This is a genomic window from Saccharospirillum alexandrii, from assembly GCF_043641555.1.
In the GTDB taxonomy this organism is placed as follows: domain Bacteria; phylum Pseudomonadota; class Gammaproteobacteria; order Pseudomonadales; family Natronospirillaceae; genus Saccharospirillum; species Saccharospirillum alexandrii_A.
On the sequence record NZ_JBHZRJ010000004.1, the window covers coordinates 11,690 to 67,928 of the forward strand.

At 56.3% G+C, this 56,239-nt stretch carries 60 protein-coding genes, 1 tRNA gene and 1 pseudogene; 25 read left to right on the top strand and 37 right to left on the bottom strand.

Annotated elements, in window-relative coordinates; translation table 11 throughout:
- Positions 1-116 precede the first annotated feature (116 nt).
- Positions 117-203, top strand: a tRNA-Leu gene (locus ACHUE7_RS14440).
- 139 nt (positions 204-342) lie between these two features.
- On the opposite strand, the gene ACHUE7_RS14445 is transcribed toward ACHUE7_RS14440, so the two are convergent.
- Positions 343-897: a phosphatase PAP2 family protein gene (locus ACHUE7_RS14445; RefSeq protein ID WP_394170609.1), complete on the bottom strand. Its 555-nt coding sequence runs from the start codon at positions 895-897 to the stop codon at positions 343-345.
- The gene (gene smrA, locus ACHUE7_RS14450; RefSeq protein ID WP_348474192.1) at positions 894-1,481 is read right to left on the bottom strand and encodes a DNA endonuclease SmrA; all 588 of its coding nucleotides are present in this window, start codon (positions 1,479-1,481) and stop codon (positions 894-896) included. The genes ACHUE7_RS14445 and smrA overlap by 4 nt, the downstream gene beginning before the upstream one ends.
- Before the next feature lie 141 nt (positions 1,482-1,622).
- Here smrA and ACHUE7_RS14455 point away from each other — a divergent pair, with 141 nt between their 5' ends.
- From ACHUE7_RS14455 to ACHUE7_RS14480, 6 genes are all read left to right on the top strand, one after another.
- Positions 1,623-2,321: a response regulator transcription factor gene (locus ACHUE7_RS14455; RefSeq protein ID WP_348474193.1), complete on the top strand. Its 699-nt coding sequence runs from the start codon at positions 1,623-1,625 to the stop codon at positions 2,319-2,321.
- Between the two features lie 39 nt (positions 2,322-2,360).
- Entirely contained in the window at positions 2,361-3,770 is a 1,410-nt protein-coding gene (locus tag ACHUE7_RS14460) for an ATP-binding protein (RefSeq protein ID WP_127560152.1), read from the top strand.
- A 202-nt stretch (positions 3,771-3,972) separates the two neighbouring features.
- A complete protein-coding gene (locus tag ACHUE7_RS14465) occupies positions 3,973-4,485 on the top strand; it encodes a GNAT family N-acetyltransferase (protein WP_127560154.1) in 513 nt (170 codons plus the stop codon).
- Positions 4,485-4,970: a Cys-tRNA(Pro) deacylase gene (ybaK, locus tag ACHUE7_RS14470; RefSeq protein WP_394170610.1), complete on the top strand. Its 486-nt coding sequence runs from the start codon at positions 4,485-4,487 to the stop codon at positions 4,968-4,970. Before ACHUE7_RS14465 ends, ybaK begins: the two co-directional genes overlap by 1 nt.
- Before the next feature lie 191 nt (positions 4,971-5,161).
- Positions 5,162-5,605, top strand: coding sequence for a DUF2147 domain-containing protein (locus ACHUE7_RS14475; RefSeq protein WP_394170611.1), 444 nt, complete (start codon positions 5,162-5,164; stop codon positions 5,603-5,605).
- Between the two features lie 94 nt (positions 5,606-5,699).
- Complete coding sequence (locus ACHUE7_RS14480) at positions 5,700-6,311, top strand: hypothetical protein (protein WP_394170612.1); 612 nt, start codon at positions 5,700-5,702, stop codon at positions 6,309-6,311.
- 451 nt (positions 6,312-6,762) lie between these two features.
- Here the strand turns inward: ACHUE7_RS14480 and rpiA are convergent, their stop codons facing one another.
- On the bottom strand, positions 6,763-7,467 hold the full coding sequence (gene rpiA, locus ACHUE7_RS14485) for a ribose-5-phosphate isomerase RpiA (protein WP_394170613.1): 705 nt from the start codon (positions 7,465-7,467) through the stop codon (positions 6,763-6,765).
- Positions 7,468-7,717: 250 nt separating this feature from the next.
- On the opposite strand from rpiA, the pseudogene ilvA reads away from it, so the two are divergent.
- Positions 7,718-9,235: pseudogene (gene ilvA / locus ACHUE7_RS14490) on the top strand (threonine ammonia-lyase, biosynthetic); the annotation flags it as partial.
- A gap of 29 nt (positions 9,236-9,264) precedes the next feature.
- Positions 9,265-9,771 (top strand): hypothetical protein, encoded by a 507-nt coding sequence (locus ACHUE7_RS14495; protein ID WP_394170614.1) that lies wholly within the window; start codon positions 9,265-9,267, stop codon positions 9,769-9,771.
- Here ACHUE7_RS14495 and pdxR read toward each other — a convergent pair.
- Positions 9,759-11,195, bottom strand: a complete 1,437-nt coding sequence (pdxR, locus tag ACHUE7_RS14500; RefSeq protein WP_394170615.1) for a MocR-like pyridoxine biosynthesis transcription factor PdxR — start codon at positions 11,193-11,195, stop codon at positions 9,759-9,761. The two genes, ACHUE7_RS14495 and pdxR, sit on opposite strands and share 13 nt — an antisense overlap.
- Positions 11,196-11,351: 156 nt before the next feature.
- Here pdxR and ACHUE7_RS14505 point away from each other — a divergent pair, with 156 nt between their 5' ends.
- Complete coding sequence (locus tag ACHUE7_RS14505) at positions 11,352-12,008, top strand: pyridoxamine 5'-phosphate oxidase family protein (RefSeq protein ID WP_394170616.1); 657 nt, start codon at positions 11,352-11,354, stop codon at positions 12,006-12,008.
- A 289-nt stretch (positions 12,009-12,297) separates the two neighbouring features.
- A complete protein-coding gene (locus ACHUE7_RS14510; RefSeq protein WP_394170617.1) occupies positions 12,298-13,503 on the top strand; it encodes an ROK family transcriptional regulator in 1,206 nt (401 codons plus the stop codon).
- A gap of 32 nt (positions 13,504-13,535) precedes the next feature.
- Here the strand turns inward: ACHUE7_RS14510 and tal are convergent, their stop codons facing one another.
- From tal to ACHUE7_RS14545, 7 genes are all read right to left on the bottom strand, one after another.
- Positions 13,536-14,492 carry a transaldolase gene (tal, locus tag ACHUE7_RS14515; RefSeq protein ID WP_394170618.1) on the bottom strand — a complete coding sequence of 319 codons (957 nt, stop codon included), beginning with the start codon at positions 14,490-14,492 and terminating at the stop codon, positions 13,536-13,538.
- A gap of 107 nt (positions 14,493-14,599) precedes the next feature.
- Complete coding sequence (locus tag ACHUE7_RS14520; protein WP_394170619.1) at positions 14,600-15,247, bottom strand: nucleoside/nucleotide kinase family protein; 648 nt, start codon at positions 15,245-15,247, stop codon at positions 14,600-14,602.
- Positions 15,248-15,249: 2 nt separating this feature from the next.
- Positions 15,250-16,062, bottom strand: coding sequence for an ATP-binding cassette domain-containing protein (locus ACHUE7_RS14525; protein ID WP_394170620.1), 813 nt, complete (start codon positions 16,060-16,062; stop codon positions 15,250-15,252).
- On the bottom strand, positions 16,059-17,132 hold the full coding sequence (locus ACHUE7_RS14530) for an ABC transporter permease (RefSeq protein ID WP_394170621.1): 1,074 nt from the start codon (positions 17,130-17,132) through the stop codon (positions 16,059-16,061). The genes ACHUE7_RS14525 and ACHUE7_RS14530 overlap by 4 nt, the downstream gene beginning before the upstream one ends.
- 131 nt (positions 17,133-17,263) lie before the next feature.
- A complete protein-coding gene (locus tag ACHUE7_RS14535; protein WP_394170622.1) occupies positions 17,264-18,298 on the bottom strand; it encodes a sugar ABC transporter substrate-binding protein in 1,035 nt (344 codons plus the stop codon).
- Positions 18,299-18,532: 234 nt separating this feature from the next.
- Complete coding sequence (locus ACHUE7_RS14540; RefSeq protein ID WP_394170623.1) at positions 18,533-18,853, bottom strand: antibiotic biosynthesis monooxygenase family protein; 321 nt, start codon at positions 18,851-18,853, stop codon at positions 18,533-18,535.
- 51 nt (positions 18,854-18,904) lie between these two features.
- Positions 18,905-19,798: a LysR family transcriptional regulator gene (locus ACHUE7_RS14545; protein WP_394170624.1), complete on the bottom strand. Its 894-nt coding sequence runs from the start codon at positions 19,796-19,798 to the stop codon at positions 18,905-18,907.
- Positions 19,799-19,902: 104 nt separating this feature from the next.
- Here ACHUE7_RS14545 and ACHUE7_RS14550 point away from each other — a divergent pair, with 104 nt between their 5' ends.
- The 3 genes from ACHUE7_RS14550 to ACHUE7_RS14560 all read left to right on the top strand — a co-directional run bounded on the left by ACHUE7_RS14550 (position 19,903) and on the right by ACHUE7_RS14560 (position 22,508).
- Entirely contained in the window at positions 19,903-20,556 is a 654-nt protein-coding gene (locus ACHUE7_RS14550; protein WP_394170625.1) for an NADPH-dependent F420 reductase, read from the top strand.
- A gap of 290 nt (positions 20,557-20,846) precedes the next feature.
- On the top strand, positions 20,847-21,737 hold the full coding sequence (locus ACHUE7_RS14555) for an NAD-dependent epimerase/dehydratase family protein (RefSeq protein ID WP_394170626.1): 891 nt from the start codon (positions 20,847-20,849) through the stop codon (positions 21,735-21,737).
- 111 nt (positions 21,738-21,848) lie between these two features.
- Complete coding sequence (locus ACHUE7_RS14560; protein ID WP_394170627.1) at positions 21,849-22,508, top strand: type 1 glutamine amidotransferase domain-containing protein; 660 nt, start codon at positions 21,849-21,851, stop codon at positions 22,506-22,508.
- A 98-nt stretch (positions 22,509-22,606) separates the two neighbouring features.
- Here ACHUE7_RS14560 and ACHUE7_RS14565 read toward each other — a convergent pair whose 3' ends face one another.
- The 10 genes from ACHUE7_RS14565 to ACHUE7_RS14610 form a co-directional block, all read right to left on the bottom strand.
- Positions 22,607-23,464: a DUF6920 family protein gene (locus tag ACHUE7_RS14565; RefSeq protein WP_394170628.1), complete on the bottom strand. Its 858-nt coding sequence runs from the start codon at positions 23,462-23,464 to the stop codon at positions 22,607-22,609.
- Positions 23,465-23,615: 151 nt separating this feature from the next.
- On the bottom strand, positions 23,616-23,897 hold the full coding sequence (locus tag ACHUE7_RS14570; protein WP_394170629.1) for a DUF427 domain-containing protein: 282 nt from the start codon (positions 23,895-23,897) through the stop codon (positions 23,616-23,618).
- Positions 23,898-23,988: 91 nt separating this feature from the next.
- Positions 23,989-24,456, bottom strand: coding sequence for a secondary thiamine-phosphate synthase enzyme YjbQ (locus ACHUE7_RS14575; RefSeq protein WP_394170630.1), 468 nt, complete (start codon positions 24,454-24,456; stop codon positions 23,989-23,991).
- Between the two features lie 62 nt (positions 24,457-24,518).
- Complete coding sequence (locus ACHUE7_RS14580; RefSeq protein ID WP_394170631.1) at positions 24,519-25,352, bottom strand: PhzF family phenazine biosynthesis protein; 834 nt, start codon at positions 25,350-25,352, stop codon at positions 24,519-24,521.
- Between the two features lie 119 nt (positions 25,353-25,471).
- Complete coding sequence (locus ACHUE7_RS14585; RefSeq protein ID WP_394170632.1) at positions 25,472-25,885, bottom strand: GFA family protein; 414 nt, start codon at positions 25,883-25,885, stop codon at positions 25,472-25,474.
- A 110-nt stretch (positions 25,886-25,995) separates the two neighbouring features.
- Entirely contained in the window at positions 25,996-26,556 is a 561-nt protein-coding gene (locus tag ACHUE7_RS14590) for a GFA family protein (RefSeq protein ID WP_394170633.1), read from the bottom strand.
- A gap of 83 nt (positions 26,557-26,639) precedes the next feature.
- Positions 26,640-27,272, bottom strand: a complete 633-nt coding sequence (locus ACHUE7_RS14595; protein WP_394170634.1) for a YdeI/OmpD-associated family protein — start codon at positions 27,270-27,272, stop codon at positions 26,640-26,642.
- Between the two features lie 43 nt (positions 27,273-27,315).
- The gene (locus ACHUE7_RS14600; protein WP_394170635.1) at positions 27,316-27,534 is read right to left on the bottom strand and encodes a DUF6500 family protein; all 219 of its coding nucleotides are present in this window, start codon (positions 27,532-27,534) and stop codon (positions 27,316-27,318) included.
- 67 nt (positions 27,535-27,601) lie between these two features.
- The gene (locus ACHUE7_RS14605; protein ID WP_394170636.1) at positions 27,602-28,066 is read right to left on the bottom strand and encodes a GNAT family N-acetyltransferase; all 465 of its coding nucleotides are present in this window, start codon (positions 28,064-28,066) and stop codon (positions 27,602-27,604) included.
- 2 nt (positions 28,067-28,068) lie between these two features.
- Positions 28,069-28,536, bottom strand: a complete 468-nt coding sequence (locus ACHUE7_RS14610) for an ion channel (RefSeq protein WP_348474219.1) — start codon at positions 28,534-28,536, stop codon at positions 28,069-28,071.
- Positions 28,537-28,734: 198 nt separating this feature from the next.
- Here ACHUE7_RS14610 and ACHUE7_RS14615 point away from each other — a divergent pair, with 198 nt between their 5' ends.
- Positions 28,735-29,628, top strand: a complete 894-nt coding sequence (locus ACHUE7_RS14615; RefSeq protein ID WP_394170637.1) for a DMT family transporter — start codon at positions 28,735-28,737, stop codon at positions 29,626-29,628.
- A 39-nt stretch (positions 29,629-29,667) separates the two neighbouring features.
- On the opposite strand, the gene ACHUE7_RS14620 is transcribed toward ACHUE7_RS14615, so the two are convergent.
- On the bottom strand, positions 29,668-30,633 hold the full coding sequence (locus ACHUE7_RS14620; RefSeq protein ID WP_394170638.1) for an ArsR/SmtB family transcription factor: 966 nt from the start codon (positions 30,631-30,633) through the stop codon (positions 29,668-29,670).
- Positions 30,634-30,802: 169 nt separating this feature from the next.
- Here ACHUE7_RS14620 and ACHUE7_RS14625 point away from each other — a divergent pair, with 169 nt between their 5' ends.
- The 4 genes from ACHUE7_RS14625 to ACHUE7_RS14640 all read left to right on the top strand — a co-directional run bounded on the left by ACHUE7_RS14625 (position 30,803) and on the right by ACHUE7_RS14640 (position 35,210).
- Positions 30,803-31,882 carry a carbohydrate ABC transporter permease gene (locus tag ACHUE7_RS14625; RefSeq protein WP_348474221.1) on the top strand — a complete coding sequence of 360 codons (1,080 nt, stop codon included), beginning with the start codon at positions 30,803-30,805 and terminating at the stop codon, positions 31,880-31,882.
- A 1-nt stretch (position 31,883) separates the two neighbouring features.
- Positions 31,884-32,720: a carbohydrate ABC transporter permease gene (locus tag ACHUE7_RS14630; RefSeq protein ID WP_394170639.1), complete on the top strand. Its 837-nt coding sequence runs from the start codon at positions 31,884-31,886 to the stop codon at positions 32,718-32,720.
- Between the two features lie 130 nt (positions 32,721-32,850).
- On the top strand, positions 32,851-34,140 hold the full coding sequence (locus ACHUE7_RS14635; protein ID WP_394170640.1) for an extracellular solute-binding protein: 1,290 nt from the start codon (positions 32,851-32,853) through the stop codon (positions 34,138-34,140).
- 62 nt (positions 34,141-34,202) lie between these two features.
- Positions 34,203-35,210: a glycoside hydrolase 5 family protein gene (locus ACHUE7_RS14640; protein WP_394170641.1), complete on the top strand. Its 1,008-nt coding sequence runs from the start codon at positions 34,203-34,205 to the stop codon at positions 35,208-35,210.
- Between the two features lie 197 nt (positions 35,211-35,407).
- On the opposite strand, the gene ACHUE7_RS14645 is transcribed toward ACHUE7_RS14640, so the two are convergent.
- The 11 genes from ACHUE7_RS14645 to ACHUE7_RS14695 all read right to left on the bottom strand — a co-directional run bounded on the left by ACHUE7_RS14645 (position 35,408) and on the right by ACHUE7_RS14695 (position 43,146).
- A complete protein-coding gene (locus ACHUE7_RS14645) occupies positions 35,408-35,809 on the bottom strand; it encodes a GFA family protein (protein WP_394170642.1) in 402 nt (133 codons plus the stop codon).
- Positions 35,810-35,938: 129 nt separating this feature from the next.
- Positions 35,939-36,439: a DinB family protein gene (locus ACHUE7_RS14650; protein WP_394170643.1), complete on the bottom strand. Its 501-nt coding sequence runs from the start codon at positions 36,437-36,439 to the stop codon at positions 35,939-35,941.
- Between the two features lie 15 nt (positions 36,440-36,454).
- Positions 36,455-37,009, bottom strand: a complete 555-nt coding sequence (locus ACHUE7_RS14655) for a nucleotidyltransferase family protein (protein ID WP_394170644.1) — start codon at positions 37,007-37,009, stop codon at positions 36,455-36,457.
- A 101-nt stretch (positions 37,010-37,110) separates the two neighbouring features.
- Positions 37,111-37,650, bottom strand: a complete 540-nt coding sequence (locus tag ACHUE7_RS14660) for a GNAT family N-acetyltransferase (protein ID WP_394170645.1) — start codon at positions 37,648-37,650, stop codon at positions 37,111-37,113.
- Positions 37,651-37,936: 286 nt separating this feature from the next.
- On the bottom strand, positions 37,937-38,263 hold the full coding sequence (locus tag ACHUE7_RS14665; RefSeq protein WP_394170646.1) for a low molecular weight protein tyrosine phosphatase family protein: 327 nt from the start codon (positions 38,261-38,263) through the stop codon (positions 37,937-37,939).
- Positions 38,264-38,548: 285 nt separating this feature from the next.
- Complete coding sequence (locus tag ACHUE7_RS14670; protein WP_394170648.1) at positions 38,549-38,818, bottom strand: hypothetical protein; 270 nt, start codon at positions 38,816-38,818, stop codon at positions 38,549-38,551.
- A gap of 84 nt (positions 38,819-38,902) precedes the next feature.
- Positions 38,903-39,445, bottom strand: a complete 543-nt coding sequence (locus ACHUE7_RS14675) for a HEPN domain-containing protein (protein WP_101497891.1) — start codon at positions 39,443-39,445, stop codon at positions 38,903-38,905.
- Positions 39,446-40,131: 686 nt separating this feature from the next.
- Positions 40,132-40,974 carry a CPBP family intramembrane glutamic endopeptidase gene (locus ACHUE7_RS14680; RefSeq protein WP_394170649.1) on the bottom strand — a complete coding sequence of 281 codons (843 nt, stop codon included), beginning with the start codon at positions 40,972-40,974 and terminating at the stop codon, positions 40,132-40,134.
- Positions 40,975-41,312: 338 nt separating this feature from the next.
- Complete coding sequence (locus tag ACHUE7_RS14685; protein WP_394170650.1) at positions 41,313-41,942, bottom strand: class I SAM-dependent DNA methyltransferase; 630 nt, start codon at positions 41,940-41,942, stop codon at positions 41,313-41,315.
- An 85-nt stretch (positions 41,943-42,027) separates the two neighbouring features.
- On the bottom strand, positions 42,028-42,396 hold the full coding sequence (locus tag ACHUE7_RS14690; RefSeq protein WP_394170651.1) for a DUF3703 domain-containing protein: 369 nt from the start codon (positions 42,394-42,396) through the stop codon (positions 42,028-42,030).
- Between the two features lie 39 nt (positions 42,397-42,435).
- Positions 42,436-43,146: a glutathione S-transferase N-terminal domain-containing protein gene (locus ACHUE7_RS14695; protein ID WP_394170652.1), complete on the bottom strand. Its 711-nt coding sequence runs from the start codon at positions 43,144-43,146 to the stop codon at positions 42,436-42,438.
- 169 nt (positions 43,147-43,315) lie between these two features.
- On the opposite strand from ACHUE7_RS14695, the gene typA reads away from it, so the two are divergent.
- Complete coding sequence (gene typA, locus ACHUE7_RS14700) at positions 43,316-45,133, top strand: translational GTPase TypA (RefSeq protein ID WP_348474233.1); 1,818 nt, start codon at positions 43,316-43,318, stop codon at positions 45,131-45,133.
- A gap of 120 nt (positions 45,134-45,253) precedes the next feature.
- Complete coding sequence (locus ACHUE7_RS14705; protein ID WP_394170653.1) at positions 45,254-47,716, top strand: hybrid sensor histidine kinase/response regulator; 2,463 nt, start codon at positions 45,254-45,256, stop codon at positions 47,714-47,716.
- A 37-nt stretch (positions 47,717-47,753) separates the two neighbouring features.
- Here ACHUE7_RS14705 and ptsP read toward each other — a convergent pair whose 3' ends face one another.
- Both ptsP and ACHUE7_RS14715 read right to left on the bottom strand, forming a co-directional pair.
- On the bottom strand, positions 47,754-50,024 hold the full coding sequence (ptsP, locus tag ACHUE7_RS14710) for a phosphoenolpyruvate--protein phosphotransferase (protein ID WP_394170654.1): 2,271 nt from the start codon (positions 50,022-50,024) through the stop codon (positions 47,754-47,756).
- A gap of 1 nt (position 50,025) precedes the next feature.
- Positions 50,026-50,517, bottom strand: coding sequence for an RNA pyrophosphohydrolase (locus tag ACHUE7_RS14715; RefSeq protein ID WP_127560240.1), 492 nt, complete (start codon positions 50,515-50,517; stop codon positions 50,026-50,028).
- A gap of 353 nt (positions 50,518-50,870) precedes the next feature.
- Here ACHUE7_RS14715 and ACHUE7_RS14720 point away from each other — a divergent pair, with 353 nt between their 5' ends.
- Both ACHUE7_RS14720 and ACHUE7_RS14725 read left to right on the top strand, forming a co-directional pair.
- Positions 50,871-51,527: a histidinol-phosphatase gene (locus ACHUE7_RS14720; protein ID WP_394170655.1), complete on the top strand. Its 657-nt coding sequence runs from the start codon at positions 50,871-50,873 to the stop codon at positions 51,525-51,527.
- Between the two features lie 3 nt (positions 51,528-51,530).
- On the top strand, positions 51,531-52,688 hold the full coding sequence (locus tag ACHUE7_RS14725) for an imelysin family protein (protein WP_394170656.1): 1,158 nt from the start codon (positions 51,531-51,533) through the stop codon (positions 52,686-52,688).
- On the opposite strand, the gene cysQ is transcribed toward ACHUE7_RS14725, so the two are convergent.
- Entirely contained in the window at positions 52,653-53,468 is an 816-nt protein-coding gene (cysQ, locus tag ACHUE7_RS14730) for a 3'(2'),5'-bisphosphate nucleotidase CysQ (protein WP_394170657.1), read from the bottom strand. The genes ACHUE7_RS14725 and cysQ overlap by 36 nt on opposite strands.
- Before the next feature lie 319 nt (positions 53,469-53,787).
- Here cysQ and hslR point away from each other — a divergent pair, with 319 nt between their 5' ends.
- The gene (hslR, locus tag ACHUE7_RS14735) at positions 53,788-54,180 is read left to right on the top strand and encodes a ribosome-associated heat shock protein Hsp15 (RefSeq protein ID WP_394170658.1); all 393 of its coding nucleotides are present in this window, start codon (positions 53,788-53,790) and stop codon (positions 54,178-54,180) included.
- Positions 54,181-54,219: 39 nt separating this feature from the next.
- Positions 54,220-55,092 carry an Hsp33 family molecular chaperone HslO gene (gene hslO / locus ACHUE7_RS14740; RefSeq protein WP_394170659.1) on the top strand — a complete coding sequence of 291 codons (873 nt, stop codon included), beginning with the start codon at positions 54,220-54,222 and terminating at the stop codon, positions 55,090-55,092.
- A 38-nt stretch (positions 55,093-55,130) separates the two neighbouring features.
- Here the strand turns inward: hslO and ACHUE7_RS14745 are convergent, their stop codons facing one another.
- Entirely contained in the window at positions 55,131-55,412 is a 282-nt protein-coding gene (locus ACHUE7_RS14745; protein ID WP_394170660.1) for an HlyU family transcriptional regulator, read from the bottom strand.
- Positions 55,413-56,239 lie beyond the last annotated feature (827 nt).

A 56,239-nucleotide genomic window follows, 5' to 3' on the forward strand; every position in this document is an offset into this window, starting at 1 on the left:
TGAAATTGGTAGACACGCTAGCTTCAGGTGCTAGTGGGGGCAACCCCGTGGAGGTTCAAATCCTCTCCCAGGCACCAAAATTTCACCGGATGATGCTATAACACCGTAACCGCTCAGCCTGGGTGGTGAAATTGGTAGACACGCTAGCTTCAGGTGCTAGTGGGGGCAACCCCGTGGAGGTTCAAATCCTCTCCCAGGCACCATTTCGACGATGACAACGCACTCGCTCCGAAATGGCTTCTCCCGCAAGACAAGACTCCCAGAATTGAATACAACGAACGGTAGCCAACAGGCCAGCTCTATTGCCATGAGCCCGCGTTAAATGCAGGGCCCACCCGGCACTCAAAAGTTCACTTCAAACGCCAATGCCATGCCGCCTTCGGTCGGTACCACGGCAAACTGCGACGCAGAGCCCGGTTCAACCAGCCACTGATTCACCCCCCAGGCCAGCGCTGCGCCCGCGAGCACATCCGTCGTGTGATGCCGGTCTGAATACACCTTGCTCCAGCCAACGTAGCTGGCTGCCAAATAGGCGGGCAAGCCGGCATCCCACCCATAACGGCGCTGAATAAAAGCGGCGCTGGTAAAGGCCGAAGCGGCGCTGAAACTGGGGAAACTGAGATCATCGGTTCCGTCTGGCCGCTCCCGCTCAACCAGGCCTTTCAGCACATAACTGGTGCTCATCGTAACGCCATAAGCCATCACCAGCTGCGACCGCCCGCCCGGGTCATCCAGCGTATAGGTAGCGGTGGCTGCCGTCAGTGGCAGGGCGTAGAGCAATACCTCACCCGCCTGCGTCCAGCGATCATCGGCGTACCCGGCTGTGCTGAACCCCAGCGACACACCAGCAACCCAGGTTAATAACGTTCGCCACGTTGCGTTCTGTCCGCCCATCATTCCGTGCGACCTTTCATAAAACGTTCCCGGTTTTCTTCTTTCTTGCGATCACTCTTGCGCAGCAGGATATACAGCGCACCCACACCGCCATGATGCTTTTGCGCCGAGTGAAACGCCAGTACCTCCGGCATTTGTTTCAGCCAGGTGTTCACACAGCTTTTCAGGAAGGCCTTCGGCTCTCCGCGCTCTCCCTTGCCGTGCAGAATCATCGCTGAGCGCACATCGTAGCGCAGGCAGTCGGCAATGAAGCCATACACCTCGGCACGTGCTTCGGCCATGGATTTACGGTGCAAATCCAGACGGGCATCGATCGGGTACTGGCCACGCTTGAGCTTCCGGTAGACACCATGAGCAACGCCATCGGTGCGGTACTCCAGGATATCGAGCGGGTGCACCAGGTCGATGATTTCTTCCGTCAGGTGGTTCGGGTCACCCTGTTCAACCTTCACCGCCATCTGCCGCCGATGCAGCAAACTGGGTTCGGGTACCTCGGGTTTGGCCGTCTCGACCCTCTGTGTGGTGCGAATACGGCGTACGCCTTTCATTTCTTGACGGAAAATTTTGAATTCGTCGTCGTCTTCCATAAGACACCTGTGCAATTTAACCGTATTCTAACAGCATGTACCGGTGCTCGGCACGGCGGGAGAGAGCACTATAACGGGCTCGTTGTAAAAGAGCGGTAAAATGGATCGTCAGCGCTGCAACGATAGAGGACACTGAATGCTATGAATGAATCTCATATTTTACTAATTGACGATGATCGCGATCTGGCCGAGCTGCTCGGCGAATACCTCGATGCCGAAGGCTACAAACTCAGTGCCGCTCACAGCGGTGAGGATGGCATCGTTCAATTGCGCGAGCACAACTACGACCTAGTCCTGCTCGATGTCATGATGCCCGGCATCGATGGCTTTGAAACCCTGCGCCAAATTCGCAACCACTCCTCCGTTCCCGTGCTAATGCTCACCGCCAAAGGTGAGGAAATGGACCGGGTACTGGGCCTGGAGCTGGGCGCCGATGATTACCTGGCCAAGCCCTACAGCCACCGTGAATTGCTGGCCCGCATCAAAGCGCTGCTGCGCCGGATCGAACTCGATAAGGTGCAACAGGAAAGCGACAGCGGCACTCTGGAATGCAACGGCGTGACCCTGAACTTCGACACTTACGAAGTCGAGTGCGAGGGCGAGCATGTACCCATGACCACCAGTGAATTCAAGGTATTGCGCGTGCTGATGTCCCGCGTGGGCAAGGCCGTTCCCAAAGAAGACCTGTACCGCGAAGTGCTCGGCCGTGAAATCATGGCGTACGACCGCTCGATCGACATGCACGTCTCCAATGTGCGCCGCAAGCTTCAGGCGGTTACCGAGACACCCAAAATTCAGACCATTCGCGGTATTGGCTATCTGTTTGTCGATCCGAAATAACCGAACCGCTTCCCGCCCTTCCGGACACCGTCTGTAGCCATGAAATTTTCAGTTAACTGGCGAAAAATCAATCCGCTCGGCTCGGTGTTCGGCAAGATCTGGCTGAGCTTCTGGGTCACCCTGTTGCTGATTGTGCTAGCCGTGGCCTTTGTCTCGCACCAGGTGGCTCAGGTATATCAGATCGGTGCGCCCAACGCGTCGCACATTGGCTTGCTCAACCGGGTCAAGCTGCCCAATATCGATCGTCTCGCCAGTGACCGCCAGGAAATCATCGACGAACTCGACCGCTTTAACAGCGAGTCGCGCTTTCAGTGGTATCTGGTCGACGACACCTATCACCTGCTCGGCACCCCCAAACCCCCTCGGCGCATTCTGGTCATGCTGTCGGAAATGATGGAACTGGAAGGCGTGAAAGTCGGCCAGTGGCGCCAGGAAACCTGGATGGGGCCGATCACCATGTCGGTCGGTGGCGATATGTATCGCCTGTTTCTGCGCGGAGTGCCCGCCCTGCCGCCGCCCAACCTGCCACTCTGGCTCGATAGTCAGTGGTTGCGCGCCATTTTCGCCTTGTTCGTCTCTGGCGGCATGGCGCTGGTACTGGCCTGGTCAATCACCCGCCCTATCGCCCGTCTGCGGCGCGTTTCACGGCAATTGGCGGGCGGTAGTCTGGATGCCCGGGTTGGCGGCGCGGTCAACAAACGCGCCGACGAACTGGGTGACCTGGGTCGCGACTTCGACGAAATGGCCGAGCGCCTGCAGCAGCTGGTTTCCGCACAGCAACGGTTGCTCAGCAACGTCAGCCACGAGTTACGCTCACCCCTGACGCGCCTGCAGGTAGCGCTGGGCATCGTTCGCCAAAAAGCACCCACCGGACTCGAAACCGCACTGAGCCGCATTGAACGCGAAAGCGACCGGCTTGAAAGCCTGATCGCTCAGGTGCTGAAGCTGTCGCGCTTTGAAAATGAAATGCAACATCTGGAGCCGGCGCAATTGCAGCTCGACGACCTGGTACGCCAGGTGGTTGAAGACGCCCGCTTTGAATCGAAATCACACAACATTCTGATCACCGACCAGATTGAAAGCGCTGTCAGCCTCTGGGGCGACCCGCAACTGCTGCATTCCGCCATCGACAACGTGATTCGCAACGCCCTGCGTTTTTCACCGGAAGACGGTGAACTCAGCGTTCACCTGACCACCCACAAGGGTGAAGCCCAAATCGAAATCTGCGACCAGGGCCCCGGAGTACCTGAAGATAAACTGGAGCGGCTGTTCGACCCCTTCTACCGGCTCGACCAATCCAATTCCGGTGCTGGACTGGGCCTCAACATTGCCCGGCACGCCGTCACCGCGCACAAGGGTGATATTCGGGCCTACAACCGCCCTGAAGGTGGCTTGTGCGTGCGCATTCGATTGCCACTGAACCAGCACGGGCGCTTGCGTCAGAGCTGATGTGACATCTCCACGGGGTTCGACAAATGCACCCCAAACCAAATGGCAGACGGTGGTAATTCACACCACTCAGGTTGCCTTTTGCCTGTTGAAGGGCCTCGGGGAGCCGATTTCCTCTTACACGACCCGACCATCCTAAAACGCGACAACTTACCCGTTGATCTTATAAACTCAGGCCAATCACTCATTCACGAGGCCTGTCATGTCACCCATCACCACCACTTCCGGCGCTGTCATCCGTCTGGCTGAGCCCGGCGATGTTCCTCACATTCTGCGGTTTATTCAGGAACTGGCCGACTACGAAAAACTCTCGCATGAAGTCGTCGCCACTGAAGCCAAACTCACCGAGACACTGTTTTCCGACCAGCCGGCGGCTGAAGTTCTGATCGCCGAGCGCGATGGCCAACCCGTTGGCATGGCCTTATTTTTCCCGAACTACAGCACCTTTCTCGCCCAGCCCGGCATCCACCTGGAAGACCTTTATGTGCAACCGGACCAGCGCGGCTCCGGTGTTGGCAAGGCGCTGATTACCAGCCTGGCGCACCTGGCCGTGGAGCGGGGCTGTGGCCGCCTGGAGTGGATGGTGCTCGACTGGAACGAACCGGCCCGGCAATTTTACCGCTCGCTGGGCGCCAGCGCGCTGGACGGCTGGCTGACCAAGCGCGTCACCGGCGAGTCACTGCACGCCATGGCCAGGATGCTGGAGCGCGCCTGATGACACCGGCCGTTCAGTTGCTCAAACGTCAAAAGGTACCGTTCGAACTGCACACCTTCAGCGTGGGCGACAGTGACGAAGGCTATGGCATTGCCGCTGCCAAAGCGCTGGGTGTGCCGCCTGAGCAAGTGTTCAAAACTTTGCTGGTTAGCTTCAATGGCGACCCCAGAGCGCTGGGCGTTTGTATTCTACCGGTCACGCACAACCTGAGCCTGAAACGCGCCGCCAAAGCACATGGCCAGAAATCGGCACAGATGGCCGAGCCGGCCATTGCCGAGAAAACCACCGGCTATGTGGTCGGAGGCATTAGCCCGCTGGGACAAAAAAAAGCCCTGCCTACGGTGGTGGACCAAAGCGCCGAGTCGATGGACACCTTTTTCGTCAGCGGCGGCAAACGCGGGCTCGACATCGCTCTGGCCCCGGCCGATCTGCTGCAACTGACCCGCGCCCGATTTGCGCCACTGTGTGTTACCGACGAAGCCTGAACCTGAGCTGAGCCCAGCGGTTTAAGTGGCAACTATTGCCGAAGCCCCATACTCCAGCCCTATCTGCGAGGGCTTTGGTGAATCTGAATCATTAACCGCCACTGCTCGCTTGTTACTGGCTGGCGTTTTGCTATGTTTGACCCAGGCCTTCACCTCAACCGCAGGCTATTAATCAGGAGCGAAAAATAACAATGAAATCTTTACTGACTGTCGTCACTACCCTATTACTGGCGCTGGCCATCACCCCGGCCCAGGCTGAATCCATGTCGGCCGAAGGCCAGTGGCGCACCATCGATGATGAAACCGGCGAAGCCAAAAGCCTGGTGCGCGTCTGGGTTGAAGACGGCGAACTGCAGGGTCAGATCGTTGAACTGCTGAACCCTTCAGAGCCCAACCCGGTCTGTTCAGAATGCAAGGGCAGCCGCAAAGATCAGCCCATTGAAGGGATGACGTTTCTCTGGGGCCTGGAACGGGACGGCGATGAATGGGACAGTGGCCGCATTCTGGATCCCTCCAATGGCAAGGAATACAGTGCCAAAGCCAAGGTCATCGAGAACGGTACCAAGCTGGAAGTCCGCGGTTTTCTCGGCTTTGCGCTGATCGGCCGGACTCAAGTCTGGGAGCGCGTCGAATAACGACACATTGCACGGGCTCTCCGCTGAGCCCGTGCTTTCCCTACCTGCCTTACCCCGTTATGCTGCCTTTCCCTGTTAACCGTTGACCGCCCTAATGACCGGTATCGACCCTGTTACGCTTTTAATTGCCATCACCCTCGGCCTGCTGCTGGTACTCCCGGCCGATGGTTACACCTATGAATTTGTGCGTGCCCGACACGAACGCGCCAGCCCAGTGTGGCGGTTAATCGCAGCACGAATGCTGATCACCCTCACCCAGGCCGGTTTAATGGCAACGGCGGTGTCGGTCTGGGCCAATTCAGGGCCGCTGGGGCCAACGTTACTGGTATTCGCCGGCGCCATGATGGCTGCCTGGCTATGGATGTGGTACTGGATCAAAACCTACATCGCCGAGCCCGGTCACCCAACCCGGCCGGTCACCATTGTCGGCGTCATCCTAACCGGCGCACTCTCCGCCACGCTCTGGTTCGAAGCCTTCACCTTTCAGGCTCTGTTGCAGGCCTGGGTCGATGCACCCGCACTCGAAACCATCATTCTACTGTCGCTGATCTGGGTTGCCATCGATGCCATCTGGCTCGCCATCCTAGCCAGCCAACCCTGGGGCACCCGCCTGATCGCCTCGCAAACCGGCCAAACCCGACTAAACCGAAGCCTCGGGCTGCTGCTATTGGCCCTCTCACTCTGGGCAATGGTGGCTGTGCTCTAAGTGGCAGGGTTCTTTCTGTGGCACGAGTCCGTGTCAGCCACCGGGTAGGCCTGATCAGGGTCGGCGTAAATCCGTCCATGGAGCCTAGGCTTCGGCATCCATGCCTCAGACTTCCCCGATCAGGCCTACCCGGCAGCTGACACTTGACTGGGAGGCAAGGGCTAAATTAACTCGAGTTTCGGAGTTCGCTGACATGGCCAGCGGCGATTACTTGGGGCATTCCTGTGGGGAAGTCCGCAGCAGGGACTAAAACGCCAGGAGCGTTTTAGCATGAGCGAAGCGAGCCCGGAGGGTGAATCCCAGGGATGGGATTCATATCATGCGGCCTAGGCTCCAAGGACGGATTCACGCCGACCCTACAGGAGCACCCCAGGTGGCCACCGCGGACCACTGCCACCCAGTACCACCCCGAACTCCGGAACTTGAGTTACCAACCCCCAAACTGTCCAACTCAGTAAAACTCACCATCCTCTGCCATGGTGTTAATCACAGACAGTTTCTTCACGCCGTCTTTGGTGCCCAGCAACAACACATCGGCCGGCCGATGCGCGAACAACCCGTTGGTGACCACGCCGGGAATGTTGTTGATGGCGGTTTCCATCGCTTCCGGGTCTTTGATGTCCAGCTCGTAGACATCCAGAATCTGGTTGCCGTTATCGGTAACCACGCCTTCGCGATAGACCGGGTTGCCGCCCATTTTCAGCAGTTTGCGGGCCACGGCACTGCGCGCCATCGGTATGACTTCAATCGGCAGCGGGAAAGCGCCTAGCTTTTGTACGGCCTTGGACTCGTCGGCAATACAAACAAACGTCTTGGCAATGGAGGCGACGATCTTCTCCTGGGTCAGGGCCGCGCCGCCGCCTTTGATCAGGTGCAGCTTGCGGTTGGCCTCGTCACAACCGTCAACGTAGACCGCCAGTTTTTCCACTTGGTTCATGTCGAACACTTCAATGCCGTGGTCGCGCAAGCGCTTGGCGCTGGCGTCACTGGAGGCAACGGTGCCGCGAAAACGGTCTTTAACGGTTGCCAGTGCATCGATGAACAGATTGGCGGTAGAGCCGGTGCCGATGCCGATGATGGCTTCCGGTTTCAGGTCGGGCTTGATGAAATCGAGCGCCGCCTGGGCGACGGCTTGCTTCAGTTCGTCTTGGGTCATGGGACTTTCCTGTAATCAGTGGGCGTCGGTGACTGTTCTGGGATATCGATTGTTTAGCCACATTATAGCTGCTGTGGCGCTCAGTAACACAGGCCAGAGCCGCTTCGGCGCCGTTGCAAAACAGTATGCCGCGATTTGCCGTACGCCTGCGTTTCCGCATCCGCCCAAAACCCTTACACTACGGAGCTGCGCCGCGAAATGCCTGACATGCGCAGAAGACGACTGACATTCATCCGTTAACCAGGAAACTTCCATGCTGGAACAGACTGTTAAGAAGATACTCAATGCCCGGGTCTATGAGGCGGCGATCGAGACGCCTCTGGAAAAAGCCGCCTTTCTCAGTCGTCGGATGAACAACATTATTTTGATTAAGCGCGAAGACCTGCAACCGGTGTTCTCGTTCAAGCTGCGCGGCGCCTACAACAAGATGACCACCCTGACTCAGGCGCAACTGGACAAGGGCGTCATCTGCGCCTCGGCCGGTAACCATGCCCAGGGCCTGGCTGAAGCCGCCCGGCTGATGGGCGTGAAAGCCACCATCGTCATGCCCAAGACAACGCCGGACATCAAAGTGGCGAACGTGCGCGCCCGCGGTGGCAAGGCCGTGCTGTATGGCGATGCCTTCGACGAGGCGCTGGAGCACGCGCGCAAGCTCGAAGCCGAACGTGGTCTGACCTTCATTCACCCCTACGACGACCCGGACATCATTGCCGGCCAGGGCACCGTTGCCCGCGAGATCCTGCACCAACATCGTGGCGATGATATCCACGCGGTGTTTATCCCGGTTGGTGGTGGCGGGTTGATCTCCGGTATGGCGGCGTATTTCAAATACCTGCAGCCCAACATCAAGGTTATCGGGGTCGAGTTTGAAGAAAGTGCCTGCCTGGCAGCGGCACTGAAAGCCAAACGCCGGGTGACGCTGAGCCAGGTTGGTATTTTTGCCGACGGCATTGCCGTGGCTCAGATTGGTAAAGAACCCTGGAAAATTTGCAAGGATTACGTCGACGAAGTCATCACCGTGACCTCGGATGAAATCTGCGCAGCCGTAAAAGACATCTTCGACGATACCCGCTCAATCACCGAACCGGCCGGTGCCGTCAGTGTGGCAGGCATGAAGAAATTCGTGGAGCGCGAGGGCTGTACCGGCAAAACTCTGATCACTGTTTCCAGCGGCGCTAATACGAATTTCGACCGGTTACGGTACGTGGCCGAGCGGGCCGAAGTGGGCGAGCATCGCGAAGCCATACTGTCAGTGACGATTCCCGAGAAACCCGGGGCGTTCAAGAAGTTCGTGTCCATCATCGGCAAGCGGTCGATCACCGAGTTCAACTACCGGTACGATGACCCGAACAAGGCTCACATTTTCGTCGGTGTTAAGATAACCAGTCTGGAAGAGCGCGAGCAACTGATCAGCGAACTGCGCGAGGCTGATCACCCGGTGCTCGACTTAACCGACAATGAAGTCGCCAAGTCTCATGTTCGCCACATGGTGGGTGGTCATGCACCGACTATCAGTAACGAGCATTTGTTCCGGTTTGAATTTCCGGAACGGCCGGGGGCGCTGGGCAAGTTTCTCAACACCCTGGGCGGCCACTGGAACATTTCGCTGTTTCACTACCGCAACCACGGTGCTGCCTACGGCCGGGTACTGACCGGCATTCAGGTGCCGCGCGAAGACATGAAAGCCTTCCGCCAGAAACTGGAAGAACTGGGGTATCCTTACTGGGAAGAAACCAGCAACCCGGTGTATGCGGCGTTTCTGGGCTGAACCGGTTTTCGTCGATATGAGCCGCCAGTATGAACCCGACCGAGCAGGAAAAGGTTGATCTTGAACACCAGGCCGCACGCGTTTTCATGCGCGCCTGGGAGCGGCAGCATGGGCAACCGTTGCGCCACATCTGGCACAACAAACCCAGCAAGCCCGATGTTTCCTGTTACCTGAACGGCCAGCGCCTCGATCTTGAGATCGCCCATCTCTATGGCTCTGAAGTCGAGGCAATGGCCATTCTAGGGCGTGACCTCAGCCCCACCACCCACCAGGCGTTACTGGAACTGATGCAGGACGATGTGCATCAGCGCCTGCTGCATGCGCTCAATCGCATTCTGATGGTCAAAGCGCAAAAACGGTACCAGACCCGGCGCGTCTGGCTGGTGATCCGCAATGCCAACCCACTGTGGCACAACCAAGACATGTTGGCCTTGCGCCACCATTTCTCCGTGCCCACAGATCACCCGTTCGAACAGATCTGGATGGTGACCAACCTGTCGAACGACAGCGATATTTTGCGGCTTTACCCCGACTGACGCTCGAACCAGACAGCTAGAGCCCGAACTACCTGTTCCATGGTTGCCTCATCGGGGTTACTTAACCCCAGCAGAAACCCCTGCTCGCCCATGTCCGGGTCGACATAGTGGTCCGACAACACCTCCAGTCGGATGTTCTGTTCCAGCAAGTCGCCGGCAATCCGGCGGTCCCAGCGCGTGGCCCGGTGTGCAGCCAGCCACTCTTGCATCAACATCACCCGAATGTGCATGCCGCCCTGAGGTGCCTGCCACGTTAACCAGGGCGTCAAATGCTCTGCCAGCAGCGCCAGTAACCGGTCTCGTTTTAACCGGTAAAGCCGCCGCATCCGGTTCAGGTGCCGGTCGAATCGGCCGTGGCGCATAAAATCCGTCAGCACCGGCTGAATGGGCAGCGAGGCCGAGGAGCCCAGCGCCTGCTGGCTGGCCCTAAACCGCTCGATCTGGCCCGGTGGCACCACCACAAACCCCAGCCGCAACCCGCGAAACAGCACCTTGGAAAAACTGCCGACCAGAAACGACCGCCCCTGGGTATCGGCCTGCATCAGCGGCACGCCCATGCGTCCCTGGTAGTGGTACTCATTGTCGTAGTCATCTTCGATCAACCACAGCGACGGATTCTGCTGCACGGCCTGCAACCAGGCTTGTCTGCGAGCCGGGCTCATGCCGATGCCCAGCGGGTACTGCCGATTTGGCGTGATGATGGCCACCTGCGGTGTCTCTTTATGCAGTGGCAGCGTGGCACCTTCGGCGTCGACGTCCAGAGCACCGAGACCCGAAGCCCGGTTGCTCAGCAACGCCCGCATCGGCCTATAGCAGGGATTCTCGAGCAGCCAGTGAGCGTCGGCAGTTTGTGCATCCAGGGTATGTTGCAGAATGCTCAGGGCGTCGCGGTTGCCCGAGGTCACAAATATCTGCTCCGCCGAACAGGCCACCCCCCGAACCCGGTACAGGTAATCGGCAATGGCCGACTTGAGCGGTGGGTAACCCCCCGAATAGGCGCCTTCCAGCACGTTCAAGTCGGGCTTGAGCCAGCTGCGCCTCATGCTGGCGGCCCAGTCCTTCGCCGGAAAGGCAGCCACGTCGGCTCCGGAGTCACACGCCAGCATCGGGGGTGGTTTGACCGGTGCCACACTGTGAACCGGCGCCGTCGGGGACAGCAGCACCCGGGCACTGGTGGCGACAAAGAGCCCGCGCTTGGCTTCGCTGACCAGAAACCCCTCGGCCAGCAAGGCGTCGTAAGCCCGCGCCACGGTACTGCGCGACACCCCCAGCGTGGCCGCCAACTGGCGGGAAGAGGGCAGTTTATCTCCCGACTTCAGCCGCTGCTGGCGAATCCCGTCCTTCACCTGATCAATCAACTGCTGGTAATAGGGATCTGCCGAGTCCGTCAGGTGGAAGGTCAGGCTGGCTAAGGCGTGCTTCATGATCATATGGACAGTCATCTGGCCTGCAAAATTATTTTCAATCTGGCTATTTTTGAGCAAACCAGTTCACCCTATGCTGGCAAAGACCGAGGCTAAAGTCACCATTGCAGTTGCCCCCGGTCACCCCCCAACCCATGCCCCCATAAGGACACTGACGTGAGTACCCGACTGCCCGATTCAGACAACCCCCTGCACACCCAAACCAGCCATGTAAAACGTGGCCCGGGCCGGGCCAGCTACGACCGTGATCAATTGAACCGGATCATCGATGAGTCGCTGCTGTGCACCGTGGCCCAGAGCGTGGATGGCCAGCCCTTCGTGACGCCGACCTGCCACTGGCGTGACGGTGATTACCTTTACTGGCACGGCCACGCCAAGGCACGCAACCTGGCCCACGGGCAGCCGGTATGCATCAACATCATGCAGATGGACGGCCTGGTGCTGGCCCGTTCGGCGTTTCACCACTCGGTGAACTACCGTTCGGCCACCCTCTTCGGCACCGCCGAAGCCGTTACCGACCCGGACGAGAAAGCCCGGCAATTGCACATCTTCCTCGACAAGATCTCACCGGATCGCTGGGACACCCTGCGTCCGATGACCGACAACGAACTGAAAGCCACCGGCCTGTCGCGCATTCAGATCAGCGAGGCCTCGTGCAAAATACGAGCGGAAGGCGTAAACGACGAGGCGGTCGACGAAGACTGGCCAATCTGGGCCGGTGTTATGCCCCTGGAAAAACGCTGGGGTGAGCCTGTTCAAGAAAAACAGCAGGCGGGGTTGTCATTACCTCGGTTACCGCTGAACGCAAAATAAGCCGGCGATGTCGGGCCTGTCGTCAGGCCCGCACCTGCCTCCCTTCGAATTCACCCTGAACTCAGAGTCCAAAGCATCCTCACCACCCAACCATGCAGGTAGCGGACAGCCAGGATGGCTGTGGTATCATGAGCTCCAAACACAAGGCTGGCTGGTTTTTTTACCTGGTCAGAAGCTCAGGTCCCTACACCTAAACAACACCTGGCCTGCCAACCGTCAGTGCGTGACTGGCATGGCTCTGGCGCAGTGTATCGACAGGGCAACCGAACCAAACGTCAAAGAGTAACGGATGCGCTCACAACCGCTCAAGGGTTCCAATTTAACGACCGTACGGGGTATCAACGAACGCCTGGTACTGCATCTGCTGCGGATGCACGGCGCGCTGAGCAAAGCCGAGGCCACTCGTATGACGGGTTTATCGGCCAACGCCGTCTCGGTCATTTTTCGGGCGCTGGAAAAAGAAGGACTCTTGCTAAGGGGCAATCCTGTTCGTGGCCGAATCGGCCAGCCATCCGTGCCGATGAGACTGAACCCGGATGCCCGTTATTATCTGGGTTATAAAATCGGTCGGCGCACCTTCGATCTGGTTTTGGTCAACTTTGTCGGTGACGTTCTGGCTCAGGCAAGCGCCGTGCATGATTACCCCACACCCGCCAATACCCTGCAGTTTCTTGACGATAACCTCACCCCTTTACTGACCTCAGCCGAGGTCACACTTGATTCTATATCGGCGCTGAACATCGCCATGCCGTTCGAACTGTGGAGCTGGACCTCCGATTTCGATGCACCGGTCCGGGAAATGAATGAATGGCGTACCTTCGACCTTGAAGCCGAAATGAAACGTCGCGTCCCCTGGCCGGTAACGCTGCAAAATGACGGCACCGCTGCATGCCGGGCCGAGTTGATTTTTGGTCCGCCACTGGAGGAACAGGATTTTGTCTATTTGTTCGTCGGCACTTTTATTGGCGGTGGCATTGTTCTGAATGGCGGCGTCTTCCCGGGACGCCGGGGCAGTTCCGGGGGCTTTGGCCCAATGCGAGTACCGGATGAACCCGGCGGTGAACGGCTGGTAGACCATGCCTCGCTGGTGGTGCTCGAACATATGCTGGCTGCACGCGACGCACAGCTGGCACGCCAGCTCTACAATCAGAATGCAGACTGGTCGCGGTTCGAACCGGAACTGAGCCATTGGCTTGCCCGGGCTGGCCGCAGCCTGGCGCATGCCATTGTTTCCGCCCTGTCCGTTATCGATTTCGAAACCGTGGTGATCGACGGTGCCTTGCCCGTTGCGGTGCGCAACCGTCTGGTCAGAAAGGTGGAAAACAGCCTGGACGAGTTGGACTTGCAAGGAGTGGTGCGACCCGCACTGCGGCCGGGTCACTTTTCCTATCTCGCCCGGGCCATTGGTGCCGCCTCCTATCAGATTTCAACAGAGTACATGATCGACCAAAACACACTGCTGCGGGAAACACCCACGACCATTTTCAAAACCTGAACCGGCTGGCGCTGGCCGATCACTGCGCCCGGTCAACCTATTCGTTCACGAATCATGCGCTCCAGGGTTTGCTGGTCCGCGTTGAAACCGCGAATACCCTCGGCCAGTTTCTCTGTCGCCATGGCATCTTCATTCATGAGCCAGCGAAATTCGGATTCGGTTAACGGGCTCGGCCGGGGTGTTCGCTGTGAAGAACGGACCAACACGCGCTCCAGCTTTCCCCCGGTTTGGTCCAGTGTGTCCAGTAACGCCGGGCTGATCGTCAAACGGTCACAACCGCTCAGTGCCAGAATCTCACCGACATTGCGAAAGCTCGCGCCCATAACAATGGTTGGGTAATCCAGCTCACAGAAATACTGGTAGATTGCGCGTACCGACTGAACCCCAGGCTCTGCTTCAGGTTCAAAGGCCACCTCAGGTTCGGCCTGTCGATACCAGTCCAGTATGCGCCCTACAAAGGGTGAGATCAGGTAGACATCCGCCTCTGCACACGCCCGGGCCTGGGCAAAATTGAAGATCAGTGTCAGGTTGCACTGCACGCCTTCCTGTTCGAGCACCCGGGCAGCACAAATGCCCTCCCAGGTCGCAGCCAGTTTGATCAGCACCCGATCCTTTGTAACGCCAGCCTCATGATACAAGGCAATCAATCGTCGAGCCTTGTCGAGGCTGCCTTCAACATCAAAAGACAACCGGGCGTCCACTTCCGTCGACACTCGCCCTGGCACCTGACGCAAGATCAACTGACCCATGGCAACAATGAGCCGGTCGGCAACCTCTGTTACAGCCTGGTCGGAGCTCAGGTTATGTTGATCGACCGTGTCGATGAGCCGATCCATCATGTCATCGTAATGACCCGATTGGACCGCCTTTAGTATCAGCGAGGGATTGGTGGTAGCGTCCTGCGGTTGGAATCGGCCTATGGCCTCCAGGTCTCCGGTATCGGCGACAACCGTGCTGTATTGTTTGAGTTGATCCAGTAATGAATTCATAAGATTCCCAGAATGAGGCAGTCAACACCTGGTCTAACCGGTCCGACGCTTTCGTGCCGTTATTTGGATTTTTTGGAACGAACAAGAGGCCCGGTCTGATCAGGCATTCAGACCTTTTCGTCCAATGTCAGGTCAGCAACCCCGCTGTGCTCCAGCACCAGCCTGGCGTTTTTCAAATCGTTATCATGGACCTTCAGCGCAGCTTGTTCAGGCGTAAAGCCAAATCCCAGCCAGCGCTTCATCAAACGCTTTTCAAGGGTTTCCAGACTCGGTTTCAAAAAAACGGTTGCATCAAACAACTCCGTCAACCCATCCCATATCGGCGCGTCAAGCAACAGGTAATTGCCTTCGAACACCACGATAGACGTTGTTGACCTGAGCAAACCGGCATCAACCAGCGCACGATCCAGCGCACGGTCAAACAGCGGGTAGTGAATATCACCCACATCGGTTCGGACACTGACAACGAGCTCATATAACCCCCCGACATCGAAGGTTTCTGGTGCGCCTTTGCGTTTCAGCAAATCCCTTTGCAGTAAAAGCTCGTTGTCGAGATGAAAGCCATCCATTGGCAACAAGGCGGCATAATCACTGTTCCCTGCACGGCGGTTCAATTGTTGAACCACCGCCTCGGCCAGGGTCGATTTTCCCGACCCCGGCGGACCGGCAATACCGATCAATGTTCGCCGGTCGCTTCGGGCGGCGCGATCAATGAAATCGACTACTGCGTTCGCTTGCGTTGCGATGCTCGCCATAGCTAAACCCCGACTGCTTCAACGTCGGGCTCTTTGGCCCCGGTCATAAAGGCAACCGCATCGCTCATGGTGTAATCAGCCGGGTTCAACACACACAAGCGCTTGCCCAGGCGGTGCACATGAATCCGGTCGGCGACTTCAAACACATGCGGCATGTTGTGACTGATCAGCACTATGGGAATGCCCCGTGCCTTCACTTCACTGATCAACTCCAGCACCCGACGGCTTTCCTTGACGCCCAGTGCGGCGGTTGGCTCATCGAGTATGATCACTCTGGAACCAAAGGCAGCTGCACGCGCAACGGCCACACCCTGGCGCTGGCCACCTGACAATGTTTCAACCGGCTGGCGAATGTTCTGAATGGTCATCAGTCCCAGTTCATTGAGTTTTTCCCGAGCGAAGGCTTCCATCGCCGGGCGATCCAGTTGGCGCAACACCTGCCCCATGAAGCCCGGTTTTCTGAGTTCACGGCCCATAAACATGTTGTCGGCAATCGACAACGCCGGCGACATGGCCAACTGTTGATATACCGTCTCTATACCCTGTTTTCGTGCATCCAGTGGCGAGGTGAACCGCACCTCCTGTCCGTCCAGATAAACCTTGCCTTGGTCGGGAACCAGAGCACCAGAGATGGCTTTGATCAGTGTTGACTTGCCTGCACCGTTGTCGCCAATGACCGCCAGAATCTCTCCGGGGTACAATTCGAAGTCGCAATGGTCGAGTGCGGTAACCCGGCCAAAGCGCTTGACGAGGTTACTGGCATGGAGGATCGGGGCTACCGCATTCTCCGACGATTGGGTTTGTGGTTGCATCATACGGTCGCCCTCCTGATCCATTGGTCCACAGCCACCGCACCGATAATCAGCACACCAATCAACAGATACGTCCACTGCGCATCAGCGCCCATCAAGCGCAAGCCAAGGGTGAATACACCAACAATCAGTGCACCATAGAGCGTACCGAGAATAGAGCCACGCCCACCGAACAGTGAGATCCCTCCAATAACCACGGCAGTGATCGATTCAATATTGGATAACTGCCCCGCCGTGGGTGAAACCGACCCCAGCCGACCAATCAGTGCCCAGCCCGCAAAGGCACAGATCAGCCCGGAGAGCATGTATACCGACAAAATGATTCGCCCGGTTTTCACACCGGAAAGCTCTGCGGCTTCTTTGTCATCGCCGACTGCATACACATGGCGCCCCCAGGCCGTGTGTTTGAGGGCATAGGCAAGCACCAAGGCCAGTAGCACCATGAAAACAACACCGTAGGTGAAAACAGCCCCACCGATTGTGATTTTTGTACCAAAGAACTGAAGCAACGATGCCTGGGTTTCAATATCCTGCGCACGTATAGTTTCATTTTTTGAATAGAGAAAATTTGTGGCCAGTACAATTTGCCACATGCCCAGCGTGACAATAAACGGCGGCAAGCGAACACGGGAGACCAGCAAGCCGCTGATCATTCCGCACAACATGCCGCACAGCAGGCCACAGAAAATACTGATAGGAACGGGAATGCCATAGCGAAAGGTAAACTGCCCCATCACGACAGAAGACAACACCATGGTTGCGCCCACCGAGAGGTCAATGCCCGCGGTCAGAATGATCAGGCTCTGTGCGGCGGCGATGATGCCAACTATTTGAACCTGTTGAAGAATCAGGGTCAGTGCAAAGGGCGAAAAAAAGCGGGTTCCCAGCAACAATCCAAAGACGGCGATTGATAACAGCAAAACAATCAATGGAACCATGGACGGGTTCAGGTGCAGCGTATGCTGCAGTTTCTTGATAAAACCAGCCCGGTCATCGTCAAAAGTAGCGACCGCATCCGGTGCACTACTTACTGACGATTCATACACCGGGCTGTTGGAATCGGATTTGGCCATTGGACCTCTCCAGAAATTCTACGTAACAGGGTAGGCAGGGCAGCACCCTGCGTCACAAAACAGCCTTCTCGCTTCAGGGGTGGGCGGGTGCTTCCATGCTTTCCCACCCAGAGAAACTCACGGTACCGTGATTATCCCCAGCAGCGGTTCAACCCTTCTTCAATGGAGATGGATTCGACGCCATCGACGGGATCACCCGTAACCAGTGAAACACCGGTATCAAAGAAATCCTTACCTTCGGTTGGCTCTGGCCGGGTGCCATTCTCAGCCCACTCCAGAATAGCCTCCATACCCAACGCGGCCATTTGCAACGGATATTGTTGCGCCGTGGCACCAATCACACCGTCCTGAATATCCGCCACGCCCGAGCAACTGCCATCGACTGAAACAATGAGCACATCGTCCTGGCGGTTCATTGACGCCAGCGCCTGATAAGCCCCTGCTGCTGCAGGTTCGTTGATGGTATAAACGACATTGATGCTGGGGTCTTCAACCAGCAGGTTCTCCATGGCGCGGCGACCACCTTCCTCATTACCATCTGACACATCGTGGCCAACAATGCGAGGGTCGGTCTCATCGCCCCAGCGGTTGATGTCGCCCGTATCGATACCAAAGCCAGTCAGGAATCCCTGGTTACGCAGAACGCCGACCGACGGCTGGCTCACGTTGATGTTCAGCAGCGCAATGCGGGCATTTTCGGCCTCATCGCCCAACTGGGCGGCCGCCCAGGCACCGATCAGCTCGCCGGCCACGAAATTGTCTGTAGCGAAGGTCGCATCAGCCGCCGAGGCCGGGTCAAGCGGGGTGTCCAGCGCAATGACGAGTACGCCCGCATCGCGCGCCTGTTCAACGGCAGAGACGATGGACGAGGTGTCAGACGCTGTCAGCAGAATGCCATCCGCACCATCTGCGATGCAGGTTTCGATGGCCTGAACCTGGGTTTCATGATCCCCGTCAATTCTTCCGGCAAACGACTTGAGCTCCATACCCAATTCTTCTGCCTTTGCTTCTGCCCCCTCTCTCATCTTGACAAAGAAGGGGTTGGTATCCGTTTTCGTGATCAGACAGGCGCTGGCCGATGGCGTGTGCGCACCCGCCTGGGCCTGGCCTGCAATGGCACCTGTGACCAGCAATACCGCTGCTGCGGCCTTGAGGGAAGTCGACATGGTTATCCTCCGGGATAGTTGTTGTTGTAACCCTATTTATTAATTCATCAGTAAGTAATTATTGAAGCAGAACTGTCGGTTTCTACCTCCAGACCTACTGATGGGGTCAAGGCTATCATTTACCGACAACAGCTGCCGTTTCAACCTTGATCATCCAAAGCATACTGTCGTTGTCATGCATGTCAATAATAACTTTTAAATGAATTAGTAACTGATCGTAGCGCTGCCGACAGCTCAGGCGCCGCGATCCGGTGGCAACACCACCCATTCGGCGTCATCAAACTCACCAATCGGGCGAATCTCACAGAACGGCGCCGCACTGCGAATAATGGCGGCCACCTCAGGGTTGTGTTGTTGCTCCATTGCATCGCGCTCCACCTTGCTGTCCCACTCGGCAATGGCAATCAACACCGACGGATCATCCAGCTTACGGTGCAACCGGGTGCCACGCGCGCCCGGCGCTTGTTGAATCAGTTCACTGGCGCGTACCCAGGCGTCGGCGTAATCCTCGGCGGTGTAGCCGGGCTTGATGTGTACTTCGAAAATGTACAACATTCAGGCTCTCCTCTTTCGAACAATAGATGCAAATCGAAGCTTTGCCATCGGCTAAACAGGCGAAGACAACGCCGCGACCAGAAAATCGATCACTACCCGTTGTTTTAGCGGCATATGCTCCCGGCTCTGATAGCACAGATAAATCCCGCGTTCGCTCGGCGGCATAAAGTCCGACAGCACCACCTGCAGTTCCCCTCGTTCGATCAGGGGTTGTGACATATAGGTATTGATCAGGCCAACGCCCATCCCCGCCCGAATTAAATCCAGAATAGCCTGCGGCTCGTTAACCGTTACCACCGGTTTCAGATCAAGGGTGTAGATTTCGTCGTTTCGCTGAAACTGCCAGGGCATCAACCGGCCAGATGCCGGTAGCCGAAACCCGATTACCGGTAATTGGCGAAGATCTTCCGGCACTTCCGGGGCCGGGTTTTGAGCCAGCAGCTTCGGGCTGACGCCGTATTTCATGCCCAGCGGCAACAGCGGCCGGGCAATCACCCCTTGTTCCTCCACCAGCCCGACCCGAATAGAGAGATCGACTGTGCCAAGATCCACAATCTGGTCGTCCAGCCGTAAATCCAGTACCACGTCGGGGTATTGGGCGTGAAAGCCAGGCAGCAACGGCAATAACAGAGTGCGCGCGAACGCGGTAGAGGCGCTGATGCGCACCGTTCCGCTGGGTTGTTGCTGAAACCGCGCCAGATCCAACTGCCCCTGCCGCCACTCCCGGCTGATCGTCCGTGCCCGTGCGGCCAGCAAGTGGCCGGATTCGGTCAGTCGAATAGCCTGACTTGATCGCGCCAGCAAACGGGCATCCAGGCTCGACTCCAGGCGCCGCATCGCCTTGCTCATGGCCGGTACCGAGATGCCGCATTGCTCAGCGGCACGGGTGAGGCTGGCAGTTTCGGCGACCGCCAGAAAATAATCCAGATCCGTCAGTGAACTCATCACTTAACCATTGGTTAATTATAGATTAACTATAGTTGCCTACCGGATAACCAGTAACAAGCCTAGACTGCGCCTAACTGATCAACAACCAAGAGGAAAAGACGATGAAAATAGCCATTCTGGGCACCGGCGACGTCGGCAAAACACTGGGCACCGCGCTCATTCAACTGGGCCACACGGTTACGATGGGCTCCCGCACGGCAGACAACCAGAGCGCCCACAGCTGGGCCAGCGAGCACGACGAACGGGCCAGCCAGGGCACATTCGCCAACGCGGCTGCAAACGCCGAGGTGATCCTCAACTGTTCGGCGGGACAGCATTCACTGAGCATTCTCGCCAGCGTCAAACCCAAAGATCTGGCTGGCAAAGTCCTGATCGACGTCGCCAACCCGCTCGATTTCTCGAACGGCTTTCCGCCTCGTCTTTCCATCTGCAACGACGATTCTCTGGGCGAACAGATCCAGCGCGCCCACCCCGACCTGCGAGTGGTGAAAGCATTCAATACGATGTCGAACGCCATCATGGCTGAACCGGGCAAACTTTCAGGCAGCCATCAACTGCTGGTTTGCGGCAATGACAGTGACGCCAAAGCCATCGTGAAAGACATCGCGCTGTCTTTCGGCTGGCAGGAAAGTCAGTGGCTTGATCTGGGTGGCATCGAACAGGCCCGGGGTACCGAGATGTATCTGGCACTGTGGGTTCGTTTGTATGGCAAACTCCAAACACCGATGTTCAACATCGCAATCGCTCGCGAGTAACAATCGGTACTCAATAAAAATTCAGGATAAGGTGTTGCACAATACGAGCGTCGGCAACCGGTGATGCCTCTGCGGGGGAGTCCGCAGCAGGGATGCTGCGGTCCAGGCTCCAGGGAAGGGTCCACGCCGACCCCGCGGAGGCATCACCGGTTGCCGACGCGGGCGATTACCACTGAAAGGACACGACCTCCAAAGCTTGAGTTTAAAGCACCCAGCCTGCGGCGACGGTAGCCAATGCCCAGTTGCCCGGCTATTCTCTGCGGTTCATTCTGCTTTTCAGGATCGGACTCATGCGTATTTTATTCACCGGCGGCAGTGGCAAGGCTGGCCGCCATGCGATCGCTCATTTGATCGAACAGGGTCACCGCGTGACCAATGCTGACCTGGTACCCTTGGATATGCCCGGCGTTGATTCACTGCAGGTGGACTTAACCGACGCTGGCCAGGTATTCAATGCCTTGCACGCCTACGCCGGTTTTGATGAACTTGAGCCCGGCACCGGAGTCCCCGCCTACGACGCCGTGGTTCATTTTGCGGCCATTCCCTGCATTCTGCTGCGCCCCGATAACGAAACCTATCGCATCAATACCATGAGCACCTATAACGTGCTGGATGCCGCCACCAAACTGGGGATTCGCAAGGTTATTTTTGCCTCGTCGGAAACGACATACGGCATTTGCTTTGCCGATGGCGAAATGAAGCCGGAGTACATTCCCATCGACGAAGATCACCCGACCATCCCACAGGACAGCTACGCCATGTCCAAGGTGGTCAACGAGGCGACGGCCCGGTCTTTTCAGGCCCGCACCGGCTTCGATATTTACGGCTTGCGCATCAATAACGTGATTGAGCCGCACGAATACGCTACAAATTTCCCGGCATTTATGGACAACCCGGCCCTGCGCCGTCGCAATATCTTCGCCTACATCGACGCACGCGACCTCGGCCACATGGTCGACTGCTGCCTGAAAACCGATGGCCTGGGCTATGAAGTATTCAACGTCGCCAACGATGATCTCTCGGTCGGCATTAGCAGCCAGGAAGTCATTGAACGCTTCTATCAGGGCGTGCCCAAAAAACGCGAAATGGCACCGACTGAAACCTTCTATGCAAACAATAAAGCCAAACGCCTCGTCGGGTTTTCACCCCGGCATTCATGGCGAGACGTACTGAAAGATTAACGTTCACCCTGTTTTGATCGACCTGAACGCGGCGATTAAGTAAATAAATCGCCGCTTTGGCAAAATCGTCCCCACCCTGTGAGTGAACCCGCAAGACAAAGGACGATTCAGATGAGCAAAATTTTATTCGTACTCACCAACTACAAATACCTGCTGAACGGCGAGCCCACAGGGTTGTGGCTGGAAGAATTCGCCGTACCCTACCTGGCGCTGACCGACGCAGGCCATGAGGTTGAGGTCACTTCGGTCACCGGCGGTGACGTACCCATTGACCCGAACAGCACCCCAACGGAAGAACAGGCTAACGAATGGAAACCGGCCATGGCCAAGTTGAACGCTACGCCAGCGTTCAGCAGCATCAATGCCAGAGAGTATGACGCCATCTATCTGCCTGGTGGGCACGGCACCGTCTTCGACATGCCCTACAACCTGGCTCTGCACGACACCCTGTTTGACTTTCACCGCACCGGCCGGCTAATAGCCAGTGTCTGTCACGCACCCGCCGTCTTCGCCGGCATGTACGATGAACATGGCACGCCTTTTATCAAAGGTCGCAAAATTGCCGCCTTCACCGACTCCGAAGAAGCCGCCGCCGGTGGCACCGAAAAGGTACCGTTCTTGCTTGAATCGCGCCTCAAAGCGCTAGGGGCAGAACATGAAGCAGGGCCAGACTGGCAACCCCACGCCGTTCAGGATGGCAAGCTCATCACCGGGCAAAACCCGCAGTCTTCTGCCGAAGTGGCGCATCTGATGCTGACGGCGCTGAAGTGAGACCATTTCAGACAGCGTGCTTGCCTTAACGTTGCCAGCACCTACCTGTAGACCCGAACTCGCCCGTGGCTCGATGGATCATCGGGCCTGCGGGCCTGTTATTGGACATAGTCATAGTGAATGTCAGTTATTTCACCGCGCCAGTATGGTTTGGGTCCCTCCGGCAGTAGCCAGGCTACTTCTCCGGCGCTTGGAACCAGCATTCCCTCCCGTTCCTGGTAATCCCAGAAACGACCTTCCCAGGGCGAAGCAAACTGTTCGCCATTGATCTCACGAAAACGTTCCTCGGAACGCACTGATTCAATTAGCCCCTGTTCATTAAACGTAAAAGTCAGTGAAACGGTCGTGCCGCCATCCGCGAGCGTGGCAATGGCCCGGCTGGGATCAACCGCCTGCCATTCGACTCCCTGGCTCGGTAGCAGCGCTGTCGGATACCAGGCAGCCTCTGCAAAAAACCGCAGCAGCTCACCCTGGTTAAGCTGTGGGGACTCTGGTTGCTTCATGACGGTAAACAACCCAAAGAGTTTGGCTGCTAATACGCCACGTCCGGCCACATACGCATCGACAACAGAGACTTGAATCCCGGGCACCATGCGAATGCTCGCATCCCAGATAAAACCCCGGGGGTTGGTGACGACCATTTGGTCTGACCTGAACGGCTGCCAGTTATCCTCAACTTGCCCCATGTTAAAAAACCCGCAGTGCCTTACCCGTGCATTTCGAACCAGGCGCTGACCATCTGCCAATACAGCCTGAAAATATCGCTGTACCGGTTCCGGTAGCCCTTCAAGTTCCTGAACTGAATAAACGCTAACGCTTGGGGTCGCTGCCCCCCCGGTTAGCTCAGTTTGAAGCAACTGTATTGAGGAGCGCCAGCTTGTCTGACCAACAAAATGCACCACCAGTGCGATGGTGACTAGCAGAAGTGTCAGCAGCAAGGTTGTTTTTAATAGCATGGGAAGGGCTTCTCCTCGTGAACCAAGTTACCCCGTGTCGCGTTTCTTGTTGCGGCCAGGCTAGCCCCGCCGGGGTGGTCAGTCTGTCACTCTACTCGACCACTGAACGCTTGTTTTGACCCAGCTCAAAAGGTTGCGACACCTGTAGACCTTATTCCGTAACAGCAACACCCCGCCAGAAAGCGATACGCCCTTCAATATTCTTTGCTGCCTCTTTTGGGTTGGGATAGTACCAGGCAGCATCTTCGTTGGTTTTTCCGCTAACGGTGATGGAGAAGTAACGCGCCTCCCCCTTCCAGGGGCACTGTGTACTCTTGCTGCTGTCGCTGAAATACTCGCTTACGATCGACTCACGAGGGAAGTAGAGGTTTGACTCAACGACAACGGTGTCGTCTCTTTGCGCGACAACCGTTCCGTTCCAGATCGCTTTCATGGGGATCTCCAGAGTAGACTGACTGAATTTCTTCTACGCACTTAACCCTTTTCCTGGACGTATAAACTGCCAGTCAACTTTTAAGCGTAGTCTACTTTCTGGTCAATGGCTGACCTTGCAGGGTCAAAACGAGCTGACGGCCAGAGGCCTGCGTTCGATGCTCGCCAAGGTAGACGCCCTGCCAGGTGCCCAGGTTCAGGCGTCCGTCTGTTACGGGCAGCGTCAGGTTGCTGCCCAGCAGGCTGGCTTTGAAATGCGCCGGCAAGTCATCCGGGCCTTCGTAGGTGTGTTCATAGGGCGCGTTTCGATCGGTATCGGGTGCAAGGGTTTGAAAGTACCGTTCAAAATCCCGGCGCACGGCTGGGTCTGCATTTTCATTCAGCGTTAGACTGGCCGACGTGTGCTTGACCAGAATGTGGAGCAAGCCTACCGAGGCCGGAGGCGCGGTGCGCAACGCCTCATCAATCTCGTCTGTAATCAGATGAAACCCGCGAGGCTTGGCGGTCAGTTGAATCTCTTGTTGCCAGAAAATCATGGTTGGCGCGGTACTCCCGTTCATAGGTAAGTCAGGTGTGAGAGCCCCAACCTTAGACGACTGGCCAATTTCATGACAACGGGGTGTTAAACCGAAATCTCACCACTGATCACATCCACCACTTCGCCACCCACCCAGATATCGCCATCCGCTTCGCGCAGTTGTACTTTTCCTGCACGCTTCAGGCGGGTGCCCTGAGAGGCGACGTAAGGCGACGGTACCAGACCGGCCGGTATCAGCCATTGCGCCAGGCTTGCGTTCAGGCTGCCAGTCACCGGGTCTTCATAGCCGCCATCGCCAATAAGGGAGCGAACCTCAACCGTCGCACCAGCATTTGCATCGTACAGCCCGATAACCCCAAGGTTAAGCGGGGCCAGTGTTGCCCACTCGGTTTCGAGCGCCAGCACATCGCGGGCTGAATGCAACATGATGGCACACCAGCCGGGGCCGTTATCCACCCATTGATGATGGGCAATGTCCGATGGCGACAACGAAAGCGCCTTCATAATCTGGTTCAGTACATCCGGTTCCACCGGACCTGTCCGGATCAGAGGCGGTGCAGCGAACTCGAGCCCGCCTTCGTTGTTACCGATGGTGACCAGGCCCACCTCACACTGCTGCATAACCCGCCCAACATTTTTGGGCCTGCCTCCCGCTGCCAGCCAGGCATGACAGGCGCCCAGGGTCGGGTGCCCGGCAAACGGCAGTTCCACTTGCGGCGAGAATATCCGTACTGCGTAGTCTGCCTCCGGGTTGGTTGGTTTTACCAAAAACACAGTCTCAGACAGATTTGTCCACCGCGCGATGGCTGACATGTGCTCGGTACTGAGCGAATCGGCGTCATGCACGACCGCAAGTGGGTTGCCAAGAAACGGGTCGGCTGAAAAGACGTTAACCTGTGAGAACTTGAAACAGGGCATCAAGGTACTTCCTGAGTTGCATTCGTTAATGGGGGCCCACTACGCCTCAGAGAACTCCGGGGCATTTCCTAACGCGACCTCTAGCCGGCTAATTCTGGTCGGTAAGAAACAGAGGCGAATTAACGGGCATTCGGATGATCCGGCCCGGCGTCCTGATATTGCGGGAGGTTGTCGGTTATCTGCAACCAGTCGACTTTACTTGCCACCCAAATATGATACTGAGGCTGAATCGTCGTGCGGTCATCCAGGGAGGCCAGGGTGACATCCAGCGTCTCCGGCTCCAGACCGTGCCGAAACACTAATTGGGTGCCGCACTCGGTACAATGCTCCCGCTGCCCTTGCTCGCTGGAGGCATAAATCCCCGGTGCGCCACGGGTATATTCAAAGGCTGCCCGCGGGAACGTGGCCCAGGCCACAACAGGTGCACCGGCTGAGCGCTGGCATAAACGACAATGGCAATAGCCAGCATCGATAGCATCGGCCGAAATACGGTAACGAACAGCCTGACACAGGCAACCACCGGTAATCGTCATCACAACTTTCCTCGCTAAACAGTCCCCAAGTTTAGCTCAGATCAGGGGATGCGCGATGCCTGACAGGAACCGACGGCCTGAAAATAAGACGTCGACCGAAGGGAGTAATCTCAGCTTGTTTCAACGCTACCGGTTTCCAGAGGCCCTGCCACATAATCGATCTTCGGTGTTCTGAAACCCATAGCAACCCAGGCACCCAATAACTTGCCGAAAAAGGTGAGCGTATGGGTTTTGGGGTTGGGTACATCGTCTGGCAGTTCGATGCCTTCGGGACGGCTGCGGGTCATGGTTCTGATCTCAAGCGGCGGTAAACTGGCCGCTGGCCAGAGCCCCCCGTAGACACTGAGCCAATGCCCATGGCTAAACTCCAGAAACATCGGGGTATTGCAACAGATGGCCACGACACGCCGCGTTGGCGCGCCTTCCGACAAACGATGCTCACGCAACTGGTGCTGACCCTGGGTACACTGCACCCGATCTTTCCGGTACATCACAAAGCGGGTGGCACCCTTTGCATCCAAAGTGGCAGGGGCATCAGGTAATGCCTGCAAAACTGCACCGGCTGCCTGGCAATCTGAACACAGACATTCTGCGCTCATAATCGGCTTACCCTGAACCTCAAGCGTCACTTCGCCGCACCGACAGGACAATGCAGTTGACTGAGTTGTCATGGATCCGTCTCCTCCCTGGTGAGCCGGACTTTTCTGCCTGGCTCGTACCCTGTGTTGAACAACAAAGAACGATGGCAGCCAAATCAGTATTCGTTAAACCCTTTGCCATCGAAAATCTTGCTGTGGCATTTCTCCACTCGTGCTTCACGGGTCTTTGCCTGCTTTGCACTGCCGATGTGCAATATGTAGCTACGCTGGCGACCGGGCGTGAGCGCCTCGAAGGCATCTTTCAGTGCAGCGTCCGCATCCATTGCCTGCTGAAGTTCTAATGGAAGAGCGTAGTCTTCCATTTTCTTAAAATCGACGCGCAGACCCGCCTTCTCTATTTCAATCGCTTCCAGAATGTAGGATTTAAGCACAGGGGCCAACTCGACCACCCGCGATTCATCGGTAAAGCGAATGACCCGGCCAGACTGGGTGTTCTCACCCGGCGCGACCAATAAATGATGCTCGTCCTTCAACAAGGCCCCTTTCATAAAGCTCAATACATAATTCGTCTTGAATGCGCCAATCATCACCACATTCTGGCCATTTAAGGTGTAGCAGGGGGAGCCCCATTTGCGCTCCTCTTTTAGCGGTGTATCGAGCACTACTTTGCGCAATGCAACCAGGCCATCGCGCCAGGTGTTCACCTTGCACTCGGGTGTGCCGACTTTGTCGCACCGGCCACAGCCCTCTGCCATGTAGTCGTCAACCGCCGGATTCTTAGCGCTCATTGGTCGTCACTCCCGATAATGGTCAGCCGTTAGGTCGCTGGCATTAAAGCCCCGCTACCACCATGGCCCTGATCTTACTGGCCTTTTCAAAGTGGTCCAGTTTGTGAGTTTGAATCCACCAGGTAGCCGCCTCCATCAGCAGCTCCGGGTCATCATTCTTGTTGGCGAAGAACGCATAGAACGAAACTCCCACCGTATCGCCTTTGGTTTGCAGCTTTTTATCACACACATTTATCACTTTTTCCCTTAACGTCTGGCGCACTCTGTTGCTCCCTATGATTCATTATTGCCGTTCATTGGCCTACAACAATAGGACCTATGAATGCCGGTTATGATCGTTCCATTTCAATCGCCTGTACGGGTACCCCATTGTAGTAGGCTTCAAATTCACGAAGAGTGACAAAGCCATGACGCCGATACAACTCAACAGCGGGCGCGTTGCTTTTGGCAACCGACAACCTGGCAGGCTTCCCCGCGACTGAAATAAGGTGTTGCAACAATGCCTTTCCAACGCCCTTCCCACGGTAACTCGGGTGCACAAAAATCGCCCTGATCTCACTCTCGAAAACAGCCCCAAAGCCTTGAACATCAGGATGGCCGCTCACAACGATGTGCGCGGCCATCAAATTCCGAAACCTCTGTTCATCCTGCTTTAGCGGTAGCAGCTCGAACGGACCTTGCTCAAATCGAAGTTCGTCCAACTTGGAATGGGCATAAATGGCTTCAATCGCGTTAAAGTCGCCGGGGTCGAACGGCCGTATCGACGCTGTGCTGTGCAAGGTCTGATCATCCATAATCACTCACCCGGGTCATACCGGAAGGTTCTGGCCATAACCAGATACCCGAACGAGGCCGACCAGGTGATCATCATAAACCCGACCAGCGCTTCGGTGCCGGCCAGAAACCGGATATCCCCGGTCGCTGCCAGGTCGCCCCAGCCTACAGTCGTGTAGTTGGCCGCCGAAAAGTACACACAATCGAGAAAGGTAACGTCTGAATACCCGGTAATGGCCCCATAGCCATCCTGGCTCAGCAACAGATAAGTGGCGCCACCAAACAACCAGATCTCGACCACGTGGGCAAACAGCAGTGCAAACATCACCGTCAGGACAATGGGTCGATCCCGGACAGACTCATGCAACCGGTGTTGCCGGCGCACCACCCAGCGGTTCAATAACTGAATAAATTCATAGTGGAAGACAACCACTAGCCCTACGACCAGCGCCGTTACCAGTGTAACCACCACCTCAGACGGAATTAGCACAATAAAAGACCTACCTCGCTGCCCATGCTTCGTTCGTTTCAGTCATCATATTCCACCCGAACACCGGGTGTCATTGCTGCGATCACAAGCCTCGCTAACCAATACCGATCTGCAACCCTGCCTGCTTTCAGTGATATGTTATATCATGCCCTAATATTCAAGCAGCAGTACCCTTTAACCTACCCGGAGACCGACTGCGTGACCACTCCTGACGTTCTGACCCAACTCAACCAAAACCGACGGGGCATTCAGTTGCGCATACTTTCCGGGTTTTTGTTCACCGCCATGGGGCTGTGCATCAAACTGACCAGTGACACCATACCACTTGGGCAAATCGTCTTCTTTCGCTCAGCCTTTGCGCTGATTCCCCTGGTCATATTTCTATTTCTACTGGGCCATTTCCCGCGCGGCCTGTACACCAAAAGACCGCTAGGGCACCTGGCCCGGTCAAGCCTGGGAGCGGCGGCCATGTTCGCCTCCTTTGCTTCTATCGCGCGGCTGCCACTGGCCGAGGCGACGCTGATTGGCTACCTGGCGCCGATCATGATGGCCGTACTGGCCGTGCTGGTGCTCAAGGAACAGTTGAACGCTCGCCGTCTCATCGGCATCGGTTTGGGCATGCTGGGGGTTCTGGTTCTGACACTGCCTGAAATAAGCGCTCCGGAACTTAACGCAACCCGGCTGGCGGGTTACGGTTTTGGAATTCTTATGGGTATTTTCACCGCGGCGGCACTGATTCAGGTACGACGCCTGACGGCAACGGAATCCCCCGGTGCCATTGCCTTTTACTTTGTGCTGGTTTCCATGCTTGCCGCCCTACTGACTCTGCCTGCGGGCTGGGTGGCACCAGCCCCATCAGACCTGCTGCCGCTGATTCTCGCCGGGCTGTTCGGCGGCTGTGCCCACATTGCCATGACGCTGGCGTTCAAGTACGCCGAAGCGTCACTGCTGGCCCCGTTTGAATACCTGACTCTGATTTGGGCGGGCATGATCGATGTGCTCTGGTTCGGTACCGGTTTGGGCCTCGCCTTCTTTCTGGCATTGCCACTGGTATTGGCAGGTGCAGCGGTGGCGTCTTCTGGGCGCAGATGAGGGACCAGTACAGTAGCCTGGAACCTGCAACCAAATCGTTTAGATGTATTCTACCCGCAGCACAATGTCCTGCTCATAGTTGCCAAACTTCTGACCAAAGAGATTGATACCACCGACGTGACGCGCATCGTCCTTAACCCCAATGCGCACACTGATGAAACGGTTCTTCATTAATTTCAGATCATCACAAGTCACATCGGAGAGCCGAATACCGTCGATGAAGCTGCCTCGCTCAGTAACGCGCCAGCCTTTAAGCAGGCCGTGCTGGGTGTTGCGGTCTTCCCACCAACTGGGGTTAAGCAAACCGCGCTGGTCACCGAAATCGGCCGGTGACGTCCAACTGCCAAGCTCAACGTCGTTGATCCACAGGGTAATGTCCGACGGCCAGTCCGGGTGATACATCGGGGCTTCGGAACAGATTTCCATTGTCAGCCAGAGATTACGCGGTCGTACCGAGTGCGGTAGCCGATTGGGGATGCGGTATTCCAGATACCCGGATTTAAACCAGATCAGCTGAGCACTCGGATGATCCGGTTCGTAAAAGGAGCTCGGATCATCGGTCAGGCCAATCAGGCCGACTTCGCTGGTCAGGCCGCAGGTTGGGGTGACACTGGCATCCGAATAGGCACCCACCGGCCAGCTGAACTCCCAGATCGGATGCTCGTGGCTGGGCTCGGAATGGGTGGGCATATCTATAACGATGCGATCGTAGACGCGCTGACAAATACGCTGCAAGCCGCGCTCGCCCGGCTTTTCCTCAATGTGCACCAGGCCGCAGGCCTCGAGCTTTTTAACGTGTTGAGACACCGTCGACAACGGTAACCCCAGTGAGCGGGACAAATCACCCACACTGTGCAGACCTTCTGCCAGCTCGCTAAGAATGCGTACCCGGGGTTCGCTGGCCAGCGCTTTAATGGTGTTCAGGTCACGCCGGTCGTCCGATTTTAACACCAGCGTCGGCGAGACATGGGTCGGGTCGGTCAGGCGTTTCGTCTTTAGTTCCACTATTTCAATACCTTTAATAATCGCGCTAACCAGTTTCCGGTAAGTTTTAATGCAATTTAATACTTATAATTCAATAACTTAAGTTACCTACTCGGTTTCCTGGTGCGTCTTGCCCGAACTCGCATTGAAGCGCATTATTTTAAAAACAACAACAACAAAGGCAAGCGCGATGCGTCTGACTTCGTTTCTACACAGTGACAACTTTTCCGGCTGGGCATTCATCCTGCCCTATCTGATCGCCTTTGTGCCGCTGCTGCTGTGGCCGTTCATTCAGGGGTTCTGGATGAGCCTGCACGAGTGGAACCTGCTGGCGGTAACGTTCAACCCGGGAGCCAAGGAATTCATTGGGCTGGGCAACTACATTCGCCTGATGGGAGGCGATGACATTGGCTGGTCGCTGCAACCGATGTGGCCGTTCAGGTTGGTGGTGTCGGCATTGGTGGTCGCGTTGTATGTGCGATCGGTTCGCCGCCGCGCGGTCGGTTACAGCCACCACCTGATGGCCGGGCTCACGCTGTTCACGACTGTTATTCTGCTCGGTCTCACCGGCGACTGGTACGACACGCGGTTCTGGATCGTGGTGCGCAATACGCTGGTGTTCGTCGCCTGGGTGGTGCCCGTTACCACCATCATTGCCCTGCTACTGGCCATTGCCCTGAACCGCGAAGGTCGCTGGGCCGCCACCTTACGCAGTGTATTTTTCTTTTCACAGATTCTGTCGGTCACCGTTGTGACGCTGATCTGGCAACTGGTGTATGGCGTGCGCAACGGCTTTATTGCCAATGTGCTGGCCCCGTTCGGGATTGATTCGCCCAACTGGCTGACCGACGACCAACTCGCCATGGGCGCCATTGTTGCCGCCACGGTCTGGTGGTCGGTTGGGTTCGCGCTGATTCTGTTTCTGGCTGGCCTGCAACAAATACCCGGTGAACGCCTCGAAGCGGCCACGCTTGATGGTGCCGAAGGCTGGCGCAAGATCGTGCAGATTATTGTGCCCTCGATCATTCGCACCGTTCAGTTTGTGATGATCATGCAAATCGTTCTGCACTTTCAGGTATTCGGCCAGTCGCAACTGATGACTCAGGGCGGCCCCGGAGATGCCACCAATGTCTGGGTCCGATACATCTATCAAACGGCTTTTCGCGATTCGGAGGTCGGCTACGCGTCAGCCATGGCGACCGTACTGTTCGCCTTCATGATGATCTTTTCACTGATCCAGTTCTGGGTCACCAAGCGGCAGGAGTCTTAACATGAATCAACGTGCCTTGCCCCGCTGGGTGTTTATTGTTGTCACCGCCGCGGCCGTGCTCTGGATGATCCCGGTAGTCTGGATGCTGTCGCTCTCGTTGCAGCCAAACGAACTGCTGAGCCGCACCACCGCCAACACCTTTCTGGGGTTGGTACCGGTTCCGTTCACGCTCGATAATTTTCGCGCCATTCTCTCCATCGGTGATACACCGCGCTGGTTCATGAACTCCATGCTGGTTGCCGGAACCTCAACATTGCTGGTTCTTACTACCTCGACACTCGCCGGCTACGCCTTTGCCCGCATTCGCTTTACCGGCCGTAGCATTGTCTACCCACTGGTACTCGCCGGCTTGATGGTGCCGGAACAGGTGGTGTTCATCCCACTCTATGTCATGTTCGCAGACTGGAATGCACACAACAGCCTGCCAACGCTGGCCCTGCCCCGGGTTGCCCTGCCGATCGGTGTGTTTCTGATGACGCAGTTTTTCAAAGACATTCCGGATTCACTGGAAGAAGCGGCGCGCCTGGAAGGCTGTGGTCATGCCCGAATATTCTGGTCGATCATGCTGCCCCTGGCCACGCCGATGATGATGACGCTGGCGATCATTACCTTTCTGTATTCCTGGAACGACTATCTGTGGCCCCTGGTCTCGGCACAGCGTACCGACTTTTTCACCATCACCGTCGGCCTGGCCAAAATTCAGGGCAACTTTGCCCAGTCGCAGGGGCTCGGCCAGTTAATGGCCTCCGGTGTCCTGGCATCACTGCCAGTGATCATTCTGTTCCTGATGTTTCAGAAATACATTCTGCGCGGCATTGCGTTGTCGACGGATAAATAGCAACGCATGAAAAACGAAACGAACCGGGGCCTACGAAAGAGACCCCGGAACTGAACGACACTCACAACAAACACAGTGTTCAAAATCGACTCTGACCGGGTCGTAAAAACAACAACAGCAGGAGAACAACATGAGACTGACCAAAACACTCACCGCCAGCGCACTGGCTCTGTGCGTTACCGCCACCGGTGTTCAAGCCGAGACAGAACTGGAACTGGCCCGCTTCTTCGGTTCGTGCGACGATGCGGGTACCGATGTCAGCGCGGCGGTCGGTGAAGCCTGTATTATTCAGACCATCATCAACGCCTATTCGGCAGAAGATAACGGCGTCACCATTGAGACGCTGCCAACAGACTGGGGCAATTACTACGACCAGTTGAAGGCCATGTATGCCGGTAACAGCGCACCGGATGTTCACGTTATCCACAAGTCGTCCATTGCTGAATTTGCCTCGCTGGGCGCGCTGATGCCATTGCAGGAAGACGACCTGCGTGCCGCCGGCATTAACCCGGACGACTGGGTCGACCGTGCGCGAGATGCCGTTACCTACGATGGCCAAATGTACGCCATTCCGATGGATATTCACGCCAACCTCTGGCACATCAATCTGGATATTATGGCCGAAGCAGGCCTGGTGAATGACGCGGGAGAACCCATTTTACCCAGCTCGCCAGAAGAACTGATGGCCCATGCCAAACAGGTAAAAGACGCGACCGGCAAGGACTATCTCACGGCCGATTTTGCCCAGTTCCCGATCGGGGTACGGATGGTACTGGCCATGCTATGGCAACAGGACAGCAACGTCTTCAGCGGTGACGAAGCAACGGTCAATACACCTGAAGCACAGCGCGCCGTTGAAACCATTGTCGGCCTGTTCGATGCCGGCTATGCCGACCCGAACCTGAACTACAACGATTCCCAGCAGGCGTTTCTGGAAGGCGATGCCGCCATTCAGATCAACGGCACCTGGATGGTCGACATCTACGACAGCGAAACCCGCAACAACGACTCAGCCCTGGCGTCCTACTACGTCGCCGATTACCCGCAGTTGTTTGATGAAGCCGCCACCTGGGCCGACAGTCACACCTGGGCATTGCCGGTTACCCTGCAAAGCGAACCCGAAAAATACGAAGCCGCACTCGGCTTTCTGGCCTGGTTGAATGACCACAATGTCGACTGGGCGCGCACCGGCCACCTGGCTGTGCGCCAATCGGTACTGGACTCGGCTGAGTACCAGAACCTGGCCCACCGCGACGAATACAGCAACACCGTCAACATCGCCCGAGATAACCCGCCCGCCGCTCGATACAGCGCCATCCAGGACGTGCTTAACCGCGAACTGCAATCGATCTGGCTGCAGGGCAAAGGCATTGAAGAGGCCCTGGCTGACGCAGAGCGTGAAATTAACCGCCTGCTGTAAACACCCGGGCGGAGCCAAACCGGCTCCGCCTTCGCATTCAGTACAATCACAGGAACACTATCATGTCACACAGATGGAGCCCGGAAGCCGCCTGGCACTGGACCGAACAGCATGGCTGGCCCGTTGGCTGCAACTTTACGCCGAGCAGCGCGTGTAACCAGCTCGAATTCTGGCAAGCGGAGACGTTCGATACGCCGACGATAGCGCGAGAACTCGATCTGGCTGAAAGCCTCGGATTCAACCTGCTGCGTGTCTACTTGCACGACTTGCTCTGGAGGAGCGATGCAACAGGCTTGCTCGATCGCATTGATCAGTTTCTGGCACTGGCCGACGAACGCAACATTACAATACTGTTCGTGTTCTTCGATGACTGCTGGAGCAACTACGCCTTCCCGGGTGCGCAACCACAGCCGCGCCCGGGCATTCATAACTCTCAATGGTTGCAGTCTCCCGGCGCTCGCCATGTGATTAACCCTGACGTTTGGCCCCAACTACAAAACTACGTCCAGGGTGTGATGCAACACTTCAGGGACGATCGCCGAATCTATGGCTGGGACTTATACAACGAACCGGGCAATGAAGGCCTGCTCGGTAACTCACTGGGGTTACTGGAAGCTGTATATCGATGGGCCCGTGACGTTAACCCGCTCCAACCTTTAACCACAGGACCGTTTCGATGGACAGAGGGGTTCAAGGCCATTAACGATTGCCACCTGGCCAATGCCGACATTATCAGTTTTCACAATTATGAAGCGCTTGAGGTCACCCAGAGTATCGTCAGCAAGCTGACCCAATATGGACGCCCGCTACTGTGCACCGAGTATATGGCCCGCCCGGCCGACTGCCGCTTCGAATCGCACTTGCCCTATTTTAAGGAGCAGAAAATTGGTGCACTGAACTGGGGCTTGGTGGCCGGTAAAATTCAAACCCAATTCCCCTGGGAAGCACAACCCGGACAAGATGAACCGCCACTGTGGTTCCACGATATCTTTCGTAAAGACGGGGCGCCTTATCTCGACGCAGAGGTTGACCTCATTCGCAAGCTGACCGACGCACCCACCCAAGGTTAATCTGTTTCAGTGCAACCTCGTAGCACTCTTTGGCGACCTCCGGGTCGCTCTTTTTTTTACCCCCGGGCGGGGAATAAAAGTTCGACCAAATAATGAGCCCTGTACCTGGCTTCAACGTCTCGCCGTGGCATGTGATGCGACGTGACGGCTCACCCTATCGCTGAGGCCAAAACGTCCGCGGAATAGGTTATGGTACCTTAACCAGGCAGCCCCACAAACGTTGGCACCTCCCCTAATTTCTCATCCCAGGCTGCTTTGCTGGATGTGAAAATATGCGCAGTGGGTACCATCGAATTTTCAGTGTCCAAACACCCTGCAGGCACGACAAGCATCCCAGCGACCTGAGTGCTTGGCAATGCTGAACCACACAAGCGACAAAAGCTTTTGTTATGACGAGTACCAGGCAACATAAAGGACGTCACAGTATCTGCACCTGACTGCCAATTCAACGTTGCGGAAGCCGAGAATAGATTCGCCGCATGAGACGAGCCTGTGTCTTTGTGGCAATACTCACAATGACACAGGTAAAAACGGTCGAACTCCCCGTTAACCTCAAATTTAACGGCTCCACACAGGCAAGATCCAACATGCTTGGCCATAAGATTCTCTTCCTCAGACTTCAGGTTGTAAAAAAAACGCTGAGCTTAACGGCTACCCTATAACACCCAGCATACGCACTGGCCTGGAGTCGCGAAGCGGCGGAAAATTGGTCGCCGTGATAGCGCTTACTAAGTGCCAGCCGTAGTTTCCCGCAAGAACACCGGGAAGTCAGTGGCTGGCGGTGAAACATCGATCTGATACAGAATGACCGCCGCGTGACCGCGGTGGTAGGTAGTATGGTTTACAACGTGCAGTAGGATATCCCGGCGGTTCATTTTTCCGGTTTCTCCCCCTATAAACTCAAACTCTACAATCTCCTTCAATTCTTTCTCTGCTATTGTTTCCGCGTAGTTAACATACCAATCATCTATGCTTCGCTGCCTTACAATTAGTTCCTCCAACTCCGGACAAACATCAGGGTTGCGGGTGGTTAGGCCGTGAGGTTTGCCCAGCAAGTGACATTTCCAGACACGGTCCATTTGATAAGAGTGGTTAAGCGTGCGTAGCAGACTTCCAAACACGATTGGTCGAGGTGCGGTAAGCTCTGTATCAGGAAGCGAAGACAATGCGGATAAGAACAAATCGTCTGCCCAAGCCTTGTAACGGGTTAGAACCTCTGTCTCCCTCATAAGACGTCTCTGTGCCTACACCGGCCAGGCATTTACTATCAATTTGGGCCAAATGTCGAGCCACCTTTTTTCTTGCATGCGCTGAGCGAATGCTTCTGGCTTCAGCCTCTTTGAATTCGGCGTAATTGTATACTCGAAGAGCACGTCAACGCCGAAAGGAGCGATGATGTCTATATCCTGACTTTCACTTAAGGTGGCACCAACCGCTGTTTCAACTTCCACCCAATAACTCATAGCGTCTTCAGTTGACACATAAGGACGATCTGAATTCCGAGTATGCATCCTAGCCTGGTTCTTTACCGACCATGGAAGGTCGGAGATCTCTTTGAGGCGATTTTCTAATGCTCTATCCGCTTTCTCGCTTATATCGTCTGGATTAAAATAGATCAAGTCGATGTCATTCAGAGCTGTCGCGCAGCTATACCCATGAACTCTATCCCAAACAAGGTTGCGAACAAAACCCGCGGCAAGGCACCAATCGCTCAAGCCCAGTGAACTTGCAATGGAAAGTGCCTGCATTCGCATAGCGTCTTCTGATATCCATTCTTTGATCTGTTCGCTGTTGTTCATTTAGTTGCCTGAAAATTCTGTGACCGGAGAGTTCTAACGCCGCGAAAATATGCCCGAGGCCTGCTTGCGACGCGTGGTGGTTTGGCCTGACGTTCACGGCGTTATGATATAGCATCCTTGTGCAGCCCATAAATTACGTGATTCAAGATCCGATCACCCACTCTTTCTTCATTTGTTATCCTACCCTCTTCATACATACCCAAACGTTTGCAAAGCTGTCGGCTAGAAACATTATCTTCAGCAACCGATATATGAACCTTGTCTATAAGGAGTTCAGTAAAAGCATAGTCGATTAAGTACTTGCAAACACGAGTCATTATGCCTTGCCTTTGAAATCTTGATGCTATCCAGTACCCAATTTCTACTCGACTCAAATCGTTATCAATCGAATTGAAACCAGAAACCCCAGCTACCACTCCTTTATACTCAAAAATGTTCGTCATAGCCGAGCCAGTCGCAATTTTGGCTAGCGATGATTCAACAAATTTATCGAGATCGGACTCACTCTTTACAACTCTCGGCCACTCAAGCCACTCACTTAGATACTCAAAGTCTACTTCTACAATCTTCCACAAAGCAGGTGAATACTTTCTGCTCGGTAAACATAGAACGATTTCATCATCAACAGATTGCTTATACACAGAGAACCTTAAAGTTATAAATCTTACGAAGATGGTGAGATACTTGTTACGGGACTTCCGCACGGAGTGTTCATTCTTTCATGCGCTTGTCAATTAGAATTACAACGGGTCCATTCGGTCTTAGGCAGCTACGTCGTCTCTTTCAAAGTCGCGCAGTAATATTCGTTTGGTCTCAATAATCAGCATCTACTTCCTCGGGTAAGAGAAACCACCTATCGCTTGGCACAGCGACGAAGCAAGCGAGTCCAGGCCCGAAGGACTGATAACCCTGCCACTTGCTACCTGTTTAGTTAAACCGAACATGCTTTGCCACCCTTGATTCTAAAAGCCTAATTAACTCTGGCTGCATTCTGCCATAGTTGTCCGGTATGTCTAAACAAACCAGCTTTTTCCCCTTTAGGAGATCTTTGAATTTTCTGGAAACTTTGTTCCTATGGCTCTTTTCCATAACAAGAATGATATCAGCCCACTCGATTAGATCGCCACTAACGGGCGTCTCAGCGTCTGAATTCGTGCCTGCACCGATAGCGGTTACACCCGGGTATTCAGAGAATACTTCCTCTCCGGTAGGACTTCTCAGTCTATTTTCACTACAAACAAAGAGTAGATTCATTAGGTTCCTTGTGGCATGTAACGCTGATGTAACCGGCGCCGGAACGCCAGCGGAGGGAACCAAAAGCGCCACGCTTTTGGCGTCCGATTGACCGCCTGGTTATAAATTGGGTGCCTCTGGTATCAGCTCGATTTTTCCCAACTTAAACCTCTCAAAAGTATCGCCCTCTTCAAAAGACCAGCCATCTGGCATCTTCGATTTGTAGCCCAACTCAAAATCGAGTTTCTTAGATTCTTCTTTTGTTATTCTAACGATATTCCAATGTTTTTTAAGCAGGTGAGCTATCTAATCGTGAGAAAGCTTGTCTTCTTTGAGCAATCGGAAACACTCGTTAATTAATACTGCACATGGCACTGCATGCTCGGGATGGTTTTTGGTGTCGTCGGTCACAGATGCTGAAGCACCGTAATAGACATAGCGATCTTCAGGATGGAGGAAATAATTGAATACTCGGGTATGGACCACGTCCCGCCCTTCTTCAACTTGGTTGGAGAAATTGTAGACGAGTGCTTTACAGGCCCTCAGAAGAATCTCGTCTCTCGTGAAATCAGGCATATTCCATCCTATTTATAACGCGGAGCACAGCGGCGGCCCGTCATGGACGTCAGGCGGCCGCAGGCCGCGTACTGGTGCGAATTGTTAGAGATGCTGATCAAGGTACTCATCCGTTACGCGAACCAAATCCTTTAGAAAGCGGATTACCTTTTCTAGTTCGTCTTTCTTGATCAGGTGAGCAGCCGGCGATCCGTTGTTGATTGGTTTTGAACGATGAACGGCATCACCGCGCTTTGAAATCCACTGATTTAGTGATTTTCGAGCCTTTTCCGGGGTCACATTCGCCCAGGACCAAGCTGAAGTAACGTCCAACCCGAGATAGTCTTGAAATATTTTTTTGGTCTTGTCTGAAGTCGGGTTGTGAAACTGCTTCAGCTCTTGCTGAAGCTTTTTCTGTATAAACTCGCCAACGTAACTTCCCGAGACCACACTGAGCCGTTTGTCCATGGCCTCGGTAATACGATCTTCAACATATGTTTCCCACGCGGTCAGCGCCATGACCAGACCAGCCCGTTTGAGTACTTCAGCGTTTGCTGGGGGTGGATTACAGTTGATTGCGTCAAAGTGAGCTAGGAGCTCTTCTGCGTCTTTGATTCCGTGCTCAAACGAGCTCTTTGCTTGTGACATATTCCCTTCTCTAACAGTTTGTTCTCATTAAACCTGCACATTTTCCAAGGGTACTTCAAACGCTCGGGGTGAAACAACGCAATGTCAACCCCCATTCCAGGGCCGTTCAACACCATATTCCAACTTCAGCACACCTGTATCACAACCCCTACAAACCGATAAATACACAGACTACCCAGGGTATTTCGACACATTTGTAACATATCCAGAAAAATCGCCTGGATATGTGTCTCATAACCCCTAACTGTGGTTATCCGCTTCTAAGCCTAAGACTGTTTATAACATAAAGACAGTATCTGAAAACTAAGGAGCAGAAGCCTTGGTTTATCAAGACCAAAAATCAGGAAGTAGCGGGGCATAGTTCTGCTGAATGAAAGTGTTGTTTACAGTCATTGTGGGGTTAAGTGAGATTGGAATATTGAGCCTGGGTAGATCGTTTAAATTCGCTACCGCCCGGCCGGTTACAGGGCACACCAAAGGGAGATAAGTTGTGTGGTTACCTTGGCACTATGTGGCAAAGTTGGCAAGTATTTATGTGTCAGAGGTGTCGTTTGCGCCTCTTTTTCCCCATTTCCCTCAAGGCTATTTGGCAGGTGCGGGGGAGCGGGCGTCGTATGGGTCTGTGGCTTGTTTTTACTTCCTGTCGCCTAGAGGGCTGGCCTCCCACTGGTCGGTTTTTTTGCCAGTTAAATGTACCCCTCTGCAACAGGGTAGGTGAACAACACGAGGTGACTGAGGTTAAGTAACCAGTGGGCGAGTACGGCCCAGGCGACCCTGCCGGTGAAGTAATACGCCAGGCCATATACCACGCCAGCCAGGGTAGCAACGCCCACATAAGCCCAGCCACCGGCCAGGTGGGCAAGCCCGAAAAGTACGGCGGCTACAGCCAATGCCAACAATGGCGCCAGGCGTTTTTGCAGTTGGCGTTGCAATAGGCCACGGAAGAGCAGTTCTTCCGCGATGCAGGTGTTCAGTAGATTGCCGGCGGCGAATACCCAGAACCAGGGGGTCCAGCCGGGTTGCCAGTTAATTAGGCCAAGGGTAACGGCCAGAGTTAGGGTCGCGGCAATACCCAGGGTTAAGGCCAGGGGTATCGGCCAGAAGGGGGTTAACGGTTTGGGTGTAAGGCTTAGCCGGAACAGGGGAATGAAGTTCAGCAGGGACCAGGCAACCAGTACCTTGTCGTGATTGAAATAGAGGTCGGTATAGGTGCTGCCGGCTTTGAGCAGCACGTAGTCGGCCACTACCAAGCCTTCGTAACCTGGCATGGCGTGTATTACCAGGGCAGCGCTGGCCAGAAACCACAAGCCATATCGCGCCCAGCGCACGGCGGTGGGCACTGCTTGCTCAACCATCCAGGCGGTCAGGCCAATGTAGGCGAATGCCACTACCGCGAAAACCCAGGTTGTGTAACCAATAGTGGCTGCGGCCAGCAGGATGAGGGCAGCACCGCCATAGCGCAGCTGGGCGCGGTTGCTCAGGCCGAAGAGGATAAGTGCGGTTGAGTAGAACAATCCGAAGGTGAGCATAAATCCCTGTGTTTTATTCGGTGTTTGTCGGCAGTGTTTTATGAACGCTGACGTTCAGGTTGCTGGCTAGGGAGCCTCTGAACAACTCCCCCAGGGCTCTGCGCGAGCCAAAACGTTCTGCCACAAGGCGCACTTCGCAGCGCAATGGCCGTAGCCCTTGTCAAGAAGTGCAACGCCGGGGCAGGACGTTTTGGCCGCGCCCTGCGGGTGGTGCGGCATTCCGACTTTCCGAGGAACGCTGTCACCGCGTTGGACTCATTTGAAAGGTCCAGACATTCCTGCATGAGTCCGCCTTGTGGCAACGTCCCTCGGATAAGCCAGAGCCCCGGGGGAGTTATTCAGAGGCTCCCATGTTTTCTGGCGACCATGAAAACCGCTTTTTTAGGGTCAGGCTGCCATCGGTTTTCAATGACAAACCCTGCTTCGACCAGGCTGTATTCCAGCTCGGCCACAGTGAATACTTTGACCAATGGCATCTTGCCAAAAAACCGGGCAATGGGTGCGATGTATTTTACGTACGCCATGCGGTCACCCAAACAGGCGGTGCTCGATATAAACACGCCGCCGGGTTTCAGAAAGTCATGTATTCGGGAAATAACAACGTCTTTATCTTCCAGCAGGTGCAACAAGCTGAGTGCCAGCACCACGTCGAAGCGCGCCTCTGGTGAGCGGAATTCGTCGACCGTTGCGTGTTCGAAGGCAAGGTTACTGACCCCGGAATTCTGTGCTTTCGTGCGCGCCAGGCCCAGCATGGCGGACGAGCAGTCTACCGCCAGGTAGTGCTTCACCGTGGGGGCATGCAGCACGGCAGTCGAGCCAGTACCGCAACCGAGTTCAAGCACGTCGCTGCTTGGCTGCAAATACTGACGCGTGATCTCAAGCTTTTTCTGATAGGCCGCTTCATCCGCAATGGGCATGGCGGCATAGCGTGGCGCCAGTTTATCCCAGAATTTGGCTGTAGTGTTCATCCTTGTCTCCGCTCAGCAGGTTATGCTTCAGCTTATGCCTGTTCACAGAAAGTGCTATGGGCAAGAAGTCCTGTTTAGCCCGTGGTTAGAGCCCGGCTCTTGCCTTTTGAATGACCTCGGCCAGTTCAGGCGCAATGGGCATCTTGCGAAAGGGGCTGACGTTCGCACCTCCGGTGTTTCCCTGAGGCACCCAACCGAAGGCGGTTTTTGTAGCAGCACCGATGATGCGGAAAACCTGGCCCCGTGCTTCGCGGACCGACCGGTGTCGAAAGGCCCACAGCAACATCAGGCAATGAACTTTAACGTGCCAGTAAGTGGATTCCTGACCCAGTACATGAGCCCGCTCCAGATGGGCAAATGCCTGCTGAGTGTCGTTGACTGCACTGGCGCGCCGCGCCGCCGCCAGCTCCTGTTCTACGAAGGGCGCTATGTTACTGCTGAAACGCTTGTTCATGGTTATCTCCACGGGCTCCGGGGCTGCCAGGGTGTCTGGTCAGCCATCGCTGCGGGTGACGCTCGATGCATCCTGACCAAAGAGTACTTTCTTCTCGTCGTCGGTAAAGCCTGGTTTGGCCGACGCAATCTGGTCGACCAGTGCATAGGCGCGTTGGGTGGCCGGCCGTTCGCTGATGCTGGCATGCCAGCGTTTAACATTGGGGAAATCGTTCAAATCCTGTTTCTGGCGTTCGTGGGAAACCACCCAGGGGTAACTGGCCATATCGGCGATGGAATAGTTGCCTGCCAGAAACGGCTTGTCAGCCAGTTGCCGGTCCATCACGGCATAAAGGCGGGCCGTTTCTTTCACATAGCGGTCTATGGCATAAGGCACGGGCTCGGGGGCATAAACGTTAAAATGGTGATTCTGGCCCGCCATGGGCCCCAGGCCACCCATTTGCCAGAACAACCATTGCGTGACCTCCAGCCGCTGCCGGGGTGATTCACCATAAAACCGGCCGGTTTTCTCCGCCAGGTAGGTGAGAATGGCACCGGATTCAAACACCGGGACCGGTTCGCCGCCATCGTCAGGGTCGGTATCAATAATCGCCGGTATTTTGTTATTCGGCGAAAATCGCAGGAATTCTGGCTGAAACTGGTCACCTTTTCCGATATTGACCGGAATTACCTCGTAAGGAAGACCCATTTCTTCCAGACACACGGTGATTTTATGACCGTTAGGGGTTGTCCAGTAATACAGTTTGATCATGATCGGACTCCAATTGCCGTAAATGGTCCAGTCTGCACTGTTTTGGCGCTTAAAATGAGTAATACAGAGGCTTTTTTACCCGGTCACCCTCTGTAACCCAGTTGTCTCTTTTTTATTCAGCTTTAACAGGTATAATGCGCGCCCTAATTTAAAGCCGGACACCCTGCTTGTGATCGAGAAACTTCGTAATATCGCCATTATTGCCCACGTTGACCATGGTAAAACCACGCTGGTCGACAAACTGCTTCGACAATCCGGCACTCTGGGCCGTAAAGACCAGGGCACTGAACGCATCATGGACTCCAACGACCAGGAGCGTGAGCGCGGTATTACGATTTTGGCCAAAAACACGGCCATTAACTGGCAGGATTACCACATCAACATCGTAGATACCCCAGGACACGCCGACTTCGGTGGCGAAGTTGAACGGGTACTGTCGATGGTCGATTCCGTGTTGCTGCTGGTCGACGCTGTAGACGGCCCCATGCCGCAAACGCGTTTTGTGACCTCCAAGGCCTTCGAACAGGGTCTGCACCCCATTGTTGTCATCAACAAGGTCGACCGCCCCGGCGCCCGGCCAGACTGGGTGATGGACCAGGTCTTTGACCTGTTCGACCGCCTCGGCGCCACCGACAAGCAACTCGACTTCCCCGTCATTTACGCCTCAGCCCTCAATGGCGTGGCCGGTGACGACCCACAGAACATGGCTGAAGACATGACGCCGCTGTTCGAGATGATCGTCAACCAGGTACAACCGCCGGAAGTAGAGCGTGACGGTCCCTTGCAAATGCAGATTTCCGCCCTCGACTATAACAGCTATGTTGGCGTTATCGGTGTGGGCCGCATCACGCGCGGTCGCCTGAAGACCAACGAGCAGGTGGTTGTGGTCGGTAAAGACGGCAGCAAGAAAAAAGGCCGTATTCTGCAAGTCATGGGTTACCACGGCCTCGAGCGAATTGAAGTGCCTGAAGCCGAAGCGGGCGATATCGTCTGCGTCACCGGTATCGAAGGCCTGAACATCTCCGATACCCTGTGCGACCCGAACCACCCGGAAGCACTGAAGCCACTGACGGTTGATGAACCGACCGTAAGCATGAACTTTCTGGTGAACGATTCCCCGTTCGCCGGTCGCGAAGGCAAGTACATCACCTCGCGCAACCTGAAAGACCGCCTCGACCAGGAGTTGATTCACAACGTGGCGCTGCGTGTTGAGCAGGGCGACACTCCGGATAAATTCAAAGTATCCGGCCGGGGTGAATTGCACTTGTCGGTCCTGATCGAAAACATGCGCCGTGAAGGCTTCGAGCTGGCGGTTTCCCGTCCCGAGGTTATTCAGCGCTTGATCGACGGCGAAATTCAGGAGCCCTACGAACAAGTCGTGATCGACCTGGAAGAGCAACACCAGGGCGGCGTGATGGAAGAGCTGGGTCTGCGCAAAGCCGAAATGACCAACATGGAAAACGACGGCCAGGGCCGCATGAAACTCGAATTCATGGTGCCTTCTCGCGGCCTGATCGGTTTCCGCGGTCAGTTCCTGACGCTGACTTCAGGCTCCGGCATCATGACCAGCATTTTTGATCACTATGGTCCGGTGAAGGGCGGTGACATGTCTGGCCGCCAGAACGGCGTGCTGGTTAGCATGGCCAAGGGTAAAACCCTGGCGTACAGCCTGTTCACCCTGCAGAGTCGCGGTCGTCTCTTCCTCGGTCATGGTGTGGATATCTACGAAGGCCAGGTCATCGGCATTCACTCGCGTGACAACGACCTGGTGGTTAACCCGACCAAGGCCAAGCAGCTGACCAACATCCGTGCCGCCGGTACCGATGAAGCACTGACGCTGTCGCCGCCCATTCAGCACACGCTGGAGCAGGCGCTGGAGTTCATCGAAGACGATGAGCTGGTCGAAGTGACACCGCTGTCGATCCGCATCCGCAAAAAACTGCTGACCGAAAACGAGCGCAAGCGCGCCGGTCGCGGCCCCAAGTAAAGGCCTGTCTCCAGGCCTGCCTAACCACCCTTCCAGATCGCGCCATTGGCGCATTCTGGAAGGGTGACGTTTCTCCGGAAACTGAGCTACACTGCCCAAAAGCTTAGCGGAAGAGCGTCCTTGAGCACACCTGTCTTGCCTAACCGGCACCCGCTGTCATTATCGCGCCGCCTGCTGGTTTGGATAGCCGGTATCTTTATTGCCCTCGTAAGCCTCACGACCGCCCTGCAACTCAGCCTCGAATACTCGCTTGAAGAAGACTCCGGCGCCCAACAAATTGGCTTCGCCCTGTTCGGCTCGCGCGATGTGCTGGCCAATGCCCTCTGGAGTTTCGACCCGGTTCAGTTAAGCGCCACCGCCGACTTGCTGATTGCTCACCCGCTGATCGAAGCCGTATTAATCGAATCGGAAGATCCGTCGCTGAACCAGGTTCGCGGTGAACTGCCCGACTCTTCGGGCTATCTGCCCGCAACCGATCTGGACCCCGGCTATCCCGATATCGATATTGCCAGCCAGGGCCGTCTGTTGCAGAAGGCCCTCCAATTTACCGAGCCCATCGAATTCGATACCGGCGATGGCCTTTACGCGGTAGGCAAGGTAACCGTCTATTCCAATGTGCGCCTGATCCTGAATCAGAGCCTGTTAAACTTCGTGTTTACCCTGACCAGCTCGGTGCTGCTGTGCGTACTGGTCGTGGCCGTCACCGCTTGGTCGGTGCACCGGCTTGTTGCTCGTCGTCTCAACGTCGTTGAACAGGTACTGGCGACCATCGAACCGGAAGACGATGTCTTTCGGGCGCGCCTGATTCCGGACTGGATCGGCCGTGAGCGCGACGAGATCGCGACGCTGTGCGACACCCTGAACCAATTGCAGGTGCAACTGGCGGAAAAATCACAGCGCATTCGCCAGCACCAGAGCAACCTGGAACAAAAGATACAGGCGCGCACGCACGAACTGGAAGAAACCCTGGAGGCGCTGCAAATCAGCACCGACCACAAGAACCAGTTTCTGGCCAACATGAGCCACGAAATACGCACGCCAATGAACGGCATCATCGGCATGGCAGAGCTGCTGCAGGATACCCGGCTGGATCAGCGCCAACGTGACTACCTGACCACCATTCTCAATTCCGGCCACACCCTGACCACCATCATCAACGACATTCTGGATCTCTCAAAAATAGAGGCCGGGCGACTGGAGCTGGAATCCATTCGTTTCAATTTGCCAGAGCTGGTCGAGGAAACCCTGGCCCTGTTTATAAAACCCTCGGAGGAGAAAGGGTTATTGCTGGTTGCCGATATCGACCCGGGCACACCAGAGACGATGGTCGGCGACCCCATTCGCATGCAACAGCTGCTGCTGAACCTGCTCGGTAATGCGTTCAAGTTTACCGATGACGGTGAAATCGTCGTTCATCTCCAATGGCATCCGGACCGTCAGCGTCTGGGGCTCGCGGTCAGCGATACCGGGCTGGGTATCGAACCGGACAAACTGGCCGTGTTGTTCGATGCGTTCTTCCAGGCGCACAAAAGCACGCACCGCGAGCGCGGCGGTACCGGGCTGGGGCTGGCCATCTGCAAACGTCTGGTTGAACTCATGAAAGGGGAGATTGGCGTCAACAGCGAACCCGGCAAAGGCTCAACCTTTTGGATCGAGATCCCCCTCGACGCCGCCACCACCGACCTGGGCCCGGCCCTGCCCTTTTCCGCGACCGAGCGCAGCGGCCTGAGCGGCAATGCCCTGCTGGTGACCAGCAACCTGACCCTGCAGCGCCTGTTCTGTCACCACGCCGATGGCACAGCGCTGACGCTTAACTGCGCCTCCAGCGGCGTTGAGGCGCTGGCGCTGTGCGCCCAGCAACAGTTCAATGTCATTCTGGTGGACGCCACCGTAGATCACGATACCGGACTAACGCTCGGACCCAGACTGGCTGACGCCCAACCCGAGGCCCTGCTCGCCTTAATTGCCAGTCGTATGGCCTCGCCCGACTGGCAAACCCTGACCGGTCACCAGTTCAAGCGCCTGATGGAAAAGCCACTGTCGCTGCCGCGCAGCCTGCTTAACCTGAGTGAAGACCGGCGGCCCAACGTTGCAGGCATGTCGAGTGAAGACGCCGGGCTGCAGTCGCCAGAATTTCCACCCGCCCATGTGTTGTTGGTCGAAGACAATCACATCAATCAGCGCGTTGCCGAAGGCATGCTCAAACGGCTCGGGTTGACGGTAACAGTCACCAGCAACGGCCAACAGGCGCTGGATTATCTGGAAAACAACGTACCGGAGAACGAGCTGGGCGATGAGCGGGCAGAAACCATCGACGAAGATGGCCACGTCCCTGCCAGCGTCGACCTGGTGCTTATGGATTGCGAAATGCCGGTATTGGATGGCTACGCTGCAACCTATGCCATTCGCCATTCGGCGAACGAGCGGGTTCGGCGCATTCCGATCATTGGGCTCAGCGCCCACGCAATGATGGAACAGCAGGAAAAAGCACTGACGGCCGGCATGGATGACTACCTGACCAAACCCCTGCGCCGCCGTTCCCTGGAGCTGACTCTGAGCAAATGGCTGCTCGGCAACAACTGAGCGCGAACCAGCCGGTCAGGATGGCGGAATGCCTTGCTCAGGAAGGCAAAATACCAATGTCAGTGAGTGGGATACCGGCTTTGCGCAACGCCAGTCGCAGGGTGGAGCGCACCACTTTGGGGTCGTCCAGATGCAGCAGGCCCGAGGCAATGGTGTGTGCCCAGCCGCTATCGATTTGGCGCAACACCGACTTAACGCGCAACAGGTTAGAGCTGCTCATCGACAAATTGCGGTAACCCAGCCCCACCAGCGTCACGGCGCCCAGCGGATCACCGGCCAGCTCACCACACAGGCTGACCGGGATGCCACCTTCATTGGCAGCATCAATCACCATTTTCAGGGCTTTGAGTACCGCGGGATGCAGTGAGTCGTAGATGTTGGCAACGCGCGGATTGTTGCGATCGACCGCCAGCAAATACTGCGTCAGGTCGTTGGACCCCACTGAAATAAAATCGATCTGGGTGGCAAATTCCTTCACCAGGTAGACCGCCGAGGGCACTTCAACCATCACCCCCACTTCCGGCAAGGTGACCGCCACGCCTTCCTCATTCAGCTCCAGAACCGCCCGGTGAATGATCGCCAGGGCTTCTTCCACCTCGCTGACGCTGGTAACCATGGGCAACATGACTTTCAGGTTGCTCAGATTCAAGCTGGCGCGCAGCATGGCGCGAATCTGCACCATAAAGAGTTCCGGGTGGTCGAGCATGACTCGAATGCCGCGCCAGCCCAGGAACGGGTTATCTTCGACAATCGGAAAGTAATCGAGGCTTTTGTCACCGCCCACATCGAGCATTCGCATGGTGACCGGCAAGGGGGCAAAGGCTTCCAGCTGGGCGCGATAAATCTTGGCTTGCTCGTCTTCCGACGGAAAGCGATCGCGCATCATGAACGGCACTTCGGTACGAAACAGGCCAACTCCGTCGGCGCCCTTGTTCTGCGAGCGCACCACATCGGTTTGCAAACCGGTATTGACCATCAGGCTGATGGCAACGCCATCGCTGGTTTCACTGGCGACGTCAGTCAGGCTTTCAAGATCGGCCTCGCGCTCGGCCTCTTCCTTGCAGATGGATTCGAAATAATGGCGTTTTTCGGCCGACAGCCGGTAATACACATGGCCGCGGTAACCATCGACCACCAGCTCTTCACCCTGCAAGCCCTGCCAGGGCAACTCCTGCACGCCCATGATGGTAGGTATGGCCAGGGCCCGGGCCAGAATGGCGACGTGCGAGTTGGCCGAACCGGTGGTGCAGACAATGGCCGCGATGCGCCCGGCGGCCAGGTCACCAAAGACGGTGGGTGAGATTTCCTCGCCAACCAGAATGGCGTGGTCGGGAATGGCAACGTCGGGCACCGAGGCCTGCAAATGCGACAATACCCGGCGACCCAAATCGCGCATGTCGGCGGCACGCTCGCGTAAATAATCGTCTTCGATGCTTTCAAAGTGGTCGATGTAGCGGCGCATCACCGTGGCCAGGGCACTCTGTGCCCACTCGCCCTTGTTGATCAGCTCAACCACTGCATCGCCCAGGGCCCGGTCTTCCAGAATGCCGACGTAGACGTTGAACAGCGCCAGCTCTTCGGGACGCAACTCGCTGCGTAACCGCTCCCGGGTGGCGGTGAGTTCGGACCGGACTTTGGTCAGAGCGTTTTCAAACAGCGCCAGTTCAGCGGCTATGTCGCGCGCAGGCCGGTAACGCACCGAGTTAAGATCGGAGGGAGGCACCAGCACATGGGCCTTGCCAATGGCAACGCCCTGCGACCCGGCCACACCGGCAAAGCGAACATCCAGCTGTTCGCCGCCCATAAGATTCAGACCCGACAGCGCCCCGGTAGCTTCTGCATGGGCAATCACCCCGGCCAACTGGGCCGACAGCGTCACCATAAAGGCTTCTTCGGAATCCCCGAACCGGCCTGCTTCGGTGCGTTGAATGGTCATCACACCCAGCACCTTGCGGTGGTGGATAATGGGCACAGCCAGCAAGCTCTTGAACGGTTCTTCGCCCAGGCCGGGCACGTGGTGATAGTTGGGGTGTCGAGTAGCGTCACTGAGGTTGAGTGGCTCTTCGCGCTTGCCGACCAGAGCGATGAGGCCCTCGTTTTGGGTCAGTGTCACCTTGCCGATGGCATCGGCACTCAGACCATCGGTGGCCATCAGCACATAGCGGTTTACGTGGGCATCCCACAGGAAGACGGAGCAGACCTGAACGTTCATGCCCTCACGAATGCGGCCAACCACGGTGCTCAGAGAAGCTTGCAGGTCCCGGGTACTGTTTACTTCCTCCACCACCTGGCGGAGTAAATGCAACATATCAACCACGTCGTCTCAGCTCCTTGTGCACCCTGGGCGCCAGCTCCGCAAGGGCCTGGCGATAAACGTCCCGTTTGAACGAGACCACCCGGGCCAGCGGATACCAGTAAGATACCCATTCCCAGCCATCGAATTCGGGGTCGTCGCAGTCGTTGAGGATGATGTTGTGGTCCTGCCCGGTCATGCGCAGCAGAAACCATTTCTGCTTCTGACCAATGCAGATCGGCAAGGCGTTGTAGCGGATCATCCGCTTGGGTAGCCGGTAACGCAGCCAGCCACGGGTGCAAGCGAGTATCTCGACGCTCTCGGGCTGCAGGCCGACTTCTTCCTGCAATTCGCGGTAAAGGGCGTCGGTCGGGGTCTCGTGGGCACGAATGCCGCCCTGCGGGAATTGCCAGGCATCCTGGCCAATGCGCCGGGCCCAGAGCACCTGGCCGCGCGGGTTGGTGAGAATAATGCCCACGTTGGGGCGATAGCCATCGGAATCGATCATGATCGCCAGCATCCCCCTGTGACCGGATTCGCACAGCGTGCGAATCAATGAATGTTGGTGACCGCCGCAGCTTGGCCTGCCGGCGTGCACGACCCTCGTCTCACTCCCCCGAAAAACCGGTTAAGAGTAAGGCACAGAGTCCGTCTGTTCTGACTGCATTGTTCCACATCGGCCCGAAAACACCAAACAGGTCACATTCAAGGCAGCAACCCGGGCTGCCAGGCCTGTCGTGCAGCCTGTCGCTTGTACCTGACCGGCCATGCCCGTATTCTTGGCGGCCAATAAAGCCTCCGCCTGGCGACCTTCGAGTCTACCCTGCCATGCGAGTCGTTTGGCCACTAAGGAGCCCCGCCTTGACCCTCGCTATCTTTGACCTGGACAACACCCTGCTGGCCGGCGACTCAGACCACGCCTGGGGCCAGTTCCTGATCGATCAGGGCCTGGTCGACGCCACCGTCGTAAAAGCCGCCAATGAAGCTTTTTACCAGCAATACCAGGCCGGTGAACTCGATATAGACCGCTATTTGCGCTTTTCGCTGTCATTTCTGGCCAACAAGCCGCTGGACGAACTGGCCAGCCTGCACCGTCTTTTTATGGAGACGGTCATCGAACCGATGATCGCTCCGGGCACCCAGGCTTTGTTGCAGCACCACCGCGACCGGGGCGACACGCTAATGATCATCACCGCGACCAACCGCTTTGTGACCGGGCCCATCGCCGAACACCTGGGCATCCCGAACCTGATCGCCTGCGAGGCTGAACAGCAAAACGGCGCCTATACCGGCCTGCCAACGGGCATTCCCAGCTATCAGGAAGGCAAGGTGGTGCGCCTGCAAACCTGGCTCGATGAAAACGGCGAGTCACTCGACGGCGCCTGGTTTTACAGCGATTCGCTGAACGACCTGCCGTTGCTGCGTCTGGTCGACAACCCGGTCGCCGTCGACCCGGATGCCACCCTGGCGGCCGAGGCCCAGCGCCTGAGCTGGCCCATCATCAGCCTGAGGGACTGACCCATGCGCCTTGTGACACCTGCCCATGCACTGCTTGCCCTGCTCACTCTGGTGTTACTGGGGTGTTCTTCGTCGAACGAACCGGCAACCGAGGCCGAAGCCCAGGACCCGTCCACCCTGCCCGAACAAGCCGGGCCTGAACCCGATGTTCAATTCGCCGGCCTGGCCCGGGCGTTTCAGGCCCAGGCCGAAACCGCCGGAGAGGCCATGCAGTCGGCCTGCCAGCCACTGGGCTCAGCCGTTCAGGCGTTTCTGGATAACCCGGAAACCGGCCTGCAGAGTGACGCTCAGTCTGCCTGGCACGCGTGTTACGAAGGCTGGCAGGCGTTCTCGCTGTTTCACCGGGTGGCGTTTAATCCGGCTGCTAAGGAAGCGCTGAATCGCTCCCGCCGGCTGATTAATGTGCGCCCTTTTCTGCCCGGTTACGTCGACGCCCTGCCAGACTACCCTTACAGCGGACTGGTGCATGAAACCGGCATGGATTTGACGCTGAATAACCTGCTGGAGCAGCATCAGCTGATGGATCTGGAGTCACCCGCCTTAGGGTTCCCGGTGGTCGAAACCCTGCTCTGGCAAACCGACCTGGATACCTATTGGCTGATTTCCGGTGAAGATGGCGACCTGACCATCACACGCCGACACCAGTATATGACACTGGCGACGGAGCATCTGCTGCAGCAACTCGAACAGGCGCGCCAGCGCTGGTCCGGGCAAATCGGCTTTACCGGCCTGCCAGAACCGGCGCAGCAACGCATTGTGCTGACCAGTCTCGACCAGCAGATCCGCCAAGACTTACTTCAGCTGGCCTTTGCCGACGACGCACCGCAAGAGCCGGATTGGCATCACCCAAGCGTAGTGGCGGGCCAGGGTAAACGCCACCTGCTTGCTCGGTTAGCGGGGCTGGAAGCGCTGCTGGATAGCCCGGACGAGGGCGTCAGCGCGCTGGAATCCTGGCTGGAGCGCCGCGGCGGACCCGTCACTGCTGAAACACTGGGCAACCAGCTTACGGCAGCGGTTGATGCCGTGACTGCCCTGCCGGAAAACGCACCGGCCGGTGACCCGGAAGCCGAAGCCTGGCAACAAGCTGTAGCTGCGGTAACCGGACTCGCCGATCAGATCAGACAGCTAGGTGAGCCCGTCGTGACAGAGGACAGCCAATAAGTCCGGATCGGATACGGCGACAAATTCCGGATTGAGCGTAGAGGCTTTGCCGTAACGCAATGGCTCGCCGTTCCATTGCACCAGTCGGCCTCCGGCTGCGGTAAGAATGGCCTGGGGCGCGGCGGTATCCCATTCGCTGGTCGGCCCCAACCGGGGGTAACAATGCGCACTGCCGTTGGCCAGCATCATGAATTTGAGCGCGCTGCCGATCGAGCGGGTTTCTACATCATAACCGGCGGTTTCAAGCCGATCGCGCCAGGCACCCTGCCAGGCGGAACGCCGGCTGCCTAGCACCTGAACCGACCCGGCCACCGCCTCGGCCCGGATCACAGTGGCGCTGCCAGGCTTACCCTGTTGCGCCGCTACATCCTGCCCACCCCACCAGCCAATACCTGTCACCGGTTGAAAAAGCATGCCGAAAATCGGCTGATCTTCGTGCATCAGGGCGACATTAATCACGAACTCATCACTTTTGTGCAGAAACTCACGCGTACCGTCCAAGGGGTCAACCAGCCAGTAAGTCTGCCAGCCCTGACGGTCCGTATAAGGCACCAGGGCTTCTTCGGACAGCACCGGGCAGTCAAGAATGGCGGGCAACCCGGTCACTAACCGGCGCGATGCGGCAAGATCTGCCGCCGTCACCGGTGAGTCATCGGCCTTGTGGTCCGTCTGCCAGCGCGACCGGTCGTGATACACAGCCAGAATATCCTCACCGGCTTGCTTCATCAGCTGAAACAGGCTGCTGATCTGTGGGTTCGACAGCTCAGGCCGGGGGATCATGAATCACCTCTCATGGAATGCCCTCATCGCGATAACGGTTTTGAATTCAACACCGCCCAGTCTACCATGAACCTGAAGGCCCCCTTGTAACTCGGAGGCCCAACCCTTATTAACGGCTGCCTTGGTGGCTTGGTTGTCTTTCGTGGCATTGGCCCGTGCCAGCCACCGGATATACCTCTCCGGGGTCGGCGTAGATCCATCCATGGAGCCTAGACCGCAGCATCCATGCTGCGGACTCCCCCGGCGAGGTACATCCGGTGGCTAGCACTCTGAATTTGGTTAAACCAACCACTAACCAAAAACCGTATTGAGAGAGGTTATGACCGATACTCCCGTACGTCTCGACAAATGGCTCTGGGCGGCGCGCTTCTTCAAAACGCGCGGCCTGGCGAAAGACGCCATTGAAGGCGGCAAGGTGCATTACGACGGCGCCCGTGCCAAGCCGAGCCGCAATGTTGAAGTGGGTGCCATGCTGCGCATGCGGCTGGGTTTCGATGAGAAAACCGTTGAAGTGCTGGCGCTCAGTGACAAGCGGCGTGGCGCTCCGGAAGCGCGGCTGCTGTATCGGGAAACGGAAGAGTCGGTTGAAAAGCGGCTGGCCATGGCGGCGCAGCGTAAAGCACAGAATGCGGGCCAGGCGGCGCCCGATCACAAGCCGAGCAAGAAAGACCGGCGCGATATCCGTAAAATGAAAGATTCCTTTAACGCCTAGGGCAGTGTCTAAAGCGCCCTGGCCTATCACGAGGCCTGCATGAGCAACCCCGATCAGACCCAACGCTTTTTGTTCGACCATACTCACATTCGCGGTGAAATTACCGGCTTGCAGCGCAGTTATCAGGAGGTGCTGGCCAAGCACAACTACCCCGAGCCGGTGCGCCTGTTGCTGGGTGAGTTCATGGCGGCGGTGGCGTTACTGAGCGACACCCTGAAATTCGATGGCACTCTGAGCCTGCAGGTTCGGGGCGCCGGTCAGGTACGGATGCTGATGGCTGAATGCCGGGATAACCAGGCTCTGCGGGCCATCGCCCAGTACAACGATGATTTCAGCGCCGACCAGGAACTGCTTGGCAACGGACAGTTGGCAATTACCATTGAGCCGAAAAACGGCAAGCGCTACCAGGGCATCGTGTCGATCAACGATGGAGACCACAGCCTGAGCCACGCGCTGGAAGATTACTTCCGCCAGTCCGAGCAGATTCGCACCCGGGTCTGGCTGTTCGCCGACCAGCAGATCGCGACCGGCCTGCTGCTGCAAGCCATGCCGCATTCGGCCAGTGAAGGCAGCCTGGAAGTGGACGACGACGCCTGGAACCGGGTGGTTCATCTGGCCGAAACGCTAACGGCCGACGAAATGCTGTCGCTCGACAACACCACGGTGCTGCAGCGTCTGTTCCACGAAGAAGAAGTTCGTGTCTACGAGGCCCGCCCGCTGGAGTTTGAATGCACCTGCACCCGCGAACGCTGCGCCAATGCGATTCTGATGCTGGGTGAAGAGGAAGCCCAGGCCGTTGTAGCCGAGCAGGGGGAGATTCGCAGCGACTGCCAGTTCTGCCACCAGCACTACCAGTTCGGGCCCGAAGACGTTGCCGAACTGTTCGAGTCATACAAGCAACAATTGAATTGAGTTTTCAGCCCCGGTCACTACGCCGGGGCTGACGATCGTTATTCAAAGATCCGATCACCCAACTGATCAATCATCAACCGTGCCTTCACCAGCGTAAAGTTGCAGGCTTCGTCTTCACCGGCGACCAGGTCAGATCGAATAAAGTTATGCCGTTGTTCCGGCTCGCCCGGCTTAACAATGATGCCGCTAACCCGGAACTGACCGCCTTCGGGAATCGGCGTTGGTGTCACCTGGTACCCTTTGTACTCAATCGTTTCACCCTTTACTTCCCGCGGACTTGCCGGCCCACCGGCCATTGCTTTCTTTAACCATCCAAACATCATTTTTCCTTACTACCAGGGCAGTAGCGCATTTTTAATTGTGGCAATAGAGCTAGACATACTTTGTGCAGTGGCAGCCTCGATCCGAGTACTGGCTGCCGGGTAGGCCTATCCGGGGTAGTTCGCAGCAGGGATGCTGCGATCTAGGCTCCATGGATGGATCTACGCCGGCCCCGGATAGGCCTACCCGGTGGCCAGTACGGACCCATGGCAAAACAGCAAACCCAGCCACCGCAAGCCAAGATTGTACCGCCTTCCTGCGGTCATGGCGTCAAATTCACAGTGCATACTGTAATGTTAGGTAACCCGAACGGGTAAAGTGATCGAACGGGATTCTAAAAGTGTTACTGACACTCCCTAAGTGTTACCTATACACACGTCAGCATGGTGTAAAGCGATGTTAGCCAGACGACCCGCTGGTCACATATTGAACAGTATTTTTTAAGTTATTGTTTTTAAAGCATTTTTTAAAACTGGCACGCAGACTGCAATCATCTACGCACAACGATAAAGACACCCACAAACAAAAACAAAAACAGGGTGATATAAGAGCGATACGTGCCTGCCCAAAAACAATAACAAGGGCACAGTTTTTATTTAAGGCCTCCTAAAAACAACAACAGGGCCAGCTTAGCTAATTAGCTAACCTACGTGATCATCACGTGTATTACCTGCATCGATTCACTCTATTGATCGAGTCGCCCCCTCCGGGCGATTTTGCTGTGCCTGTCTGTTTTGCAATCCTTCTACCTGCACCTTCCTCCATCGAAACGCCTGGGTCAGTACGGTCGCTCGACTCGTAACGCCGTCGTGACATTAGAAACGCG

Bases quoted from the DNA above. Each gene is read 5' to 3' on its own strand.
- ACHUE7_RS14445 (WP_394170609.1), bottom strand. From the start codon at position 897: ATGATGGGCGGACAGAACGCAACGTGGCGAACGTTATTAACCTGGGTT.
- smrA (WP_348474192.1), bottom strand. From the start codon at position 1,481: ATGGAAGACGACGACGAATTCAAAATTTTCCGTCAAGAAATGAAAGGC.
- ACHUE7_RS14455 (WP_348474193.1), top strand. From the start codon at position 1,623: ATGAATGAATCTCATATTTTACTAATTGACGATGATCGCGATCTGGCC.
- ACHUE7_RS14460 (WP_127560152.1), top strand. From the start codon at position 2,361: ATGAAATTTTCAGTTAACTGGCGAAAAATCAATCCGCTCGGCTCGGTG.
- ACHUE7_RS14465 (WP_127560154.1), top strand. From the start codon at position 3,973: ATGTCACCCATCACCACCACTTCCGGCGCTGTCATCCGTCTGGCTGAG.
- ybaK (WP_394170610.1), top strand. From the start codon at position 4,485: ATGACACCGGCCGTTCAGTTGCTCAAACGTCAAAAGGTACCGTTCGAA.
- ACHUE7_RS14475 (WP_394170611.1), top strand. From the start codon at position 5,162: ATGAAATCTTTACTGACTGTCGTCACTACCCTATTACTGGCGCTGGCC.
- ACHUE7_RS14480 (WP_394170612.1), top strand. From the start codon at position 5,700: ATGACCGGTATCGACCCTGTTACGCTTTTAATTGCCATCACCCTCGGC.
- rpiA (WP_394170613.1), bottom strand. From the start codon at position 7,467: ATGACCCAAGACGAACTGAAGCAAGCCGTCGCCCAGGCGGCGCTCGAT.
- ACHUE7_RS14495 (WP_394170614.1), top strand. From the start codon at position 9,265: ATGAACCCGACCGAGCAGGAAAAGGTTGATCTTGAACACCAGGCCGCA.
- pdxR (WP_394170615.1), bottom strand. From the start codon at position 11,195: ATGAAGCACGCCTTAGCCAGCCTGACCTTCCACCTGACGGACTCGGCA.
- ACHUE7_RS14510 (WP_394170617.1), top strand. From the start codon at position 12,298: ATGCGCTCACAACCGCTCAAGGGTTCCAATTTAACGACCGTACGGGGT.
- tal (WP_394170618.1), bottom strand. From the start codon at position 14,492: ATGAATTCATTACTGGATCAACTCAAACAATACAGCACGGTTGTCGCC.
- ACHUE7_RS14520 (WP_394170619.1), bottom strand. From the start codon at position 15,247: ATGGCGAGCATCGCAACGCAAGCGAACGCAGTAGTCGATTTCATTGAT.
- ACHUE7_RS14525 (WP_394170620.1), bottom strand. From the start codon at position 16,062: ATGATGCAACCACAAACCCAATCGTCGGAGAATGCGGTAGCCCCGATC.
- ACHUE7_RS14530 (WP_394170621.1), bottom strand. From the start codon at position 17,132: ATGGCCAAATCCGATTCCAACAGCCCGGTGTATGAATCGTCAGTAAGT.
- ACHUE7_RS14535 (WP_394170622.1), bottom strand. From the start codon at position 18,298: ATGTCGACTTCCCTCAAGGCCGCAGCAGCGGTATTGCTGGTCACAGGT.
- ACHUE7_RS14540 (WP_394170623.1), bottom strand. From the start codon at position 18,853: ATGTTGTACATTTTCGAAGTACACATCAAGCCCGGCTACACCGCCGAG.
- ACHUE7_RS14545 (WP_394170624.1), bottom strand. From the start codon at position 19,798: ATGAGTTCACTGACGGATCTGGATTATTTTCTGGCGGTCGCCGAAACT.
- ACHUE7_RS14550 (WP_394170625.1), top strand. From the start codon at position 19,903: ATGAAAATAGCCATTCTGGGCACCGGCGACGTCGGCAAAACACTGGGC.
- ACHUE7_RS14555 (WP_394170626.1), top strand. From the start codon at position 20,847: ATGCGTATTTTATTCACCGGCGGCAGTGGCAAGGCTGGCCGCCATGCG.
- ACHUE7_RS14560 (WP_394170627.1), top strand. From the start codon at position 21,849: ATGAGCAAAATTTTATTCGTACTCACCAACTACAAATACCTGCTGAAC.
- ACHUE7_RS14565 (WP_394170628.1), bottom strand. From the start codon at position 23,464: ATGCTATTAAAAACAACCTTGCTGCTGACACTTCTGCTAGTCACCATC.
- ACHUE7_RS14570 (WP_394170629.1), bottom strand. From the start codon at position 23,897: ATGAAAGCGATCTGGAACGGAACGGTTGTCGCGCAAAGAGACGACACC.
- ACHUE7_RS14575 (WP_394170630.1), bottom strand. From the start codon at position 24,456: ATGAACGGGAGTACCGCGCCAACCATGATTTTCTGGCAACAAGAGATT.
- ACHUE7_RS14580 (WP_394170631.1), bottom strand. From the start codon at position 25,352: ATGCCCTGTTTCAAGTTCTCACAGGTTAACGTCTTTTCAGCCGACCCG.
- ACHUE7_RS14585 (WP_394170632.1), bottom strand. From the start codon at position 25,885: ATGACGATTACCGGTGGTTGCCTGTGTCAGGCTGTTCGTTACCGTATT.
- ACHUE7_RS14590 (WP_394170633.1), bottom strand. From the start codon at position 26,556: ATGACAACTCAGTCAACTGCATTGTCCTGTCGGTGCGGCGAAGTGACG.
- ACHUE7_RS14595 (WP_394170634.1), bottom strand. From the start codon at position 27,272: ATGAGCGCTAAGAATCCGGCGGTTGACGACTACATGGCAGAGGGCTGT.
- ACHUE7_RS14605 (WP_394170636.1), bottom strand. From the start codon at position 28,066: ATGGATGATCAGACCTTGCACAGCACAGCGTCGATACGGCCGTTCGAC.
- ACHUE7_RS14625 (WP_348474221.1), top strand. From the start codon at position 30,803: ATGCGTCTGACTTCGTTTCTACACAGTGACAACTTTTCCGGCTGGGCA.
- ACHUE7_RS14630 (WP_394170639.1), top strand. From the start codon at position 31,884: ATGAATCAACGTGCCTTGCCCCGCTGGGTGTTTATTGTTGTCACCGCC.
- ACHUE7_RS14635 (WP_394170640.1), top strand. From the start codon at position 32,851: ATGAGACTGACCAAAACACTCACCGCCAGCGCACTGGCTCTGTGCGTT.
- ACHUE7_RS14640 (WP_394170641.1), top strand. From the start codon at position 34,203: ATGTCACACAGATGGAGCCCGGAAGCCGCCTGGCACTGGACCGAACAG.
- ACHUE7_RS14645 (WP_394170642.1), bottom strand. From the start codon at position 35,809: ATGGCCAAGCATGTTGGATCTTGCCTGTGTGGAGCCGTTAAATTTGAG.
- ACHUE7_RS14650 (WP_394170643.1), bottom strand. From the start codon at position 36,439: ATGAGGGAGACAGAGGTTCTAACCCGTTACAAGGCTTGGGCAGACGAT.
- ACHUE7_RS14655 (WP_394170644.1), bottom strand. From the start codon at position 37,009: ATGAACAACAGCGAACAGATCAAAGAATGGATATCAGAAGACGCTATG.
- ACHUE7_RS14665 (WP_394170646.1), bottom strand. From the start codon at position 38,263: ATGAATCTACTCTTTGTTTGTAGTGAAAATAGACTGAGAAGTCCTACC.
- ACHUE7_RS14670 (WP_394170648.1), bottom strand. From the start codon at position 38,818: ATGCCTGATTTCACGAGAGACGAGATTCTTCTGAGGGCCTGTAAAGCA.
- ACHUE7_RS14675 (WP_101497891.1), bottom strand. From the start codon at position 39,445: ATGTCACAAGCAAAGAGCTCGTTTGAGCACGGAATCAAAGACGCAGAA.
- ACHUE7_RS14680 (WP_394170649.1), bottom strand. From the start codon at position 40,974: ATGCTCACCTTCGGATTGTTCTACTCAACCGCACTTATCCTCTTCGGC.
- ACHUE7_RS14685 (WP_394170650.1), bottom strand. From the start codon at position 41,942: ATGAACACTACAGCCAAATTCTGGGATAAACTGGCGCCACGCTATGCC.
- ACHUE7_RS14690 (WP_394170651.1), bottom strand. From the start codon at position 42,396: ATGAACAAGCGTTTCAGCAGTAACATAGCGCCCTTCGTAGAACAGGAG.
- ACHUE7_RS14695 (WP_394170652.1), bottom strand. From the start codon at position 43,146: ATGATCAAACTGTATTACTGGACAACCCCTAACGGTCATAAAATCACC.
- ptsP (WP_394170654.1), bottom strand. From the start codon at position 50,024: ATGTTGCATTTACTCCGCCAGGTGGTGGAGGAAGTAAACAGTACCCGG.
- ACHUE7_RS14715 (WP_127560240.1), bottom strand. From the start codon at position 50,517: ATGATCGATTCCGATGGCTATCGCCCCAACGTGGGCATTATTCTCACC.
- ACHUE7_RS14725 (WP_394170656.1), top strand. From the start codon at position 51,531: ATGCGCCTTGTGACACCTGCCCATGCACTGCTTGCCCTGCTCACTCTG.
- cysQ (WP_394170657.1), bottom strand. From the start codon at position 53,468: ATGATCCCCCGGCCTGAGCTGTCGAACCCACAGATCAGCAGCCTGTTT.
- hslR (WP_394170658.1), top strand. From the start codon at position 53,788: ATGACCGATACTCCCGTACGTCTCGACAAATGGCTCTGGGCGGCGCGC.
- hslO (WP_394170659.1), top strand. From the start codon at position 54,220: ATGAGCAACCCCGATCAGACCCAACGCTTTTTGTTCGACCATACTCAC.
- ACHUE7_RS14745 (WP_394170660.1), bottom strand. From the start codon at position 55,412: ATGTTTGGATGGTTAAAGAAAGCAATGGCCGGTGGGCCGGCAAGTCCG.